The organism is Nisaea acidiphila (assembly GCF_024662015.1).
GTDB lineage: Bacteria > Pseudomonadota > Alphaproteobacteria > Thalassobaculales > Thalassobaculaceae > Nisaea > Nisaea acidiphila.
Window position 1 is genome coordinate 3,454,500 of the sequence record NZ_CP102480.1, and the last position, 55,649, is coordinate 3,510,148.

General features: G+C 63.8%; 56 protein-coding genes and 1 riboswitch (2 of these 57 cut by a window edge). Of the genes, 37 read left to right on the top strand and 19 right to left on the bottom strand.

Annotated elements, in window-relative coordinates:
* The 5 genes from nrdE to NUH88_RS16140 form a co-directional block, all read right to left on the bottom strand.
* Positions 1–2,175, bottom strand: partial view of a class 1b ribonucleoside-diphosphate reductase subunit alpha gene (gene nrdE / locus NUH88_RS16120; RefSeq protein WP_257767417.1) — the 5' portion only. It extends 33 nt beyond the left edge of the window; the window shows 2,175 of its 2,208 coding nt (coding positions 1–2,175); it begins with the start codon at positions 2,173–2,175; its stop codon lies beyond the left edge, outside the window.
* On the bottom strand, positions 2,157–2,567 hold the full coding sequence (nrdI, locus tag NUH88_RS16125; RefSeq protein ID WP_444329681.1) for a class Ib ribonucleoside-diphosphate reductase assembly flavoprotein NrdI: 411 nt from the start codon (positions 2,565–2,567) through the stop codon (positions 2,157–2,159). The genes nrdE and nrdI overlap by 19 nt, the downstream gene beginning before the upstream one ends.
* Before the next feature lie 10 nt (positions 2,568–2,577).
* Complete coding sequence (gene nrdH / locus NUH88_RS16130; protein WP_257767419.1) at positions 2,578–2,799, bottom strand: glutaredoxin-like protein NrdH; 222 nt, start codon at positions 2,797–2,799, stop codon at positions 2,578–2,580.
* Positions 2,800–2,901: 102 nt separating this feature from the next.
* Positions 2,902–3,095: riboswitch (cobalamin riboswitch) on the bottom strand.
* Between the two features lie 305 nt (positions 3,096–3,400).
* The gene (locus NUH88_RS16135) at positions 3,401–4,543 is read right to left on the bottom strand and encodes a tyrosine-type recombinase/integrase (RefSeq protein WP_257767420.1); all 1,143 of its coding nucleotides are present in this window, start codon (positions 4,541–4,543) and stop codon (positions 3,401–3,403) included.
* A gap of 201 nt (positions 4,544–4,744) precedes the next feature.
* Positions 4,745–5,680: a LysR family transcriptional regulator gene (locus tag NUH88_RS16140; RefSeq protein ID WP_257767421.1), complete on the bottom strand. Its 936-nt coding sequence runs from the start codon at positions 5,678–5,680 to the stop codon at positions 4,745–4,747.
* Positions 5,681–5,899: 219 nt separating this feature from the next.
* Here NUH88_RS16140 and NUH88_RS16145 point away from each other — a divergent pair, with 219 nt between their 5' ends.
* The 4 genes from NUH88_RS16145 to NUH88_RS16160 all read left to right on the top strand — a co-directional run bounded on the left by NUH88_RS16145 (position 5,900) and on the right by NUH88_RS16160 (position 10,127).
* Positions 5,900–7,051 carry a TRAP transporter substrate-binding protein gene (locus NUH88_RS16145; RefSeq protein WP_257767422.1) on the top strand — a complete coding sequence of 384 codons (1,152 nt, stop codon included), beginning with the start codon at positions 5,900–5,902 and terminating at the stop codon, positions 7,049–7,051.
* Positions 7,052–7,128: 77 nt separating this feature from the next.
* Positions 7,129–7,680 carry a TRAP transporter small permease gene (locus NUH88_RS16150; RefSeq protein ID WP_257767423.1) on the top strand — a complete coding sequence of 184 codons (552 nt, stop codon included), beginning with the start codon at positions 7,129–7,131 and terminating at the stop codon, positions 7,678–7,680.
* A 33-nt stretch (positions 7,681–7,713) separates the two neighbouring features.
* Positions 7,714–8,997 carry a TRAP transporter large permease gene (locus tag NUH88_RS16155; protein WP_257767424.1) on the top strand — a complete coding sequence of 428 codons (1,284 nt, stop codon included), beginning with the start codon at positions 7,714–7,716 and terminating at the stop codon, positions 8,995–8,997.
* Positions 8,998–9,050: 53 nt separating this feature from the next.
* Positions 9,051–10,127, top strand: coding sequence for a tartrate dehydrogenase (locus NUH88_RS16160; protein WP_257767425.1), 1,077 nt, complete (start codon positions 9,051–9,053; stop codon positions 10,125–10,127).
* A gap of 25 nt (positions 10,128–10,152) precedes the next feature.
* Here NUH88_RS16160 and NUH88_RS16165 read toward each other — a convergent pair whose 3' ends face one another.
* Positions 10,153–10,992 carry an amidohydrolase family protein gene (locus NUH88_RS16165; RefSeq protein ID WP_257767426.1) on the bottom strand — a complete coding sequence of 280 codons (840 nt, stop codon included), beginning with the start codon at positions 10,990–10,992 and terminating at the stop codon, positions 10,153–10,155.
* A gap of 334 nt (positions 10,993–11,326) precedes the next feature.
* Here NUH88_RS16165 and NUH88_RS16170 point away from each other — a divergent pair, with 334 nt between their 5' ends.
* Positions 11,327–11,815 carry a peptidase associated/transthyretin-like domain-containing protein gene (locus tag NUH88_RS16170; protein ID WP_257767427.1) on the top strand — a complete coding sequence of 163 codons (489 nt, stop codon included), beginning with the start codon at positions 11,327–11,329 and terminating at the stop codon, positions 11,813–11,815.
* Between the two features lie 5 nt (positions 11,816–11,820).
* Positions 11,821–12,435: a ferric reductase-like transmembrane domain-containing protein gene (locus NUH88_RS16175; protein ID WP_257767428.1), complete on the top strand. Its 615-nt coding sequence runs from the start codon at positions 11,821–11,823 to the stop codon at positions 12,433–12,435.
* On the opposite strand, the gene NUH88_RS16180 is transcribed toward NUH88_RS16175, so the two are convergent.
* Both NUH88_RS16180 and NUH88_RS16185 read right to left on the bottom strand, forming a co-directional pair.
* Complete coding sequence (locus NUH88_RS16180) at positions 12,432–12,725, bottom strand: AzlD family protein (protein ID WP_257767429.1); 294 nt, start codon at positions 12,723–12,725, stop codon at positions 12,432–12,434. The genes NUH88_RS16175 and NUH88_RS16180 overlap by 4 nt on opposite strands.
* Positions 12,718–13,410 (bottom strand): AzlC family ABC transporter permease, encoded by a 693-nt coding sequence (locus NUH88_RS16185; RefSeq protein WP_257767430.1) that lies wholly within the window; start codon positions 13,408–13,410, stop codon positions 12,718–12,720. Before NUH88_RS16185 ends, NUH88_RS16180 begins: the two co-directional genes overlap by 8 nt.
* Between NUH88_RS16185 and NUH88_RS16190 the strand changes: the two genes are divergently transcribed.
* From NUH88_RS16190 to NUH88_RS16205, 4 genes are all read left to right on the top strand, one after another.
* Entirely contained in the window at positions 13,409–14,062 is a 654-nt protein-coding gene (locus NUH88_RS16190) for a helix-turn-helix domain-containing protein (RefSeq protein WP_257767431.1), read from the top strand. The genes NUH88_RS16185 and NUH88_RS16190 overlap by 2 nt on opposite strands.
* 69 nt (positions 14,063–14,131) lie before the next feature.
* On the top strand, positions 14,132–14,698 hold the full coding sequence (locus tag NUH88_RS16195) for a helix-turn-helix domain-containing protein (protein ID WP_257767432.1): 567 nt from the start codon (positions 14,132–14,134) through the stop codon (positions 14,696–14,698).
* A gap of 56 nt (positions 14,699–14,754) precedes the next feature.
* On the top strand, positions 14,755–15,939 hold the full coding sequence (locus tag NUH88_RS16200) for an MFS transporter (protein WP_257767433.1): 1,185 nt from the start codon (positions 14,755–14,757) through the stop codon (positions 15,937–15,939).
* A gap of 140 nt (positions 15,940–16,079) precedes the next feature.
* On the top strand, positions 16,080–17,333 hold the full coding sequence (locus NUH88_RS16205) for an MFS transporter (RefSeq protein WP_257767434.1): 1,254 nt from the start codon (positions 16,080–16,082) through the stop codon (positions 17,331–17,333).
* Positions 17,334–17,348: 15 nt separating this feature from the next.
* Here the strand turns inward: NUH88_RS16205 and NUH88_RS16210 are convergent, their stop codons facing one another.
* The 4 genes from NUH88_RS16210 to NUH88_RS16225 form a co-directional block, all read right to left on the bottom strand.
* The gene (locus NUH88_RS16210) at positions 17,349–18,857 is read right to left on the bottom strand and encodes a tripartite tricarboxylate transporter permease (protein ID WP_257767435.1); all 1,509 of its coding nucleotides are present in this window, start codon (positions 18,855–18,857) and stop codon (positions 17,349–17,351) included.
* 1 nt (position 18,858) lies between these two features.
* Entirely contained in the window at positions 18,859–19,353 is a 495-nt protein-coding gene (locus tag NUH88_RS16215; RefSeq protein WP_257767436.1) for a tripartite tricarboxylate transporter TctB family protein, read from the bottom strand.
* 78 nt (positions 19,354–19,431) lie between these two features.
* Positions 19,432–20,421 carry a tripartite tricarboxylate transporter substrate binding protein gene (locus tag NUH88_RS16220; protein ID WP_257767437.1) on the bottom strand — a complete coding sequence of 330 codons (990 nt, stop codon included), beginning with the start codon at positions 20,419–20,421 and terminating at the stop codon, positions 19,432–19,434.
* Positions 20,422–20,485: 64 nt separating this feature from the next.
* The gene (locus tag NUH88_RS16225) at positions 20,486–22,207 is read right to left on the bottom strand and encodes a thiamine pyrophosphate-binding protein (RefSeq protein WP_257767438.1); all 1,722 of its coding nucleotides are present in this window, start codon (positions 22,205–22,207) and stop codon (positions 20,486–20,488) included.
* 149 nt (positions 22,208–22,356) lie between these two features.
* Here NUH88_RS16225 and NUH88_RS16230 point away from each other — a divergent pair, with 149 nt between their 5' ends.
* The 4 genes from NUH88_RS16230 to NUH88_RS16245 all read left to right on the top strand — a co-directional run bounded on the left by NUH88_RS16230 (position 22,357) and on the right by NUH88_RS16245 (position 26,343).
* Positions 22,357–23,040 (top strand): GntR family transcriptional regulator, encoded by a 684-nt coding sequence (locus NUH88_RS16230; RefSeq protein WP_257767439.1) that lies wholly within the window; start codon positions 22,357–22,359, stop codon positions 23,038–23,040.
* A gap of 16 nt (positions 23,041–23,056) precedes the next feature.
* Positions 23,057–23,671, top strand: coding sequence for a flavin reductase family protein (locus NUH88_RS16235; RefSeq protein WP_257767440.1), 615 nt, complete (start codon positions 23,057–23,059; stop codon positions 23,669–23,671).
* 135 nt (positions 23,672–23,806) lie between these two features.
* Positions 23,807–25,201, top strand: coding sequence for a class II fumarate hydratase (gene fumC / locus NUH88_RS16240; protein WP_257767441.1), 1,395 nt, complete (start codon positions 23,807–23,809; stop codon positions 25,199–25,201).
* On the top strand, positions 25,198–26,343 hold the full coding sequence (locus NUH88_RS16245; RefSeq protein WP_257767442.1) for an alpha-hydroxy acid oxidase: 1,146 nt from the start codon (positions 25,198–25,200) through the stop codon (positions 26,341–26,343). Before fumC ends, NUH88_RS16245 begins: the two co-directional genes overlap by 4 nt.
* 12 nt (positions 26,344–26,355) lie before the next feature.
* Here NUH88_RS16245 and NUH88_RS16250 read toward each other — a convergent pair whose 3' ends face one another.
* On the bottom strand, positions 26,356–26,754 hold the full coding sequence (locus NUH88_RS16250; protein WP_257767443.1) for a RidA family protein: 399 nt from the start codon (positions 26,752–26,754) through the stop codon (positions 26,356–26,358).
* Between the two features lie 172 nt (positions 26,755–26,926).
* Here NUH88_RS16250 and NUH88_RS16255 point away from each other — a divergent pair, with 172 nt between their 5' ends.
* The 5 genes from NUH88_RS16255 to NUH88_RS16275 are packed head-to-tail and all read left to right on the top strand — an operon-like array spanning position 26,927 to position 32,883.
* Positions 26,927–29,221, top strand: coding sequence for a bifunctional salicylyl-CoA 5-hydroxylase/oxidoreductase (locus tag NUH88_RS16255; RefSeq protein WP_257767444.1), 2,295 nt, complete (start codon positions 26,927–26,929; stop codon positions 29,219–29,221).
* Positions 29,218–29,964 (top strand): SDR family NAD(P)-dependent oxidoreductase, encoded by a 747-nt coding sequence (locus tag NUH88_RS16260; protein WP_257767445.1) that lies wholly within the window; start codon positions 29,218–29,220, stop codon positions 29,962–29,964. Before NUH88_RS16255 ends, NUH88_RS16260 begins: the two co-directional genes overlap by 4 nt.
* Entirely contained in the window at positions 29,961–30,413 is a 453-nt protein-coding gene (locus NUH88_RS16265) for a MarR family winged helix-turn-helix transcriptional regulator (protein WP_257767446.1), read from the top strand. Before NUH88_RS16260 ends, NUH88_RS16265 begins: the two co-directional genes overlap by 4 nt.
* Positions 30,410–31,222, top strand: a complete 813-nt coding sequence (locus NUH88_RS16270) for an enoyl-CoA hydratase family protein (RefSeq protein WP_257767447.1) — start codon at positions 30,410–30,412, stop codon at positions 31,220–31,222. Before NUH88_RS16265 ends, NUH88_RS16270 begins: the two co-directional genes overlap by 4 nt.
* A 47-nt stretch (positions 31,223–31,269) precedes the next feature.
* Positions 31,270–32,883, top strand: coding sequence for an AMP-binding protein (locus NUH88_RS16275; protein WP_257767448.1), 1,614 nt, complete (start codon positions 31,270–31,272; stop codon positions 32,881–32,883).
* Positions 32,884–32,970: 87 nt separating this feature from the next.
* On the opposite strand, the gene NUH88_RS16280 is transcribed toward NUH88_RS16275, so the two are convergent.
* The 3 genes from NUH88_RS16280 to NUH88_RS16290 all read right to left on the bottom strand — a co-directional run bounded on the left by NUH88_RS16280 (position 32,971) and on the right by NUH88_RS16290 (position 34,217).
* Positions 32,971–33,186 carry a DUF1127 domain-containing protein gene (locus NUH88_RS16280; protein WP_257767449.1) on the bottom strand — a complete coding sequence of 72 codons (216 nt, stop codon included), beginning with the start codon at positions 33,184–33,186 and terminating at the stop codon, positions 32,971–32,973.
* A 17-nt stretch (positions 33,187–33,203) separates the two neighbouring features.
* Positions 33,204–33,605, bottom strand: coding sequence for an STAS domain-containing protein (locus tag NUH88_RS16285; protein WP_257767450.1), 402 nt, complete (start codon positions 33,603–33,605; stop codon positions 33,204–33,206).
* A 237-nt stretch (positions 33,606–33,842) separates the two neighbouring features.
* On the bottom strand, positions 33,843–34,217 hold the full coding sequence (locus NUH88_RS16290; RefSeq protein WP_257767451.1) for an STAS domain-containing protein: 375 nt from the start codon (positions 34,215–34,217) through the stop codon (positions 33,843–33,845).
* 318 nt (positions 34,218–34,535) lie between these two features.
* Between NUH88_RS16290 and NUH88_RS16295 the strand changes: the two genes are divergently transcribed.
* Positions 34,536–36,080 carry a bifunctional AfsR/SARP family transcriptional regulator/alpha/beta hydrolase gene (locus tag NUH88_RS16295; RefSeq protein ID WP_257767452.1) on the top strand — a complete coding sequence of 515 codons (1,545 nt, stop codon included), beginning with the start codon at positions 34,536–34,538 and terminating at the stop codon, positions 36,078–36,080.
* A gap of 198 nt (positions 36,081–36,278) precedes the next feature.
* Here the strand turns inward: NUH88_RS16295 and NUH88_RS16300 are convergent, their stop codons facing one another.
* Entirely contained in the window at positions 36,279–36,506 is a 228-nt protein-coding gene (locus NUH88_RS16300) for a DUF1127 domain-containing protein (protein WP_257767453.1), read from the bottom strand.
* Between the two features lie 382 nt (positions 36,507–36,888).
* Between NUH88_RS16300 and NUH88_RS16305 the strand changes: the two genes are divergently transcribed.
* From NUH88_RS16305 to NUH88_RS16385, 17 genes are all read left to right on the top strand, one after another.
* Positions 36,889–37,932, top strand: a complete 1,044-nt coding sequence (locus NUH88_RS16305) for a TRAP transporter substrate-binding protein (RefSeq protein ID WP_257767454.1) — start codon at positions 36,889–36,891, stop codon at positions 37,930–37,932.
* Between the two features lie 73 nt (positions 37,933–38,005).
* Positions 38,006–38,581 (top strand): TRAP transporter small permease, encoded by a 576-nt coding sequence (locus tag NUH88_RS16310; protein ID WP_257767455.1) that lies wholly within the window; start codon positions 38,006–38,008, stop codon positions 38,579–38,581.
* A 4-nt stretch (positions 38,582–38,585) separates the two neighbouring features.
* Complete coding sequence (locus tag NUH88_RS16315; protein ID WP_257767456.1) at positions 38,586–39,899, top strand: TRAP transporter large permease; 1,314 nt, start codon at positions 38,586–38,588, stop codon at positions 39,897–39,899.
* Between the two features lie 14 nt (positions 39,900–39,913).
* Positions 39,914–40,678: an SDR family NAD(P)-dependent oxidoreductase gene (locus tag NUH88_RS16320; RefSeq protein WP_257767457.1), complete on the top strand. Its 765-nt coding sequence runs from the start codon at positions 39,914–39,916 to the stop codon at positions 40,676–40,678.
* A 9-nt stretch (positions 40,679–40,687) separates the two neighbouring features.
* Positions 40,688–41,464 (top strand): crotonase/enoyl-CoA hydratase family protein, encoded by a 777-nt coding sequence (locus NUH88_RS16325; RefSeq protein ID WP_257767458.1) that lies wholly within the window; start codon positions 40,688–40,690, stop codon positions 41,462–41,464.
* Positions 41,461–41,937 (top strand): MarR family winged helix-turn-helix transcriptional regulator, encoded by a 477-nt coding sequence (locus NUH88_RS16330; protein WP_257767459.1) that lies wholly within the window; start codon positions 41,461–41,463, stop codon positions 41,935–41,937. The genes NUH88_RS16325 and NUH88_RS16330 overlap by 4 nt, the downstream gene beginning before the upstream one ends.
* Positions 41,934–43,754, top strand: coding sequence for a feruloyl-CoA synthase (locus NUH88_RS16335; protein WP_257767460.1), 1,821 nt, complete (start codon positions 41,934–41,936; stop codon positions 43,752–43,754). Before NUH88_RS16330 ends, NUH88_RS16335 begins: the two co-directional genes overlap by 4 nt.
* 11 nt (positions 43,755–43,765) lie before the next feature.
* Entirely contained in the window at positions 43,766–44,638 is an 873-nt protein-coding gene (locus NUH88_RS16340; protein ID WP_257767461.1) for an amidohydrolase family protein, read from the top strand.
* Between the two features lies 1 nt (position 44,639).
* Positions 44,640–45,101, top strand: a complete 462-nt coding sequence (locus NUH88_RS16345) for a DUF3237 domain-containing protein (RefSeq protein WP_257767462.1) — start codon at positions 44,640–44,642, stop codon at positions 45,099–45,101.
* Between the two features lie 27 nt (positions 45,102–45,128).
* On the top strand, positions 45,129–46,052 hold the full coding sequence (locus NUH88_RS16350) for an aldo/keto reductase (protein ID WP_257767463.1): 924 nt from the start codon (positions 45,129–45,131) through the stop codon (positions 46,050–46,052).
* A complete protein-coding gene (locus NUH88_RS16355; protein ID WP_257767464.1) occupies positions 46,052–46,711 on the top strand; it encodes a DUF6064 family protein in 660 nt (219 codons plus the stop codon). Before NUH88_RS16350 ends, NUH88_RS16355 begins: the two co-directional genes overlap by 1 nt.
* Positions 46,712–46,891: 180 nt before the next feature.
* Entirely contained in the window at positions 46,892–47,365 is a 474-nt protein-coding gene (locus NUH88_RS16360; protein WP_257767465.1) for an NAD(P)H-dependent oxidoreductase subunit E, read from the top strand.
* On the top strand, positions 47,362–48,912 hold the full coding sequence (locus NUH88_RS16365; RefSeq protein WP_257767466.1) for a formate dehydrogenase beta subunit: 1,551 nt from the start codon (positions 47,362–47,364) through the stop codon (positions 48,910–48,912). The genes NUH88_RS16360 and NUH88_RS16365 overlap by 4 nt, the downstream gene beginning before the upstream one ends.
* 13 nt (positions 48,913–48,925) lie before the next feature.
* Entirely contained in the window at positions 48,926–51,778 is a 2,853-nt protein-coding gene (gene fdhF, locus NUH88_RS16370; protein ID WP_257767467.1) for a formate dehydrogenase subunit alpha, read from the top strand.
* Positions 51,779–52,606, top strand: a complete 828-nt coding sequence (gene fdhD / locus NUH88_RS16375; RefSeq protein ID WP_257767468.1) for a formate dehydrogenase accessory sulfurtransferase FdhD — start codon at positions 51,779–51,781, stop codon at positions 52,604–52,606. It abuts the gene before it with no gap.
* Entirely contained in the window at positions 52,603–52,815 is a 213-nt protein-coding gene (locus NUH88_RS16380; protein WP_257767469.1) for a formate dehydrogenase subunit delta, read from the top strand. The genes fdhD and NUH88_RS16380 overlap by 4 nt, the downstream gene beginning before the upstream one ends.
* Positions 52,816–52,838: 23 nt before the next feature.
* The gene (locus tag NUH88_RS16385) at positions 52,839–53,723 is read left to right on the top strand and encodes a LysR family transcriptional regulator (RefSeq protein ID WP_257767470.1); all 885 of its coding nucleotides are present in this window, start codon (positions 52,839–52,841) and stop codon (positions 53,721–53,723) included.
* Positions 53,724–53,725: 2 nt separating this feature from the next.
* Here the strand turns inward: NUH88_RS16385 and argE are convergent, their stop codons facing one another.
* Positions 53,726–54,889, bottom strand: coding sequence for an acetylornithine deacetylase (argE, locus tag NUH88_RS16390; protein WP_257767471.1), 1,164 nt, complete (start codon positions 54,887–54,889; stop codon positions 53,726–53,728).
* Between the two features lie 6 nt (positions 54,890–54,895).
* Positions 54,896–55,649, bottom strand: the 3' portion of a protein-coding gene (locus tag NUH88_RS16395) for a M24 family metallopeptidase (protein ID WP_257767472.1). 446 nt of this gene lie beyond the right edge of the window; 754 of the gene's 1,200 nt are visible here — the last part of the coding sequence; the start codon falls outside the window, past its right edge; its stop codon occupies positions 54,896–54,898.

Here is a 55,649-nt window from a genome sequence, read left to right on the forward strand (position 1 = left end):
GGTGCCCTCGAGGGCGGCCTGGCGCAGGCGGATATAATAGATGGTCTTGATGCCCTTCTTCCAAGCGTAAATCTGCGCCCGGTTGATGTCGCGCGTGGTCGCTTCCGCCGGGAAGAAGAGGGTGAGCGAGAGGCCCTGGTCGACATGCTCGGTCGCGGCGGCATAGGTGTCGATCAGGGCTTCCGGACCGATCTCGTAGGCGTCCCGGTAATAGTCGAGATTGTCGTTATTCATGAAGGGCGCCGGATAATAGACCCGGCCGATCTTGCCTTCCTTGCGGATCTCGATCTTGGACACGATCGGGTGGATCGAGGAGGTCGAGTTGTTGATGTAGCTGATCGAGCCGGTCGGCGGCACCGCCTGCAGATTGCGGTTATAGAGCCCGTCCTTCATCACGGCGTCTCGGAGCCCGGCCCATTCCTCGCGAGTCGGCAGGGCGATGCCGAAACTCTCGAACAGAGCGGCCACCCGGCCGCTCTCCGGAAGCCAGTCCCGGGTAACGTACTTCTCGAAGAAGCTGCCGTCGGCGTATTTCGAGCGCTCGAAGCCGACAAAGCTTTGCTGATTCTCGCGCGCGATTGCGTTCGAGGCGCGGATACAGTGATAGGCCACCGCGGCGAAATAGCAGCGGGTGAAGTCGACGCCCTCTTCGCTGCCATAGTGGATGTGCTCGCGGGCGAGGAAGCCGTGCAGGTTCATCTGGCCGAGCCCGATCGCGTGGGCCTCGTCATTGCCGCGGCGGACCGAGGGGACGCTGTCGATCGCCGACATCTCGCTGACCGCGGTCAGCGCCCGGACGGCGCTCTCGACCGTAGTCGCGAGATCACCCCCGTCCATGGTCCGGGCGATGTTGAGGGAGCCGAGATTGCAGGAAATATCGGTCCCGAGATGGCTGTAGCTGAGGTCGTCGTTGAAGGTCGAGGCCTCGTTCACCTGGAGGATTTCCGAGCAGAGGTTTGACATCGCGATCCGGCCTTCGACCGGGTTCGCTTCGTTCACCCTGTCCTCGAACATGATGTAGGGATAGCCGCTCTCGAACTGGATTTCGGCCACGGTCTGGAAGAAGGCGCGGGCGTTGATCTTCTTCTTACGGATGCGCTTGTCATCGACCATCTCCTCGTATTTCTCGGTCACCGAGATGTCGGAGAAGGGAACGCCGTAGACCTTCTCGATATCGTGCGGCGAGAACAAGTACATGTCCTCGTTTCGCTTCGCGAGTTCGAAGGTGACGTCCGGAATGACGATTCCGAGGGAGAGGGTCTTGATACGGATCTTCTCGTCCGCATTCTCCCGCTTGGTGTCGAGGAAGCGCAGGATGTCCGGGTGGTGCGCGTTCAGATAGACCGCGCCCGCACCCTGCCGGGCGCCGAGCTGGTTGGCGTAGGAAAAGGAATCCTCCAGCAGCTTCATGATCGGGATGATACCGGAGGACTGGTTCTCGATGCCCTTGATCGGCGCCCCGTGCTCGCGGATGTTTGTCAGCATCAGGGCGACCCCGCCGCCGCGCTTGGAGAGCTGTAGCGCCGAATTGATGCCGCGGCCGATCGATTCCATGTTGTCTTCAAGGCGCAGGAGGAAGCAGGAGATCAGCTCGCCGCGGCTTTTCTTGCCGGCATTGAGGAATGTCGGCGTCGCGGGCTGGAAACGGCCGGCGATAATCTCTTCCATGAAGCGCATCGCGAGCGCCGCGTCGCCGCGGGCAAGCGCCAGGGACGCCATTACCACGCGGTCCTCGAACCGCTCCAGATAGCGCCGACCGTCGCGGGTCTTCAGCGTATAGGAAGTGTAGTACTTGAAGGCGCCGAGGAAGGTCGGGAAGCGGAACTTCCTAGCATAGGCAGCGTCCCAGATCTGCTGCAGGAAGTCGCGCGAATAGAGATCGAGCACTTCTTCCTCGTAGTAGCCCTCATCCACCAGGTAGCCGAGCTTCTCGGCGAGCGAGTGGAAAAAGACCGTGTTCTGGTTCACATGCTGCAGGAAATACTGCCGTGCCGCCATGCGGTCCGCATCGAAGCGGATGCGGCCTTCCTCGTCGTAGAGGTTCAGTATGGCGTTCAGGGCGTGATAGTCGAGCGTCGGAAAGCCCTGGTTCGCCTCGGTGGAAGCTGCGGCTTGCAGGGGCGCCGATTTCTCGGTCTTGGGGTCGGCGACGGGCGCTAAGCCGCTGTCGAGCATTCCATCCTCCAGAATGTGGCGAGCCCGGTGCGAACGCGGGCGATATCTGTCTCGGTGCCCGCGAGCTCGAAGCGGTAGAGCACGGGTATGTCGCATTTGCGGGCGATGACGTCGCCCGCGAGCGCGTAGGTCTGGCCGAAATTCCGGTTTCCGCCGGCGATCACGCCACGCAACAGTCCCCGGCACGTTGGATCGTTCAGGAAGCGGATCACCTGTTTCGGCACCGCGCCGCGTCCCTCGCCGTCCGCATAGGTCGGGCAGATCAGGATAAAAGGTTCCTGCGGCTCGGGGAGGGGCTGGTCCGGCGAAACCGGTATACGTTCCGCCGGCAGTCCGAGCCGTTCGACGAAACGAGCTGTGTTTTCCGAACGGGAAGAGAAGTAGACCAGCACCGGCATCGGATCAGGCGAGTTGGCCGATCAGGTCGGGGCGGAAGCCGGCCCAGTGGCTCTCGCCGGCGACGACGACGGGAACCTGCTGATAGCCCATTTCCTCGACCCGCGAGAAGGCCTCATCGTCCTGTGTAAGGTCGACGACCTGGTACTCAAGGCCCTTGGCGCCGAGGGCGCGGGTCGTGGCGGTGCATTGCACGCAGGCCGGCTTGGAATAAACGATGATCGTCATGCTCTGTCCCCTTCTTGATCGGGCGGCTCGGCCGGGGACGCTGACGACTTAGGGAGTTTCGGGACTCGCCAAGCTCTCGCGCCCGAAGCCCTCCGCTTCAGCTCGTCACTCGCGCTCTGGCAGGTCTCCTGGCTCACGGCTCGGGTGTCTCGATCAACCTTCCCGGCAAATTTGGCCAGTGGTCTTTCAGATCTCGACTCGCCGCTTACAGTTGCGGGGGCAGCGCCGGACTCTCACCGGCTTCCCTCTTCACCTTCGACATACTGGTCTCAGGCACCAAAGCAACGATATCTTGGGGTGGGACTGAGCGTTCTGTCAACATATAGAAAAATTCGCGTGTATAGCCGCCGGATCTGGCTGTGACATTCAGGCGCTGCCAACACAAGGAGTGTCAGAATTCAGCTTGGGGGCCGTTTGTGCGGGGCAGTGATGCAGTACGGTGTACGGCACGCGCGTAACGAACAATGAATAGTAAATGCGTTCGCGGACCTGAGCGGGACCTAATGCGCGTTTCCCCAAAGAGAAAATGCCGGGGACCGTTAGGTTCCCGGCAAATTGAACAGGGAGGCTTCACATCTGGGAGGTCAAAAGCCAGTCGAGCCTATTTCCCCAGGCAAAATCGCTCCCAGCGCTCCATCAGCTCTTTCCGACGGTCGAACATATCCGACCTTGCATAGGCTCGTTCCACCTTATCTCCCAACGCATGAGCCAGCGCAGCCTCCGCGACTTCCCGCTCGGCATGATCATATTCACTGCACCAGTCTCGGAAAGTGCTCCTCAATCCGTGGACGGTGAAATCCGTCCGCTTCATGCGCTCGAGAAGGCGTGCGAATACCTGATCCGACTGTGGCCTGGCGTGCCCGCCCTTGCCTCTTCGATCACTTGGGAAGACCAGTTCGGTGTCGAGCCCGCGCACGGCCTCCAAGACCTCTAGCGCCTTTCCCGTGAGAGGAACACGATGCGGCTTGTCAGCCTTCATGCGTTCTTTCGGAAGCACCCAGAGGCCATTCTGAATCTCGCTCCATCGTGCACCGCGCGCCTCTCCAGATCTCGTTGCCGTCAGGATCAGGAATTCAAGTGTCCGGGCTGAAAGGCCTTCCCTCTCGGATAGCTGCTTCATGAAACTCGGCAACTCTCGCCAAGGTAGGGCGCGCATATGTTCGACACTCCGCTTCACCGTGGGAAGCGCGCGCTCGATCCCGTTCGTCGGGTTCTCGCTGTGATAATAGCCGGCGCCCCTGGCCCAGTCGAAGATTGTGGAGAGGCGCTGTTTCACGCGTTTCGCAGTATCGCTTTTCTCCGTCCAGATTGGCGTCAGAACCTCAAGCACTTCGCTGATGCCGATCTTCTCGATTGGCATGTCACCCAGGGTTGGCTCGGCATAGCGCTGCAGCGAGGCGAGCCATTTATCGGCATGCTTCTCGCTCGACCAGGCGCCGCGATTGTTCTCGTGGACAGTCTTAATGGCGTCGCTGAACCGGATCGTCTTCCGTCGCTTCTCGGCGATGGGGTCACCGCCGTTCCGAGCAATGCGTCTGTAATCGATCGCGAGTTCCCGTGCCTCGGCCAGGGAGACAAGCCCGGCCGAGCCGAGACCGATGTCGCGGCGGCGGCCGTGCACAACCGTGCGCAGGATCCAGGATTTGCCGCCCTTGGGGCCGATCCGCAGGTAGAGGGCATTGCCGTCACCATAGAGCCCCGGATCCTTCAGAGACTTGACCGTCTTTGCGGTGAGGCGGTTCATGACCCGTGTCCCCACATTTTGTCCCAACCATTTTACCAACATTTGTCCCAACATCAAAACTGCGATGTGGGGGCACATCGTGAGACAGCATGAAATAGCGTTTCTGAAATTATAGAAATATCATGAAGATATTGGAACCATCTGAAAATCTATGGGACAGGGGTTCGGTAGCCTCCTCCGCTACCAACATTCCTTCAAGGATCAGGGCCGCGTCTCAAGGTACTTAGGCGAGAGCGTGAGCGGCGCCGATCGGCCTGTTTCCTTCAGCGTGTCCGCGAGATGGTCAACGAAACGCCGCACCTTGGCGGAAAGATTGTGTCGCTCCGGATAGACTGCTGAGAGATGTGCGGATTGCCGATAGTTGGGCAAGACGATGCGCAGATTTCCCTGCCGTACGTGACTAGCGATGTCCCATTCTGATCGTAGCATGATCCCGTGCCCCCCAAGGACCCAGTCCAAGGCTATTTCGCCGTCGTTCGTGCTGAGGTCGCCACCTACCTTTGCAGTCGGCATGTCTCCGTTCCGGTCGTCGAAACGCCATATATCGTAGGCACCGTGGTCTTGGCGCAGCACGATGCAGTTATGCTCCTGGAGATCTCCGAGTGTTGCAGGGAAACCGCGACGGCTCAGATACGAAGGCGCTGCGCAAAGATACCTTCGGTTGCGAACTAGTAGGCGCAGGACCATTCGGCTGTCGGGAGGCGCACCGAAGCGGATGCCGAGATCGACACCCTCTTTTACAAGATTCAGGGGTGCGTCTGTCAGCAGCAGCTGGACTTCGACTTCGGGATATCGCTGCTTGAAGGTCGATATCGCCGGAGCAATGAAGGTCCGGCCGAAACGGAGTGTAGAGTTGATCCTCAATAGGCCCTTCGGGGTGTCTCGCGCTCCAGTGATCCGTTGCTCGAGAGCGTCGATATCCCCGAGGATCCGCTCCGCCTCAAGAAGATAGGCGTCTCCCTCGCTTGTCAGGCTCACGCGCCGGGTCGTTCTGTGAAGAAGCCGAACGCCGAGCCGATCCTCTAGCTTAACTAAGCGCCGGCTTACGGCTGATGCGGATATCCCCAGTTCCCTTCCGGTAGCGGTGAAGCTCTCCAGCCGGGCAAGAAGGACGAAGAATGAGAGGTCGTTTCCCACGATTTTGGAGCCAAATACAATAATGAAATACTAATTACGTAATTATCAATTTGTAAGCAATTGTCTAATGCTGATTGTTCTCGGTTTTTGAAACTGGGAACGTAAACCGGACGGGCATTCTGCAAGGCCGAAGACTGTGTCCGGATCAAAAACGAACGGGTAGGCGCCCGGTCTGAACAGGATCAGTCCTGGAGCAGGTCGGGCAGGAGAGGAGACAATATGTCGACGACATCAAGTCGTATTACTGCCGTCTTTGCGGCAACCCTCGTTGCCGCGGCGACCTCTATGGCCGGTGCCGCGGAGCCGGTGAAACTGCGCTGGGCATCGGATCACCCCGGACCGCCGCACCCGGCCGGGATCGCTGAAGTCTATTTCGCGGAGCAAGTGGAAAAGAAAATCCCGGGAAGCAAGGTGCAGATCTTCTGGGCGAAATCGCTCTATACGATTCCGCAGGGTGTCAAGGCGCTGACCCAGGGTAATCTTGAGGTTCTCACCGGGCAGTTCGGCAAGACGTCGAGCGTCGAGCCGTTGGCGAATGTGGTTCTCGGCGCCGGTAAACTCTCCACTGTCGGCGCGATCGACTCTGTTCAGAAGACCAAGACCTTTCAAGATCTGGCGGCGCACTTCGACAAGGTGCACGACATCAAGTTCATGGGCGCTGGCCATATGAGCATGTATATGGGCGCCGGTGCGGTGGAAGGACGATTGATCGAGCCGTCTGATTTCGCCGGAAAGAAAATGCGGTCCATGGGGCCGGCTGAAAACGCCCTGTTGGGTGCGCTCGGCGCGAACCCGCAGGCAATGTCGTTCGGCGATGTTCCGCCGGCGTTGCAAACGGGCGTGATCGATGGGCTCCTGACGTCGCTTGGCGGTTTCAATGCAACCAAGGAGCAGGCCCCGTACTTCACGGTCGCCGGCCTCAACGGCATTGTCGGTGACTATTACTGGTTCGGCGTCTCTAACCGTTGGTGGAGTCGACTCTCCAAAGAGCAGCAGGACGCGCTCACTGACATCTTCGAGAACGACTTCATTCCGTTCCAGCGGGCCGTGAACTATTGCGCCGACAAGCGTACGCTCGAGAAGTTCATCACGACGGACAAGTCGGCGCCGGGCATCTACGTGATGACGCCGGAAGAATCCGCCAAGATCAAGAAGGCGGAAGGCGGCGCCACGAACGAATGGATCAAGAGCAAGGTCAACGACGTCGGGGACAAGCTCACCGATCAGTTTACGGCGGAAGCCCAGGAGATGGTCGCGGCCAACCCGCCGGGCTCGAGCGCGCTTGAGAAGACCAACTGTGCCGACTACGAAAAGTACTTCGCGATGTATGCGAAGGGCACCGAGCTGCATAAAGCCAAGAACCGGAAATAGCACCCACGCTGTTTGGCGAAGGCGAGGGGCCGCGGATGCGTCGCGGCCCCTCCACTCTCTAACGGGACGTTACCGACATGGACGGTTTTCTGGCTTCCTCGCAGCGCGTGAAGGCTGCGGTGCATCTGGTGCTCGGTTGGATCGCGTCGGCTCTGTTGCTCGTGCTGACGCTTTTCGCGCTGCTGGAGATCGTGAGGCGTTACATCTTCGGTGTCGTCTTCGAGTGGGGGCAGGACGGTATCATCGTCGGCATGGTTTCTGCGGTGGCACTGTATTTCGGCGTGACCCAGATACGGCGTGGCCACCTGGTGATGAGTGCCATCGTGCAGCTACTGCACGCCCGGGGTTTCTACCGGACGATCGGTCTCCTCAAGATCTTCGTCTCCGCGGCAACCGCTGTCTTCTGCGGGGCGGTGGGCGTTACCGGCTGGTCCACGCTGAGCTACGCGTGGGCGCGCGATCTCACGACCTACAGCCTGCTGATCCCCCAATGGCCATTCTATCTGATCCTGATGTTCGGCTTTCTCATGATGGCCTTCGTCGCCTTCCTCCAGATGATCGAGGACATGATCAGTTACGCGCGCGGTGAGCATGCCGACGGCGCGATCGAATTCACAACCGATGTCTGAGCGGACATCGGGCGAAAAATCGGAACCCACATCGTGATCTGGCTTGCTTCAGCGTTATTCGCACTGCTTCTCGTCGGCGTGCCCATCGGCATCTCGCTCGCGGGATCGACCGCCATCATGGTGATGTTCGACGACTTCCTGTCGTTCAGCACGCTGTTCGAGGCATTTTACATCTTCGTCAGCAAGTACACCCTGATTGCCATTCCGTTCTTCATCTATGCCGGTTTCCTGATGGAGAAGACCGGCCTCGTCCGCGGGCTTTTCAATTTCGCGGATGCACTGATCGGGTGGGTCCCGGGTGGCTTTGCCTATGCGACCTTGATAGCGGCGGTGCTGTTCGGGGCTATCTCGGGCTCGTCCACCGCGATGGCCGCTGCGATGAGCGTCATTGCCTATCCCGAGATGATAAAACGCGGCTATCCGAAATGGATGGCGGCGGGGGTTATCGCGTCGGCCGGCGGGATTGCGCTGCTTATCCCGCCGAGCATCACGCTGATCCTGTTTGGTGTGATCACCGAGGTATCGATCGTAGACCTGTTCTTCGCTGGAGTCGTTCCCGGCCTCATGCTCGCGATCAGCGATGCGATCATTATCGTGGCGGTTTCGGTCTTCGTCGTGAAGCTCCCGGCAGGGACCTTCAATCTCGAGCAATGCTGGAAGGCGTTCCTGGACGCGCTGCCGGCGCTTCTGATGCCGGTCCTTGTTCTGGGCGGCCTCTATGGCGGCGTATTCACGCCGACCGAAGCGGGCGCGGCGGCGGCTTCCTATGCGCTCGCCTACGGGGCGATCTTCAAGCGCAAAGAGTTTTTCGCCGGGCTGATGGATGTCACCCGCCGGACGATGAACCTGACGGCGATTGTGTTCTTCCTGCTTGGCTGTGTGGGCATATTCCAGTTTTTCCTCGCCAACATGGGCTGGCCGCAGGAGATCGCCGCCTGGGCGGGCGATCTCGGCCTTTCCAAGTTCGCCTTCCTGTTCGCGCTCATGGCGACTTTGCTGGTCCTGTCCATGTGGCTGACAGGAGCCGCGATTCTTGTGCTGACGGTGCCGATCTACTTCCCGGTCGCGCTGTCGCTGGGCGTCGATCCCATTCATCTCGGCATTCTGACGGCCCTCTGTATCGAGATCGGCAGCGTCATTCCGCCGGTCGGGCTCAATCTCTTCGCCGTCAGCGGCGTGACGGGACTGCCCGTGACACAGGTGATCCGCGGGTCATTCCCGTTCTGCATCTCGGACACTGTCGTGCTGATCATCGTGCTGCTGTTCCCGATGCTGGCGCTGTGGCTGCCGGGACAGTTGATCACCTCCCACTTCTAGTGACCTGAACAACAACCGAACGCATTGCCGTTCACTCAATGAAGGAGCCTTGAATGCGCGAATACACCATTGCGGCCGTCCCTGGGGATGGCATCGGCGGTGAAGTCATCGACGCCGGGACCCGTGTACTCCATGCCGTGGCTGCGCGAGACGGCGGCTTCAGGCTGAAGGTCGAGGAGTTCCCTTGGGGGACTGACTATTACTTCAAGACCGGGAAGATGATGCCGGACGATGCGCTCGACACGCTGAGAGCGTTCGATGCAATCTATTTCGGATCGGCTGGCGATCCGCGCGTTCCTGACCATATCTCGCTCTGGGGCCTGCGGCTCGCGATCTGCCAGCCGTTCGACCAGTATGCAAATGTCCGTCCTGCGCGGCTTCTTCCGGGCGTCAAGGGACCGCTGAAAGGCGTCGGGCCGGATGATCTGGACTGGGTGATCGTCCGCGAGAACTCGGAAGGCGAATATGCAGGCGTCGGCGGGCGCGCACATACCGGCTTGCCCGAAGAGGTCGGCATGGATGTCGCCGTCTTCACGCGAACCGGCGTCGAGAGAATCCAGCGGTTCGCCCTGGACCTAGCCCGGGCGAGGCCGCGCAAGAAATTGACCCTGGTGACGAAATCGAACGCGCAACGCCACGGCATGGTTTTCTGGGACCAGGTGTTCGAGGATGTCCGGCGAGACTATCCGGACGTGGAAACCGACAAGATGCTGGTCGATGCCATGACCACCCGCATGGTCCTCGACCCGAAATCCCTGGATACCATTGTCGCCACCAACCTTCACGCGGATGTACTTTCCGACCTGGCGGCGGCGCTGACAGGCTCGCTCGGGATCGCCCCCACAGCCAATCTCCGGCCGGAACGGGACGCTCCCTCAATGTTCGAGCCGATCCACGGGTCCGCGTTCGACATCATGGGGAAGGGGATTGCCAACCCGATCGGCGCGTTCTGGACGGCGTCCATGATGCTCGCGCATCTCGGGGAGCCGGACTCCGCGGTTGCACTGATGAATGCCGTGGAGCGGGTCACGGCCGAGGGAAGAGTGCTGACGCGCGATCTCGGCGGCGAGGCGACCACCGTCCAGGTAACCGACGAGGTTCTGGCCGCATTGGACGGGCGCAACGCCTGACGGCCGGCCGGCCGCCGCTGCCGGGTCAAAACCGATAGAGCGCCGCGGGGTTCTCGAAGAGAATCCTGCGTCGCGTTTCGTCCGACGGGACGGATCGCAGGAAGTCGGCAAGCAACTGTTCAGTGTCGACATCCCTGAATGGTTGGGCCACCAGTCGTGTCTCCGGTGTACGTTTCGACGGGGGGTGCGGCCAGTCACTGCCCCACAGGAGACGCTCCGGGTTGGCGGCGACGAACCGTTCGGTCAGAGCGTGCGCGGTCTCCGCGGTTCCGATCAGGCGATACGCAGCCGACATTTTCACCCAACAATGGCCCTCCGAAAGCCGCTGAATCAGAAGCTCGAGCGTCTCCGTGTCCTCGACCGACAGCAGCCCGAAATGGTCGACCACCAAGGGCGTGGGAAGTTCCGCCGCCCGTTCAAGGACGGCCTGGAGGTCGGCGCCTTTGAGCAAGACCTGTACGTGCCAACCGAGATCGGCGACACGCCTCGATGCGGTAAGCACTTTTTCTGCGACAACCTGCGGTGAGAGGGCGCTGGTGGAGACGTTGTTGACGCGCACCCCGGCCACACCTTTCGAACTCCAGTCCCGAAGCTCCTGGTCTGTTTCGGTTCCGCGGATTTTGGCTACAGCGCGGGCTCTCGGGCCAAGCACTTCCAGGCCTCGGAACAGGCGTTGGTTGTCACCGTGGACGCTCGCGTGAACGAGCACGATCCTTTCCAGCCCCAGTTTAGCAAGCATTCGGCGCGCGTCGGTCTCGCCGGCATCGCTCGGCGTGTAGGCGCGCTCGACCGCATAGGGAAATAGGTCGGCTGGACCGAACAGGTGTGTGTGGCAATCGGTAGCGTTTCTCGGCAGTTGATCCATTGATTCTCGTCCAAGTCGATCTTCGCTGCGTGGCCGGCAGCATCACTGGCGCGCTATCGAGCCGTATTTGAGCCAGTGCCACACTCGCACAATCACACGAGAGACTTACCTACACCTTTGAGAAGGTAAGTTTCTCTTTCGCCACTATAGTTTTCGCAGCACATGCTTTGTTTGTCCGGTCGTGCGCCGCGTGGATGTCACATATCCGTGATGCCAGTTCTTGCGTGCTTTGTCTTATCGGGCTTCGGTCTCGCAAGCGTTGAACTATATGGTTCGATATTGGTTGCGATTGTTAGATCGCATGAATCCGTCTCACCTATTTGGAGATTTTGGTATGACCGTTCCGTTGCTTACGCGTCGTGCACTGCTCGCCGCCGGCGGGGCTGCAATGGTAAGCTCCGTATCCGGACTGTTCGCACCGGCCCGGACTGCGGGTCTAGCGCCGACGCCCTCAATGCGCGGCGGCTCCAACAATTACATTCCCAATGCGCCGATCGTCGAACGGATCGGTGGCGGCGGGTTTTGGATGTCGGGGACCGTGCGCCGGGCGGGCGACGGGGCGCCGCTTGCGGGGCAGCGGATCCAGATCTGGGCCCATACGACCGAAGGCTACGAAAGCGATCCCGAGAGCCACGGCGCGACGCTGACGGACGATAACGGCGTGTTCCGTCTCGAGATGCCGCAGATCGTCCCGGCTTTCGGCCAGCCGCATGGGCATCTCGCCTATGACAGCGGCGATTTCGAGACCGTTTTTCTGCGGCCCGTCATGCGGAGCTCGAAAGATACCAGCCTGGAGGCACATTTCGTCCTGACGCCGGCCTGAGCAAGGTGAGCGCGAAGGGCACCAGCCCCATCAGGCAGGTTCTGGTCTGGGGCGCGCTCGCGATTGCCATTCTGGTGCCGCTCGGCGCCGCGGCGCTGAGCCCGCAGCTCGCCTGGCGGGGACCGGTCTATATCTCGGCCGGGTTCGCGGGGATCGTGGCGATGGCATTGCTGCTCGTCCAGCCGCTGCTGGTCGGCGGCTACCTGCCGGGGCTTTCCGCGCGGCGGGAGCGGCAGATCCATCGCGTCACCGGAGGCGTTCTGGTCGCGGCGGTGATCTTTCACGTCGCGGCCCTCTGGGTGACCAGCCCGCCGGATGTGATCGACGTGCTCCTCTTCAGATCGCCGACGCCTTTTTCCACCTGGGGCGCGATCGCGATGTGGGCGGTTTTCGCCGCCGCGCTGCTGGCGGCGTTACGGCGGCGGCTGAAATTGCGGCCGCGGAGCTGGCGTCTCGCTCACAGCCTTCTCGTCTCCGTCGCCGTGCTCTGCAGTGCGATGCACGCGCTGCTCATCGAAGGCACGATGGAGACCGTGTCGAAAGCGGGGCTCTGCGCGCTGACGGTGCTGGCGACGGCGAAGGTGATCGCCGATCTCCGGATCTGGAGCGTGCGGCCCTAGAGTACCTGCCGCGCGAGCCAAACGGCGGCAATCCCGGCGGCCATGGTCAGCGGCAGGTTCCGCGTTGCGAGCGCGACCGCGATAGCGGCGCCTGCCGCCACCCAGTCGGCCGGACCTCCCTGCACGAGGATCACGGCGACCAGTGCCGATATCAGGCATCCGGGCAGGGCCGCGAAGGAACGGGCCCAGGCGCCCGTGGCGGGCAGGCGGGCGCCGATCAGATAGCCGCCTAGTCGGATTGCATAGGTCCCGAAGGCGAGGCCGGAGATCAGCTGCCAATGTTCATTCATGACGCGCCACTCCCGCGGTAACAGCACCGGCTATCCCGCCGCAGGCGAGCGCCCATGACGGATCGATGGGGGCAAGCAGCGCTAGTCCGCCTGCCGCTCCGACCGAAACCAGCCAGGGGCGTGCGTCCTCAGCACCGCGACAGAGATTGCGCAGGATGGCGATAAAGGCGGCAGTGAAGGCGAAGTCCATGCCGATGGAAACCGGGTCGGGCAGGGCGCCGGCGAAATCGGCTCCGGCCATGGTCGCGGCGATCCAGACCGCCATCAGGCAGGCGCCGCCGCCCATCAGGTACCAATAGCCGGCGGCGTTTCCCTTCGCCCGCGTCGCATGCATCAGGGCCCAATTCTCATCCGTCGTCAGATGCACGCCGAGCAGGACCTGCCAAAATGGCCGCCCTGCGAACTCCGTCCGCAAGGACGCGGTCATCAGCAGGATGCGGAGATTGAGTGCCAGACCGGCGGCGATTGCTCCGAAAGTCCCGGCGCCAGCGACCAGCCGTTCGGTCGCGACGATCTGCGAAGAGCCGGCGAAAACGAAAAGCCCCATGGCTCCGGTTGAGGGCGCTCCCATTCCGGCTTGCGCAGCGAGTAGGCCGAAGGCGAGGCCGTAGATTGTGACACCGAAAGCGAGTGGCGCGATATCTCGGACGCCGCGCGTGAATTCGTCGAGCGTTGCGGGGGGCATGTTCAGCCTGCTGGTATTTCGAACGTCGTTCGATATAATGAACGGACAATATTTTGTTCGTCAACAAGAACGATTGATTTTTATAATGAACGACGACGTGAACCCCGGAGATCTGATTGCCGAGGCCATTCGCCGCGAGCGGGAGCAGGCGCACCTGAGCCTGTCGGCTCTGGCTGCCAAGGCGGGGCTCGCAAAATCGACGCTCTCGCAGCTTGAGGCGGGCAAAGGCAATCCAAGCATCGAAACCCTCTGGGCCATCGCGGCGGCACTGGGCATTCCGTTCAGTTTCCTCTTCGAACATGCGGCGCCGCGAAACCTTCTGATCCGTGTCGACGAAGGCGAGGCGCTTGTGGCCGACCATGCGGATTTCACCGCGGTTCCGCTGAGCAAGTGCCCGCCGGGACACCGCCGGGACCTGTACCGGATTACTCTTTCCAAGGGTTCGCCCCGCGCGGCGGAACCCCATCCGCGGGGCACGCTGGAACATGCCTTCGTCGCGAGCGGTTCGGTACGTCTCGGTCCGATGGATGCGCCTGCCGAGCTCGGGCCGGGGGATTATTACGCCTATCCGGGCGATGTGGCGCATGCCTATGAGGCGCTGAGCGACCGGGCGGTCATCCTTTTGGCGATGGAGAGCCCCGGCGCGGGGTGATCTACTCCGGGTTTTTGCGCCGCGCCTGCCGCTCATGTAAAAAGAGCTTGGCTTGTCGCGAGGCGATGCATGAGCAAGACAGAGATTGCAGCGAGCATACCGCGCGCGCCCAGGTACCCCCTGAGGCGCCTCAGGCTCCACCGCGGCATGAAGCAGAGCCATCTCGCCGAACTGCTCGGGGTGGCGCAGACCACCGTTTCACGTTGGGAAACCGGCATGCTGGAAATGCCGCCCCCCTTTATCGCGGCGGCGCAGCGGCTTCTGGCGATGCCGCCGGGCCCTACCCAGGACAGCGCGCTCCGGCGTCTGGTCGAGGCTTCGAGCCTGAAAGTTCACCTGATCTGCGACCGGACGCACCGGTTGCTCGCAGCGTCGCACCCGCGGCAGGCGGACTGGTCGGCCGATACGACCGATCTCACCGGAAAGTCCATGCTGGTCTATGCCTCGCCGGAGATCCTCGCCGCGGAAAGCGGCCTGGACGCGATGGGCTGGCACGAGGGCGGGGCCGCATCGCTCGTCGTTGAGACCGGGGCCAATACCAGCAGTGTCGTCCCGATCCTTCCGAGCCGCATTCTCTGGGAGCGAGTGACGCTCGAGGACGGCACCGCCGGGCGAGTCGTCACCACGCTCGAATAACGGCGCGCATATTTTATGCGTGGCCCTGCAGGAGCGTGCCCGCTTAGTTTCCGGCCATGAAAGACTCTGCCGAAACCGTGCGGTATTGGCCGCATATCCTTCTCCTCTGGCTCATGGGGCTGCTCGCGGCGGCGCAGCTCGGCAAGATGTCGGCCCTGCTTCCCCTGCTCAGGGAGGATCTCGGGATATCCCTGGTGGCGGCAGGATGGCTCGCTTCGCTACTGGAGGCGGGCGGCGCCGGTCTCGGCCTGGCCGCGGGACTTCTGATTGGGCGGCTTGGCAACCGAAGCGGTCTCGGGTTCGGGCTCCTGTTGCTTGCCGGCGCCGGCCTCGCTGAGGCGCTGGCACAGGATCTGGCCGCGCTTGTCGTGCTGCGGCTTGTCGAGGCCGCCGGATATGTCCTCATCGTCATTGCCGCACCGAGCATGATCGCCGTGATCGCGCCGCCGTCCGCGCGGGGACCCGCCTTCGCGCTTTGGAGCACTTTCGTACCGGCGGGGCTCGCGCTCGGCGTGGCGGCGACCGGCAGCGCTCTTGCCTGGATGACGCGCGGCGAGATCTTTCTTGGCTGGGGACTGCTCGTGGCAGCTGTTGCCGCCGGTTGGTTCGGCTTGCCGCGAGGGCAAAGGCCCCCCACCGTCAGGCTGGCGCTTCCGGGCCTTCGTGTCTGGCTGCTGACGGCGGGATTCGGCTGTTTCACCGTCGGTGAGGTCGGAATGCTGGCCATGCTGCCAACGTTCCTGATCGAGGAGATGGGGCTCGCATCCGGCGCGGCCGGAGCGCTTGCCGGTGCGGCCTCGCTCGCCACTATGGTGGGGAGTTTCGCCGCCGGATGGGCGCTCATCCGCCGTTCCGGCCGGAATTCGGTGCTGCTGCTTTCCGCGATCGGCTTGCTGGCCGCCGCCGCTTTTACGCTGCCGATCTTTCTGGCGCCGGGCCTCAGCTTCGGATTGCCCCCGGTCCTGCTCGCCGGAGTGGGGGCGGTCGCCGCGAATGCATTCGTCGGGCTCTATCCGGCTGTGGTTTTTGCCCGTCTGCCGGATCTGGTTTCCGGACCGGCCGGGATCGCCTCGGCGAACGGCGTGATTACACAGTTCGGGGCCGGCGGGGCGCTGATCGGCCCGCCACTGGCGGGCTTCGTTGCCGCGAGCTTTGGCTGGGGGACGGTGTCGCCGGTGCTGGCCGGGTGCTTCATCGCCGCCTTCGCCCTCACACTGTGGGCCGAGGCCCGTAATTCATGAGCCGTCTGCCCGTCATTTCCGTACTTGCGGTCAAGTAACCGACGTCAGCGCTTTGCGCGCGCCGGCCGGTCGGGTACTTTCCCGATGTCGCCGTGGACTGCGCGGCGCCGAACCCGTCTCCAATCTAGGCACATCATCAAATGAGCGTTGCGTCCATCCTGGCGGTGCGTGAGGTCGACAGCCCCTACGCCTGGTTCCGCCTCTCCATGTCGCTGCTAATCAGCATGATCGGCGGTGTCGGTCTCTGGTCGGTGGTGGTGACGCTGCCCGCGATCGAGGCGGATTTCGGCATCGCTCGCGGCGATGCCTCGCTGCCCTATACCGTGACAATGGTCGGTTTCGCGATCGGCGGGATCCTGATGGGACGTCTCGCGGACCGGTTCGGGATCCTGATGCCGCTGCGTTTCGGCGCCGTCGCGATGGCGCTCGGATACGGGCTGTCTTCCCAGGCGGCAACTCTTTGGCAGTTCGCTCTGTTGCAGGGGGCGCTGATCGGTATGCTCGGCAGCTCCGCCAGCTTCGGGCCGGTGATCTCCGACATCACCCACTGGTTCCAGCGCCGCCGCGGCCTCGCCGTCGCCATCGGGGCGAGCGGCAGCTATCTCGCGGGAACGGTCTGGCCGCCCGTGATCGAACATTTGGTCAATCTCTATGGCTGGCGCGATACGCATCTGATCATCGCTGTGGTCTGTCTCTTCACCCTGCTTCCGCTCTCGGCCGCGCTCCGCACACGTAGCCCGGAACTGCCGGCCGCGTTCGGAACGAAATCGGCCGCGCCGGTGCAGGAGAATGAAGAAATCTCTCTCAGGGGGCCTGTCGTTCAGGGACTGCTGCTGCTCGCGGGCCTCGCCTGCTGCGTCGCGATGGCTATGCCTCAGGTCCATATCGTCGCCTACTGTGGCGATCTCGGTTACGGAACGGCGCGGGGCGCCGAGATGCTCTCACTGATGCTTTTTACCGGGATTGTCAGCCGGCTCACCTTCGGCTGGATCGCCGACAAGATCGGCGCGCTGCGCACGCTGATGTTGTCGTCGTTCCTGCAGGGGCTGTCGCTGCTGCTGTTCCTGCCTTTCGACGGGCTGGTCTCGCTCTATGTAGTCTCCGCGCTCTTCGGTCTCGCGCAGGGAGGCATTGTGCCGACCTATGCGCTCGTGGTGCGACGGGTCTTCCCGGCGGCGGAGGCTGGGACACGGGTCGGGCTGGTGCTCTCGGCGACCCTGCTCGGTATGGCGCTCGGCGGCTGGATGTCGGGAGCGATCTACGATCTCACGCTCTCCTACGACGCGGCCTTCCTCAACGGCGTCGCCTGGAACGTACTGAACCTCAGTATCGCCTTCTTCCTCTGGTTCCAACTGGACGGGAGACGGCCGGCGCGCGCCGCCGGCGCGGCCTGACCTCAGGCGCCGAAGCTAGCCTTCCCGGCGCGCCCTGAGCGTCGGGCGGACGCGGAGCAGCCAGACGAAGAGCCCGGTCAGAACCAGCAGCGCTGCGCTTGCCGGGCTGGTCAGGAAGATCATCGGGTCGCCTTCCGAGACGATCAGCGAGCGGCGCAGGAACTCCTCGAAATAGGGGCCGAGGATCACCCCCATGAGGGCCGGGACGACCGGATAGCCGAACACCCGCAGCAGGAAGGCCAGCACGCCGATCGCCAGCGCCATCCACATCTGGAAGAACGAGAAGGAGGAGGCATAGACGCCGACCATCGAGATCATCGCGATGAACGCATAGAGCAGGCCGCGATTGATCTGCGAGAGCCGGAGATAGACCGGTCCGAGGGCGATGACCGAGACGAAGACAAGGATCGAGGAGACAAAGAGAGCCGCGAACATCGGTGCGATGACGCCGAAATTGCTGCCGAGCAGGGCCGGGCCCGGGACGAGTCCGTGGATCAGCAGGACGCCGAAGATGATCGCGGTCACCGCGTCTCCCGGAATGCCCATGGTGAGAAGAGGGATCACCGCGCCGCCGCACATGGCGTTGTTCGCGGCCTCGGAGGCTGCGAGGCCCTCGTAGGAGCCGTCGCCGAACTTTTCCGGCTTGCGCGCGCCGCGCTTGGCCTCCGCATAGGCGATGAAGGAGGCCATGGAGGCGCCGCCGCCGGGCAGCATGCCGATCAGCACGCCGATGATGGCGCTTTTCGTATAGGTGACGATGCCCACCTCGCGGATCCGTTCGCGGCTCGGGAGAAAGTCGCGGCGTCGGGGGCGCGCGACGGCCGCGACGGCCTCCGCCTTTCCGAGCGAGGACGGCAGTGCGGCCTGGGCGATCAGTTCGCAGACTGCGAAGAGGCCGATTACGGCCGGCAGCAAGCCGATCCCCTCGATCAGATGGTAACTCTCGAAATCGAACCGGCCGACCGGCACCATCGGATCGATGCCGACCGTGGAGATCATCAGTCCGATGGCCATCGCGGTCGCGGCCTTCAGCAGCGAGCCGGAGGCGACGATGGTCACCGTCACGATGGCGAGCAGCACCAGCGAGAATTTGTCGGGCGTCTGGAAAAGCAGGGCAAGCGCGCTGACGGGCTGGGCGAGGGCGATCAGGATGACAGCTCCGACCAGTCCCCCGATGGCGGAGGAAAAGGCGCTCATGCCGAGCGCCTGCGGGCCCTCGCCGCGCTTCATCAGGGCATGTCCGTCGATCGTCGTGATCGCCCCGGACGGGGCGCCCGGAATATTGAGCGTGATGCCGGTGATCGAACCGGAATAGATCCCGGCCATGTAGATCCCGGCGACCATCACCAGCGCGTTGGAGACTTCCATGCCGAAGGTGAAAGGCAGCAGGAGCGCGATGGCGAGCGTCGCGGTCAGGCCCGGGATCGCGCCGAACACGAGGCCCAGCAGGAAGCCGCCGATCAGATGCAGAAAGGTGAGGGGATGGATGAGCGCAAGGAAACCGTCGGCGATCTGGGCAATCATCTCAGAACTCCCAGACCGGCAGGTAAAGCTCGAACACCTTCACGAAGAAGAGCCATCCGAACACGGTGACGCCGAAAGCGACGATCGCGGCGAACAGCGCTGACGAGCGCCAGGCACCGCTCCGTTCGTAATTGAAGAAGAGGGCGATGAGAAAAGTGTAGAGGAAGGCAGACACCAGATAGCCGAGATAGAAGAAGCCGACGATGAAAAGCACGGTCAGCCCGGTCGCGACCAGCGGTCCGGCGATCCTGATGTTCGGAATATGCTCGGACGTTGGCGAACCGGAGCGCTCGCCGGTCCCCGCGCGGAACTCGGTGATGAGGATCCGGGCCATCGCCAGGTAGAGGAAGACGCAGAGGATCGAGGGCAGGAAAGCCGGACCCGGCTCGCCCGAGGCGAAGGGTGGATCCATCTGCAGCACCTGGCTGGCATAGATTGTGTTCAGTCCGGCCAGAAGGAGAGCGAAGAGGATCTGGCCGTTCAGCATTCTGTTCATCTTGAAGACCCTCTCGCCGACAGATCCGCCGCAGGTGTGGCGCCGGGAGCCGCGTGAGCGACGTCCGGCGCCAGTCCTTTATTTCTTGAGGATGCCCGACTGTACGAGCTCGTCGATAAGCGCGAAGGCCTTCTTCTGCGACGCCTCGATATAGGCCGCGGTCTCCTCCGCATTCATCCAGACCGCGCCCATACCGGTATCCGCTGCCGCTTTCTGGAAGTCAGGCATGTCGAAGACCTTGGCGAAGGCGGTTTCCAGCGTCTTGCGCTGTTCGGCATCGACGCCCGTCTGGGTGGCAATCAGGCGGAAGCTGCCCCAGACCACATCGTAGCCCTGCTCCTTGAAGGTCGGAACGTCGGGGAAGAAGTCGGACCGGGTGTCGGACATCACGCCGAGCACGCGCGCCTGACCGGATTTGACCGCGGCGAAGGCGGCCGAAATGCTGGTCGAGGCGGCATCGGTCTCGCCGGAAAGCAGGGCCTCGCGCTGCGGGCCGGAGCCTTTCGGATAGGGGATGTGCTGGACGTCGATGCCGGCCTGCGCAGCGAAATCGAGCGCGGGCAGGTGCCAGACGCCGCCGGTGCCGACATTGGCGATCTTCAGCGTTCCCGGCGCCGCTTTGGCGGCCGCGACGAACTCTTCAAGGGTCTTCCAGGGGGCGTCCGCCTTCACGATCAGGGTCGTCGGATGCACCGTGACCGAGCCGAGGAAGGCGAGCTGGTCGGTGTCGTAGCCCGGGACGAGCTTGTAGTAGGGGACCGTGATCACGCTGTCCCAGGTCAGCGACCCAATGGTGTAGCCGTCCGGACGGGACTTCATCAGGCGCAGGGTGCCGACGCCGCTCTGCGCGCCGGTGACGTTCTGTGTGTTGATACCGACGCCGAGCTGCTTCTCGGCATAGCTCATGAAGGTCCGCATCACCGTGTCGGTGCCGCCGCCGGCGCTCCACGGCATGATGTGCATGATGTCCTTGCTCGGGTAGTCGGCCGCATTGGCGGAACCGGCAAGCGGCACGGCGATGGCCGCCGCTGCGAGCAGCGCCGTGGAGAATTTTCCGAAGAGTTTCATCTCAGTCCTCTCTGTTTGAGATCAGGGGTGGCAGGTGGCGCGTTGCCCGCGCCCTTCGTGATTGTCAGGTGAAGTAGGGAAGATTCTTGGACTTGGCGGCGCGGACCCAGGACGGGACGAAGGGAACGATCTTGTCCTGCGAGGGGACACGGATCTCGATGAAGTTTGCGCCAGGGTGGGAAATGGCTTCGCGAAGGACAGGCTCGATCTCGCTCTCGGAGGTGATCCGGGCGGTTCTGAAGCCGAAACCCTCGGCGACCTTGATGTAGTCGACGGCACCGAAATCGGTCGACCAGGGTTCGTCGACATCGTCGAGCAGGATGGCCTCGCCACGGATCCAGCCGTAATTGTCGTTCCGGGTCAGGATCACGGTGTGGTTCTTGCCGCTGCGCTTGATGGTCTCGAAATCGCCGAGCACGAAGGCCAGAGAGCCGTCGCCGGTAAAGGAGATCACCGGCCCGTCATTGGCGAAGGAGGCACCGATCCCGGCCGGGACTGAGTAGCCGAGCGCGCCCATCGAGTAATTCGTGATGTAGCCGCGCCCGGCCTGCTTCAGGGACAGGAGCGCGGAGGGGTAGATCGCGCTTACGCCCGGCTCTGCCGTGACGATCGCGTCGGGCGGCAGCATGGCGTCGAGCGCCTGGGTCAGCTTGACCGGTGAGACCGTGCCTCCCGGCATCGGGATGTTCGAGTTGAACACATTGTCGAGCGCCGTGCGCTTGACCTGGGTGAGATCAAGCGTCTCGCGCTCCAGATCGGGATGCTTGGCCCGGACCAGCTCGACCATGTATTCCAGGGACGCGCGCGCATCTCCGACCAGCCCCACCTTCAGCGGGAAGTTGTTGCCGACATGGGCCTCGGCGATATCGAGATGGAGGAAGGCCTTGGACTTCGGATCGCCGTAGAGCTTCCAGTGATCGGTCGAGCTGGAATCGGTATTCGTGCCGATGAAGAAGACGGTGTCCGCATCCTTCAGATAGGCGTTGGAATAGTCCATGCCGCCGCGTGCGCCAATCACCCTGAGCGAGAGCGGGTGGGTCTCGGCGATCGCGCCCTTGCCCGGCGTCGTCGTCGCGACCGGGATCTGCAGCAGTTCGGCAAGTTCGGTCAGGATGGCGGAGGCGCGAGAAATCAACGCGCCCTGACCGCAGACGATCACCGGCTTTTCCGCCGCGAGCAGGACCTCTATGGCCTTTCGGATCTTGCTGTGGTCTGCCACCGGGCGATGCGCCGGATAGTGCCGGTATTCGGGCTCGGCATAGAGATCGTCGAGGTCCGCTTCCTCGTGGAAGATGTTGATAGGCACCCGGATATGGACGGGCGCCGGACGGCCGGAGGTCGCCACGCGGAAGGCGCGGCGCAGCATGAAGGGAATGTCCTTCACGTTGGTCAGATAGAAGGATTCCTTGCAGATGCTGTCATAGAGCGCCGTCTGGTCGACCCCGGTCAGGCCGTGCTTCTTGTCCTGGTTCACCGGGATGTCGGAGCTGAAATAGATCACTGGAACGGAGCTGAGAAAGGCTTCGGTCAGGCCGGGGGTGCAGTGGGTGACGCCGGGGCTCGGCGCCTCCAGTACGGCCGGGCGCCCGGTGATCTTGGCATAGGCCTCGGCGGCGAAGGAGGCGGTGCGTTCGTCACGGGTCAGGACGAACTCGATGTTCGAATGACGGCGCCACTCCTTGTACCAGCCGATCGTGGTCTCGCCGGGCAGTCCGAAGACATGCGACACGCCATGGAGCTCGAGCATCTTAAGGATCGCCTGAGCGCCGTTCATCGTACTTCCCACCGGAAGGCTCCCTGATTAGGATCGCGAAGCAGAATGCAAAGCTGTATACAGAATGATGCACAGCCCTAAATACGAATCAATTGTTTTCTTGCGAACAATCTCTAGAGTGGCTGCGATTAATGCCGCGTAACCGACAGACCGTTGAAAAAATGACAAAAACAGAAGGAACGGTGGAACGGACCTACCGTCTGCTGAAGGAAATGGCGACCAACTACGCCTTCAAGCCGGAGTCGCGGCTGAACGAGAGCGAACTCGCCAAGCAGCTTGAGACGAGCCGGACGCCATTGCGCGAGGCGCTCAACCGGCTGGTGGCGGAGGGGTTCCTGACCTCAAGGAGCGGACAGGGGTTTTTCTGCCGCTCGCTGACGCCGCCGGAGATCATGGACCTCTATGAGGCGCGGGGAGCGATCGAGTGCGAGGCCGTCAAGCTTGCCGCGCTCCGGGCGGATCCGGCCGAGGTCCGGGAGCTGGAAGAGTTTCTGGAACAGTCGTGCGGGGAATACCGGCCCGGGACGCCGCCCGAAATCCTGGTGAAGCTGGACGAGGAGTTCCATCTCCGGCTCACGGCGCTTTCCGGCAATGCCGAGATGGTGCGGATGCTGGAGAACATGAACGGCCGCATCCACTATGTGCGCCTGATCGACCTGAAAGCGCTTTCCGAGCGCGACGGCCCGGACGTCGTCACGACCGACCCGCACAAGCGGATCCTGGACGCGGTCAAGCGGCGCGATCCGGATGCCGCGCAAGAGGCCATGCGCGCCCATATCGAACGCCGCCTTGAAGCGATCACCCAGACCGTCCGCAGCGCCTTCGCGCAGCTTTACGCCCCCTGAACGGGAGACCTCGCCGATGAAGAGTTTCGATCTCGCCGGCCTGTCGGCGTCAGACGCCTACAAGCTGATGCGCAACGTCGTCACGCCGAGGCCGATCGCGCTGGTGACGACGGTTGACGAGGCGGGGGTGGTGAATGCCGCGCCATTCTCCTTCTTCAATGCCATCGCCTTTGATCCCTGCATGGTCGTGCTCGGCCTCGAGGCGCGGCCGGACGGCTCGCCGAAGGACACCTCCTGCAATATCCGGGCGACGCGGGAATTTGTCGTCAACATGGTCGACCGGGCGATGGCGGAGAAGATGAACCTCTGTTCCACGCCTCTGCCGCCCGGGGAATCCGAAATCCCGCTCTCCGGTTTTACCACCGCACTGTCGGAGCAGGTGGCGCCGCCGCGTATCGCCGAGGCGCCCGCCGTGCTCGAATGCACCCGGCACACGACGCTGGAACTCGGCAACCGGCGGGAGATCGTGGTCGGCGAGGTGAAAAGCATCGCGGTGCGCGACGATCTGCTGCTCAACGAGGAGAAGCTGCATATCGATCATGCGGCGCTGGATACGATCGCCCGGCTTGGAGCCAATTTCTATGCGACGAGCCGCGACACCTTTGAGATGGTGCGCCCCGACGGGCGTTAGAGCTTGCGCGCGTAGCCGTCTGCGGGCATTGAGAACACGAGAATGATCCGCCGTCCAAGGCGGACGGGCGACTCCACAGAGCAATGCTGGTCTCAACCGTAACCCGGCCCACATGGAGCTGACGGAGGACCGATCATGACCGAGACACGTACCGAAACCGACACGATGGGCGAAATGTCCGTACCCGCGGACCGCTATTGGGGCGCCCAGACTCAGCGTTCGCTGCAGAATTTCAAGATCGGCGGCGAGCGCATGCCGGCCGCGCTGATCCGAGCCTTCGCAATCCAGAAGAAAGCGGCGGCGCTGGCCAACATGGCGCTGGGCACGCTCGACGCGAAGCTCGGCAAGGCCATGGTTGCGGCAGCGGACGAGATCGTCGCGGGTAAGCTCGACGATCATTTCCCGCTGGTTGTCTGGCAAACCGGCTCCGGCACGCAGACCAACATGAACCTGAACGAGGTGATCTCGAACCGGGCGATCGAACTGCTCGGCGGGGAAATAGGCAGCAAGGCGCCGGTGCATCCGAACGATCATGTCAATCTGGGGCAGAGCTCCAACGACAGTTTCCCGACCGCGATGTCGATCGCGGCGGTGCTGGAGATCGAACGGGAGCTGCTTCCGGCGCTGGAAGCGTTCCATGCGGCGCTGAAGGCGAAGCAGGAGGAGTTCGCGGACATCGTGAAGATCGGCCGCACGCATCTGCAGGACGCGACGCCGGTCACGCTCGGGCAGGAGTTCTCCGGCTATGCGCGGCAGATCGAACTCGGAATCGAACGGGTGAAAGGCGCGTTGCCGCGGTTGCGCGAGCTGGCGCAGGGGGGGACCGCCGTCGGCACCGGCCTGAACGCAGCCCCGGGTTTCGCCGAGAGCTTCGTCGAGCAGGTGCGCGAGATCACCGGCATTCCCTTCATCAGCGCGGTCAACAAGTTCGAGGCGCTGGCGGCGCATGACGCGCTGGTCGAGATGTCGGGCTGCCTCAACGTGCTGGCTGCGAGCTGTATGAAGATCGCGAACGACGTGCGATTGCTCGGCAGCGGCCCCCGCAGCGGCCTCGGCGAGCTGCAGCTTCCGGCGAACGAACCGGGTTCCTCCATCATGCCCGGCAAGGTGAACCCGACCCAGTCGGAGTCGCTGACCCAGGTCGCGGCCCAGGTGATCGGCAACCACGTCACCATTACCACGGCCGGCGCGACCGGGCATTTCGAGCTGAACGTCTTCAAGCCGGTGATGATCTACAACCTGCTGCAGTCGGTCCGTCTGCTGGCCGACGGCACTCGCAGCTTCTCTGAGAACTGCGTCAAGGGGATCGAGGCGAACGAGGACCGCATCCGCCAGCTCATGGAACAGTCGCTGATGCTGGTCACCGCCCTCAACCCGCATATCGGCTACGACAAGGCGGCGCAGATCGCGAAGAAAGCTTTCGCCGAGGGTACCAGCCTGAAAGAGGCGGCGCTTGCGCTCGGTCACCTGACCGAGGCTGAATACGATGCTTGGGTGCGGCCGGAGAATATGGTCGGGGAGGAAAAATGAGACTGACGGACTGCCACAATTTCCAGGATTTCCGGAAGCTCGCCAAACGGCGGTTGCCGGGCCCGATCTTCAACTATATCGACGGCGCCGCCGACGACGAGGTGACCTACCGGCGCAACACGGAGAGTTTCGAGCGCTGCGATCTGGTACCGAACATCCTGCGCGGGGTGGCCGATATCGACATGTCGGTGACGGTGATGGGGCAGAAGCTGGAAATGCCGATCTACTGTTCGCCGACGGCCCTGCAGCGGCTCTTTCACCATGACGGCGAACGGGCGGTGGCGGCCGCGGCGGCGAAGTTCGGCACCATGTTCGGGGTCTCCTCCCTCGGCACGGTCAGCCTGGAGGAGTTGCGGCGCAAGCACGACAATCCGCAATGCTACCAGTTCTATTTCCACAAGGACCGCGGCCTGAACAAGGCGATGATGGAGCGGGCCAAGGAGGCCGGAGTCCAGGTCATGATGCTGACCGTGGACAGCATCACCGGCGGCAACCGGGAGCGCGACCTGCGCACCGGGTTCTCCATTCCGTTCCGCCTGACGCTCGGCGGCATGGCGCAGTTCGCGATCAAGCCGATGTGGGGGATAAATTACATCACCCACGAGAAGTTCCGCCTGCCGCAGCTCGACGAGCATGTGGATATGAGCGGCGGCGCCATGTCCATCGGCCGCTATTTCACCGAAATGCTCGACCCGTCCATGACCTGGGACGATGTCGCCAAGATGGTCGAGCTCTGGGACGGGCAGTTCTGCCTGAAGGGCGTGATGTCGGTGGAGGATGCGAAGCGGGCGGTGGAGATCGGCTGTACCGGCATCGTGATCTCCAACCATGGCGGCCGCCAGCTCGACGGCTCGCGCTCGTCGTTCGACCAGCTCGCGGAGATCGTCGACGCGGTCGGCGACAGGATCGACGTGATCATGGATAGCGGCATCCAGCGCGGGACCCATGTGCTGAAGGCGCTCTCGATGGGGGCAAAGGCGGTCGGCGGGGGACGCTTCTACCTCTATCCGCTGGCGGCCGCCGGGCAGGCCGGGGTCGAGCGTGCGCTGACCCTGATGCGGACGGAGATCGAGCGCGACATGCGCCTGATGGGCGTCAGTAGCGTGGCGGAGCTGTCGCGGAAGAACCTGGCATTCCGCTGAGGATGCGGGCGATCAGTCCGGAATGACGGCGGTTGCCTCGATCTCGATCCTGGCTTCGTCTTCCACGAGGGCGGAGACCACCACCATCGCCATCGCCGGGAAATGGTAACCCAGGACCCGGCGATAGGCTTCGCCGACTTCCCGCTGGTTGGCGAGATAGTCCTGCTTGTCGGTGACGTACCATGTCAACCGGACGAGATGCTCCGGCTTGCCGCCGGCGGCCTCCAGCACGGCGCGAATGTTGCGTAGCGCCTGCTCCATCTGGCCGATGAAATCCTTCGCCTCGAAGACCTGGTTCTCGTTCCAGCCGATCTGCCCGCCGATATGGAGCGAGGCGCCGCGTGCGAGGATCCCGTTGGCATAGCCCTTGGGCTGGACCCAGCCTTCCGGCTGCACATTGATATGGCTCATCGGATCTCCTCCGGGCAGGTGCGGTTGTCTCCGCAGCGTGTCTGACCGGCATCATACGGGCAGCGTTCGGACTGCTCCAGATATATTTCAAGTTTGAAATTTAAAGCTTGAAACATTTTTGCCGGAGTGAAATCCTTCCTCACTGTCGCCCCTTACCGGCGGAGCCATATCCATGAAGATCGCATGCCTCGGCGGCGGGCCCGCGGGCCTTTATTTCGCCACCTCGATGAAGCTGAAGGATCCGGCGCACGAGATCACCGTGATCGAGCGCAACCGCGCCGACGACACGTTCGGCTGGGGCGTCGTGCTGTCGGACGAGACGCTCGACAATCTGAAGGCCAACGATCCGGTCAGCGCCGAGGCTATCCGCGCCCATTTCGCCTATTGGGACGATATCGCCGTGCATTACCGGGGCACCTGCACGACCTCCTCGGGCCATGGTTTCTGCGGCATCGGACGGATGAAGCTGCTGCTGCTTCTCCAGGAGCGGGCACGCGAACTCGGCATCGAGATGCGGTTCGAGACCGAGATCGACAGCGCTGCAAGCTATATGCAGGAGTACGACCTCGTCGTCGCCGCCGACGGACTGAACTCGAAGACCCGGACCGAGTTTGCCGAGAGCTTTCTGCCGGAGATCGACACCCGGGCCTGCAAGTTCGTCTGGCTCGGCACGCATCAGAAGTTCGACGACGCCTTTACCTTCATCTTCGAGGAGACGGAAAAGGGCTGGGTCTGGGCGCACGCCTATCAATTCGACGACGACACCGCGACCTTCATCGTCGAATGCTCCGAGGAAACCTGGGAGGCCTGGGGCTTCGGCGGTATGACGCAGGACGAGAGTATTGCGGCCTGCGAGGAGATCTTCCGCGACCACCTAGGCGGCCATGCCCTGATGTCGAACGCCCGGCATCTCCGCGGTTCGGCCTGGTTGAACTTCCCGCGCGTGCTTTGCCAGAAATGGTTCCACGAGAATGTCGTGCTGCTCGGCGACGCCTCGGCGACGGCGCATTTCTCCATCGGCTCCGGCACCAAGCTCGCTTTCGAGAGCGCCATTGCGCTCGCCAATTACCTGCACTCCGAGCCGACGCTGGAGGGCGCCTTCACCCGCTACCAGGAGGAGCGCCGCGTCGAGGTTCTGCGCCTGCAATCGGCGGCGCGGAACTCGACCGAATGGTTCGAGGAGGTGGAGCGCTATCTCACGCTCGATCCGGTGCAGTTCAACTACGCGCTGCTCACCCGTTCCCAGCGCATCAGTCACGAAAATCTGAGGCTGCGCGATCGGGAGTGGCTGAAGTCGGCCGAGACCTGGTTCCAGAGGCAGGCGGGTGCCGGCGCCAACGCCCCGCACCGGGCGCCGATGTTCGCGCCGTTCAAACTCCGCGACATGAGCCTCGCGAACCGCGTCGTGGTCTCGCCGATGGCGCAGTACAAGGCAGTCGACGGTTGCCCGACGGACTGGCATTTCGCGCATTATGCCGAGCGGGCGAAGGGCGGCGCCGGTCTGGTCACTATCGAGATGACCTGCGTCTCGCCGGAGGGACGGATCACCCCCGGCTGCCCCGGCCTCTACGCGCCGGAGCATGAAGCGGCCTGGCGGCGGCTGACGGATTTCGTCTATGCCGAGACCGAAGCAAAGATCTGCGCACAGATCGGCCATTCTGGCCGCAAGGGCTCGACCCAGCTCGGCTGGGAGGAGATGGACGTGCCGCTGAAGCAGGGCAACTGGCCGCTGCTTTCCGCCTCTGACATTCCGTGGTCGCCACGCAATGCGGTGCCAAAGGCGATGGACCGCACCGACATGGACCGGGTGCGCGAAGAGTTCGTCGCCGCGACCGAAATGGCGGCAAGGGCCAACTTCGACATGGTCGAGCTGCATGCCGCGCACGGCTACCTGATCTCCTCCTTCATCTCGCCGCTCTCCAATCGGCGGTCCGACGCATATGGCGGCGATCTCGGCAACCGGATGCGCTATCCGCTGGAGATCTTCTATGCCATGCGCGCCGTCTGGCCGGCGGAGAAGCCGATGTCGGTCCGTATTTCGGCAAACGACTGGGCGGGCGACGACGGGGTGACACCGGAAGAGGCGGTCGAGATCGCCCGGCTTTTCGCTGCCGCCGGGGTCGATATCGTCGACGTCTCGGCGGGTCAGACCTCGATCGAGGCGCAGCCGGTCTATGGCCGCATGTTCCAGACGCCGTTCTCCGACCGGATCCGCAACGAGGCGGGCGTCGCGACCATGGCTGTCGGCAATATCTACGAGCCGGACCATGTGAACTCGATCCTGCTCGCGGGCCGGGCCGACTTGGTCTGCCTCGCCCGTCCGCATCTGGCCGATCCGTATTGGACGCTGCATGCGGCGGCGGCGTATGGCGACCGGGGAACAACCTGGCCTGCGCCTTATCTCGCGGGACGCGATCAGATGTACCGGCTCGCCGAACGCGCCGCCGCGACGGAGATCCGGGTATGAGCCTCGACGGCAAAATCGCGCTCATCACCGGCGGCGGCAGTGGCGTCGGCGCCGACATGGCCCTGCATTTCGCCGAGGCGGGCGCCCGCGTGGTCATTGCCGGGCGGCGGATCGATGCGCTGGAGGTGGTCGCGAGACGTCATCGCGCGATCTTGCCCTGCGTCGCCGATGTGACCGACGAGCAATCGGTGGCGGATCTGTTCGAGGCGGCGGGCCCGGTCGATATCGTGATCGCCAATGCCGGGGTGGCCGAAAGCGCACCCTTCGCGAAGACGAGTCTCGAGGACTGGAACCGGCATCTCGCGGTCAATCTTACTGGCGTCTTCCTTACTCTGCGCGCCGGGCTGCAGCAGATGAAGGGGCGCGAATGGGGGCGGCTGATCGCCGTCGCCTCGACAGCGGGTCTCAAAGGCTATCCCTATGTCGCGGCCTACACGGCGGCGAAACACGGCGCGGTCGGCCTCGTGCGCTCCGTCGCTCTCGAGGTCGCGCGCAGCGGCGTCACCGCCAACGCGATATGCCCAGGCTTTCTGGATACCGAGATGACCGAGCGCAGCATCGCCAACATCGTCGAGAAGACCGGCGTATCGCCTGAGGAGGCGCGAGCAAAGCTCGCCGCCAACAATCCGCAGGGACGTTTGATCGCACCGGCCGAAGTCAGCGCCGCCGCGCTTTGGCTCTGCGGTCCGGGGTCCGAAGGGGTGAACGGCGAGGCGGTTTCGATCAGCGGAGGCGAGATATGAGCGAGGCGGACAGCGCCCGCAAGGCGCGGCTCCGGCTCTGGCTCGGCCTGCTGCGGACCACGCGCTTCGTCGAGAACGCGCTGCGCGAGGAGATGCGGCTCGCCTATGGCCATACCCTGCCGCGCTTCGACGTGCTCTCGACGCTGGACCGCAACGAGGCGGGCTTGCAGATGAGCGAGCTGTCGCAGCAGCTCATGGTCTCGAACGGCAACGTGACAGTCATAGTCGAGCGGTTGGTGCAGGACGGGCTGGTGGAGCGGGTGCCGGTTGCGAGCGACAAGCGCGCCACGCTGGTGCGCCTGACACCGCTCGGCCGGGAGAGTTTCGCCGAAATGGCCGCCGCGCACGAAGGCTGGGTCGACCGGCTGCTCGCTTCCGTGCCGGTGGAGGATGCCGAGCTTGTCGCCGAGCGGCTCAAGAACATTCGCAGACAGGGAGACGGTCTATGACCGGGATGGCCGGACTGGAACCAAAACATTTCCGCTGGCAGGTCGAGGACCGGGTCGCGATCGTCCGGCTCGACCGGCCGGAGCGCAAGAACCCGCTCACTTTCGAGAGCTATGCCGAATTGCGAGATACCTTTCGGGCCCTGCCCTATGCCGACGATGTCGCCGCTGTGGTCTTCGCTTCGAACGGTGGGAATTTCTGCTCCGGCGGCGACGTGCACGACATCATCGGGCCGCTCGTCGATATGGACATGAAGGGGCTGCTCGCTTTCACCCGCATGACCGGCGATCTCGTCAAGGCGATGCTCAATTGCGGAAAGCCGATCGTCGCCGCCGTGGACGGTATCTCCGCCGGCGCCGGGGCGATCATCCCGATGGCCTCCGATATCCGCTTCGGCACGCCAGGGAGCAAGACCGCCTTTCTCTTTACCCGGGTTGGGCTCGCCGGCTGCGACATGGGTGCCTGCGCCATCCTGCCCCGGATCATCGGCCAGGGGCGGGCTGCCGAACTGCTCTATACCGGTCGCTCCATGAGCGGCGAGGAGGGGCTCGCCTGGGGTTATTTCAACGCCCTGCACGGCCCCGATGCGGTCGAGGCCGAGGCCATCGCCTTCGCGCGGAAACTCGCCGCCGGGCCGACCTTCGCCCACGGCATCACCAAGACCCAGCTCAATCAGGAATGGAGCATGTCGCTCGAACAGGCGATCGAGGCGGAAGCCCAGGCGCAGGCGATCTGCATGCAGACAGTGGATTTCGAGCGCGCCTACAGGGCTTTCGTCGCCAAGGAAAAACCGGTTTTCGAGGGCGATTGACGTGTGGAAAGCCGTCTTCGCACGGCAGGCATTGGGGAGCTGAGATCATGCTGGGACCGAGCGGGCATATCGATACTTTCACCCGGGACAACCTGCCGCCGCCGGCGATGCAGCCGCACTACCTGCTCGAAGGCTTTCCCTATCCGGAATATCTGAATGTCGGCAAGGTCTTGACCGACGACATGGTGGCCAAAGGCTTCGGAGACCATGTCGCCCTGATCGGCAACGGCCGCCAGCGCACCTACAAGGAACTGACCGACTGGACCAACCGCCTCGCCCATGCGCTGGTCGAGGGTTACGGCGTGAAGCCGGGCAACCGGGTGCTGATCCGCTCCGCCAACAATCCGGCGCTGGTCGCCTGCTGGCTCGCCGCGACCAAGGCGGGGGCGGTGGTGGTCAACACCATGCCAATGCTCCGTGCCGGTGAGCTTGCGCAGATCGTCGACAAGGCGGAGATCAGCCTCGCGCTCTGCGACACGCGGCTGATGGACGAGTTGGTCGCCTGCGGCAAGGACAGCGAGTACCTGAAAGCGGTCGTCGGCTTCGATGGCACCGCCAACCACGACGCGGAGCTCGACAGGATCGCCCTCGGTAAGCCGGTGCGTTTCGAGGCGGTGAAGACCGGCCGGGACGACGTGGCCTTGCTTGGCTTCACGTCCGGAACCACGGGCGCGCCCAAGGCGACCATGCATTTTCACCGCGACCTTCTGACGATCGCAGACGGTTATGCCCAGGAAGTGCTCGCTGTCACGCCGGAGGATGTCTTTGTCGGCTCGCCGCCGCTTGCATTCACTTTCGGGCTCGGCGGGCTCGCCATCTTTCCGCTCCGGTTCGGTGCGACCGCGACTTTGCTGGAGACCGCCTCGCCGCCGAACATGATAGAGATCATCGAGACTTACAAAGCGACAGTCTGCTTCACTGCGCCGACGGCCTACAGGGTCATGCTGCGGGCGATGGAGGAGGGAGCGGATCTCTCGTCGCTCCGTTGCGCGGTTTCCGCCGGCGAGACCCTGCCGGCCCCGGTCTTCGAGGACTGGATGGCGAAGACCGGCAAGCCGATGCTCGACGGGATCGGCTCCACGGAGCTGCTGCATATCTTCATCACGAACCGCTTCGGAGATGCGCGCCCGGCCTGCACCGGCACGCCGGTCTCGGGCTACGAGGCGAAGGTGGTGGACGAGAAAATGAACGAGGTGCCGCGTGGTACGCCCGGACGGCTCGCGGTGAAGGGCCCGACGGGCTGCCGCTATCTTGCGGATGAACGGCAGGCGAAATATGTCGAGGGCGGCTGGAACATCACCGGCGACACCTTCATTCAGGACGAAGACGGCTACTTCCACTTCGCCGCCCGTAACGACGACATGATCGTTTCCGCCGGCTACAACATCGCGGGCCCGGAGGTCGAGGCGGCGCTGCTCGCGCATCCCCATGTCGCCGAATGCGCGGTGGTCGGGGCCACGGACGCGGAGCGCGGGCAGATCGTGGAGGCGCATGTCGTGCTGGCCGAGGGCGTGGAGCCGTCCGACGCCGAGGTAGAGGTTCTGAAGTCCCATGTGAAGGCGGCAATCGCGCCCTACAAGTATCCGCGCTCTGTGGTTTTCACCGAGGCCTTGCCGAAGACACAGACCGGCAAGATCCAGCGCTTCCGGCTGAAGCATTAGCTAATCCAGCGCCGCTGCAGGGGGCAGCGGCGCTGAACCAGGTCCGGCAGCGGGTGCATTGCGTCTGCCGGGCGATCTTGGCGCCGTTCAGAAAAACGGATACGGGTCCTTCTCGCCGATCTCCTGCCGGGAGATGCCGATATCCTTCAGCAGGTAATCCGGAAGATCCCGCAGGTGCTCGTAGTCGCGCTGGTCCCGGAAATGTTTCGCGAGACTGCGGAACAGGTGCAGCGGCAGCCACCATCCAGAAATGGCGGCGTTCGGCAGCGGATGCCGGTCGAGATCTCTGACGGTCGTGGTCATGGGCTTGCTCTCTTTCTTCAGTAGGCTGTGGCCGGCTCTGCCGGCATGGCGGAGGATTGGGGTCGGGGCGCTTCGGGCGGTGATCCCTCAAGGGCGAGGAGGGAGGCCTTGAGCGTCGGGTCGCAGTTCAGGAGGTGATTTAAGCCGAGGCTCCAGAGCCGGGCGCCGATCAGTCCCTGCGCGCCGCAGACCCGCAATTCTCCTCTGGAGCAGGAAAGCAGCTTGGAGGCGGTGATCAGGCTGCGCATGCTCGGTCGGCTCAGTACGGTGACGCGGGTGATGTCGACGATCATCCTCACGTTCCCGGCCCGCGCGATCGAGATCAGCGCGTCCCAGAAGCGGCCGGACGCGGCACGGTCCACGGCTCCGCTGACTGTGACCACATGCGTTTCGCCGATAGAGCTTGTTTGAATTTCCATCTAAACTGGTTCCGTTTTCAAGGTCACGAAGGAGGCTCCCGGGAACCGGGCGACCCTCTCTTTCTTCATGTTTCCAGGTGCTTGGCGAAGCGTGATCGGCCGAAACGGTTTCGGGTCAGCGCGTCCGTCTGCAATGAGCGCGGTTTCTTACGGCGGCGTTGTCGGCAGCGTTGTGCAACCAGTTGTAATTCGGCGCTGCAACGTTGTTATGTGCAGACATACGTGAGGAAAGTCACGTCAGGGGCGATTGGCCACCGGTCGCAGGTCGGGCTCGTCCAGGTTGGCGGCCAGGATCGCGATGGCGTCCCGGAAATTCGGATCGCAGGAAAGATTGCGGGAGAGCCTTTTTAGCTGCGCACTGACAAGGCCCCGTGCCCCCCTCACTCTGACCTCTGCGATCAGGGACGACAGCATCCGGCAGGTCACGACGAGATAGTAGGCGTTGAGCCGGCTCAGCAGCATGACTCCGGAAAGGTCGATGATGACCCGCCTTGGGGCGATGGCGACGCATTCGAGCAGTTCCTCGAGGAACCTTCCACCTGACGGCTGGTTAACGACCCCGAATATCTGGACGATCATGGTGTCGCCGGAAAATCTGATTGAGAAACCCATATTCAGTCCGATCCAGTCATCCTGCCGCTCTCGGAGGCCGTATCCATAGCGGGGTGTTCAAGACGGCAATTGAATTCCATAATATTTTTATGCAAATGACGGGCGGTCGCCGTTCGATCCGGTTGCGGGTCGTAAAAACCGATCTCGGTTGTGAGCAATCTCACCACTGCCTCTACGGGATCGCGGATAGATAGGGCGCCCCGCATGCCGGGCGGTGCGCTAGGTCCGCCGTCTCCGACAATGGCGTTGTCTCCGGCGTTGTGCGGGACGTTGTAATTGTGTCCAACTGAGCGTTGTAATTTGGGCTTTGGGATCCCGATGCCTGACGAACTCGAAATTTCTCTGCTGGGCGAACTGCGTGTGGTCCGCGCCGGTGCAGAGGTGGCTCTGCCCGCGTCGCGCAAGGCCCGCGCATTGCTCGCGTTTCTCGTCGCGACTGGCCGGCCGCACCGTCGAGAGCGGTTGTGCGAGCTGTTCTGGGATCTGCCGGACGATCCGAAAGCGGCCTTGCGGTGGGGGCTCAGCAAATTGCGCTCCGTCGCCGACTCGCCGGAATGCCATCGGATCGTCGCCGACCGCGAGCGCGTTCAGTTCGACGCCACAAGTGCCTGGATCGACGTGAGCGATATCTATCGGCGCTTGAGAGCCGACGCGACGCTCTCGATCGAGGAACTGAAAGAGGTCTTGAGCCAGCTCGATCTCGAGTTTCTGGACGGTCTCGACGGTGCCGGCTCCGACGCTTTCGATGCCTGGCTAACGGCGGAGCGCGAGGATGCGCGCGGCGCCCGGATCTTGGTGCTTCGCAAGCTGGTCGCGCATCCTGAAATGCCGTCTCCTGCCGTTCGGAAGTGGCTGCGGCTCTGGCGCGAGGCCGATCCGGAGGGGGCGGCAGGTTACGAGCCCACTCCCGCTCAGGGTCCGACCGTTAGGCCTGCGCCGGACGAGCCGGGCCGGGCAACAGCAGTACGCGGCGGAACCGGGCCGGACAAGGAAGGCAGCGCGAAGGCGCGGGCCTTGCGCGATCAGCGGATCGGTTTCTGTCAGGTGCAGGACGGCACCAAGATCGCCTATGCGACCGTCGGTTCGGGGCCGCCACTGCTGAAGGCGGCGAACTGGCTCAACCACCTTGAATTCGACTGGGCGAGTCCGATCTGGGGCCGGAGCTTTGCCGAAATCGCCCGGCACCGGACTTTCGTCCGCTATGACGAGCGCGGCTGCGGGCTCTCCGACTGGGATGTGGAGGATTTGAGTTTCGAGGCCTTTGTCGAGGATCTTGAAGCAGTGGCGGACAAACTCGGTCTCGAACGCTTCCCGCTGCTCGGCATTTCCCAGGGCTGCGCGGTCTCGATCGAATATGCGGTGCGTCATCCGGAACGGGTGAGCGGCCTCATTCTGGTAAGCGGCTACACCGCCAGATGGCGGATCTCGACCAGCCCGGAGGAACAGGCGCGGCGGGAGGCGGTGCTGAAGCTGACGGAACTCGGCTGGGGGACGGACAACCCCGCCTACCGGCATATCTTTTCGCAGACCTTCATGCCGGAGGCGAGCGCGGCGGATCTCGAATGGTTCGACGATTTCCAGCGCCAGACCACTTCGCCAGGGAACGCGGCCCGTTTTCAGGACGCGTTCGGCTATATCGACGTGCGGCACAGGCTGGCGGAGGTCAAGGCGCCGACCATTGTGCTGCACGCGAAACACGATCAGCGCATTCCGATCGACGAAGGACGCGCGCTGGCGGCGGGTATTCCGGACGCCCGTTTCGTGCCGCTGGAAAGTCGCAACCATATCCTGGTCGATCACGAACCGGCCTGGCGAACTTGTATCGCAACTGTCGGGCGGTTCCTTGCGGAGAACGGTATCTAGGCGCCGGCGCATCGCCTTTCCGAAAAACAATCAGCGCCGCCGCTTTCGCGGCGACGCTCATACAGGCACGACGTCAGGGTGCTCAACAGTCCGTCGCGCCCGGTCTCCGCATCCGGTCACGGGTCCGGTACGGAAATTCGGCGGGCGGCCCCGGTCCGGGCGCCGCTGGGGCGACATCCGGATCGGAGCCGGTGCCGTTCAAAGGAAGGGACGGTTCAACTTCTCTTCGATCTCGGTGCGGGTGACCCCAATATCCTTCAGCAGATAATCCGGCAGGTCCCGCATATGTTCGTAGTCCTGCCTGTCCCTGAGATAGCGGGTGACGGCCCGGAACAGTTGCAGCGGCAGCCACCATCCGGGGATGTTGCTGATACGTGCGGCGCCCGGGTTGAACCCGTGCACCGTGCTGTTTGAACGTCTGCTCACGTTTGATACTCCCTCTCGTTTCGTCCGGTCGGGGCCGCGACTTCGCGGGGCGGGCACCCAACCATTCCTCTACGCAGTTCGAACTCAGCTCCCGCTCCGGTTAGGCGGGCATGGGGGACGATATGGAAGGGAGAGGCACGGTCGTCCGTGTCAAAACACACAGAAAGACAGGGCGTTGCGGGAGATTGCTGCCACAGTGCCCGAATGCGTGACCGCAGGGTGTTTTTTGCCACTCGCGCGGGGCCGGACAAGCGGCGCTCGGAGAAAACGACTCCTCCCGCGCAACGAATGCTGGCCCGCCGCAAATTAGTTATGCTACATAACTAATTGGAAGAGAGGCGCAAAGCCTCCGCCGAAAAAACGGTCATCTGGGGAGGAAACCATGACCTTTATCCGCGTGAGCGTGACCCGTGCGGTCGCGGCTGCGGCCGCGTTTGCTTTCGGGATCGGGGCGGCGAGTGCCGCCGAAGTGACCCTGCGCATGCACCAGTTCCTGCCGGCGCAGGCCAATGTCCCGAAAAACATCCTTTATGTCTGGGCCGACAAGGTCGAGGCGGAGTCCAATGGCCGCATTGAGATCCAGCGGTTTCCGGCGATGCAGCTCGGCGGCAAACCGCCCGAACTGATCGATCAGGCGATCGACGGCGTTGCGGACATCATCTGGACCGTCTCCGGATATACGCCCGGCCGCTTCCCGCGGACCGAGGCGTTCGAGCTGCCTTTTACCATGACCAATGCCGAGGCGACCTCGCGGGCCTATTGGGAGCTCGCCGAGGAAACCATGATGGATACCGACTTCAAGGCCTTCAAAGTGCTCGGGCTCTGGGTCCACGGGCCTGGCCAGATCCATTCCAAGGCGCCGATCGCGAAAGTCTCTGACCTGAACGGGGTGAAGCTGCGGGCGCCGACGCGGGTGACCAACATGCTGTTCTCGACCCTCGGCGCGACCCCGGTCGGCATGCCGGTCCCGGCGGTTCCGGAAGCGCTCTCCAAGGGTGTGATCGACGCGACCGTCATCCCCTGGGAGGTCACCGGCGCGCTGAAGGTGCCGGAGCTGGTCGGCAATCACACCGAGTTCGGCGACCAGACGCTCTACACCACGACTTTTATCTTCGCGATGAACAAGGATCGTTGGGAAAGCTTGCCGGACGATCTGAAAGCGGTGATCGACAAGAATTCCGGGGCAGAGTTTTCGGCTTTCGCCGGAGCGCAGATGCAGCGCGACGACGGTCCGGCCCGGGCGGCGGCGGTGGCCCGCGGCAACAACATCGTGACCTTGGCGCCGGATCAGGTCGCCGAGTGGCAGAAGGCGGCGGAGCCGGTGAAAGCCACCTGGCTCAAGGAGATGGCGGAAAAGGGGCTCGACGGGGCCGGTCTGCTTGAGAAGGCCACTTCCCTGATCAGGAAACATACGGCGGCGCAATAGCGTCCCCGTCCCGGACCGCTCTCGGGCGGTCCGGGGCCCGTCCGTTCGTTTCCATTCCCGGAGCCGTTTCCCTATGCCTGTTTTCGCACTGAAGCTGGCGCGCTTCATGGCCCTGCTCGGTGGTGCGGTCTTGCTGGCGCTAATCGTCATCACCTGCGTCAGCGTGCTCGGCCGCGGCCTCAACACACTCGGCCACAGCGATGTGCTGACAGGTCTGTCAGCCGCGCTCGGCAAGGCGCTGCTCGCGACCGGTGTTGCGCCCGTGAAGGGGGATTTCGAGCTGGTCGAAGCCGGGATTGCCTTTGCGATCTTCGCCTTCCTGCCGATATGCCAGTTGAAAGGCGGGCACGCGACGGTGGATATCGTCTCCGATCAGTTTCCCGGCGCCGTGAACCGCTTCCTGATCACGCTCTGGGAGGTGGTCTTCACGCTGGTGGTGTTGCTGATAGCCTGGCGTCTCTTCGAAGGCTTCCAGAGCAAGTTGCGTAACGGGGAGACCACCTTTCTGCTGCAATTCCCGATCTGGTGGGCTTATGGCGCAAGCTTCCTCGCCGCAGTGATCGCCGGTCTGATCGCCGTCTATGTTGCCGTCGTGCGGGTCTATGCACTCGTGACCGGCCGTAATCCCCTCGCCGTTCCGGAGGCCTGACCCCGTGAGTCCGCTCGAACTCGGTTTCTGGTCCTTCCCGGCCCTGCTGGTGCTGATTTTTCTGCGGGCACCGATCGGCCTCGCGATGTTCCTCTGCGGCATCGGTGGGCTCTATCTCGCGACCGGCGGCACCGCCATGTTCATGGCGAAGCTGAAATCGGAGACCTACACCACCTTCTCCAGCTATTCGCTGACCATCATTCCGATGTTCCTGCTGATGGGGCAATTCGCCACCGTCTCCGGAATGTCTTCCGCGCTTTTCAAGGCGGCCGAGGCCTGGCTCGGACACAGGCGGGGCGGCGTTGCCATGGCGGCTGTCGGGGCCTGCGCCGGGTTCGGCGCGATCTGCGGCTCCTCCCTGGCGACCGCCGCGACGATGAGCAAGGTCGCGCTCCCGGAGCTTCGGCGATACGGCTATTCCGGCGGCTTCTCGACGGCGACGCTGGCGGCTGGCGGGACCCTCGGCATCCTGATTCCGCCCTCGGTGATCCTCGTCATCTACGCGATCCTGACCGAGCAGAACATCGCCAAGCTTTTCGCCGCCGCCTTCGTTCCGGGGCTGCTGGCAGCGCTCGGTTACATGATCACGATCTCGCTCTATGTCCGCTACAACCCGAAATCGGCAGGCACGCGGGAGCCGGTGGAATATGACGAGCGCTTCAGGGCGCTGTTCGATGTCTGGCCGGTACTGCTGGTCTTCGGTCTGGTGGTGGGCGGGATCTACCTCGGCTGGTTCACCCCGACGGAAGGCGCGGCGGTCGGCGCCGCCGGCACCGGGCTGGTCGCGCTGGCCAAAGGCAGCCTCACCTGGGCGGCGCTGAAGGAAAGCGTCATCGCGACGGCCCAGAGCAGCGCGATGATATTCTTCATCATCCTCGGGGCCGGGCTCTACAACAGCTTCCTCGCCCTCAGCCAGGTGCCGCAGGAACTCTCCGGATGGGTCGTCGGGCAGGGCTTCAGCCCCTGGATGGTGCTGAGCCTGATCCTCGTCTTCTACCTGATCTTCGGCTGCCTGATGGACAGCCTCTCGATGATCCTGCTGACCATTCCGATCTTCTTTCCGGTCGTCAGTCAGCTCGATTTCGGCATGAGCCCGGAGCATATGGCGATCTGGTTCGGCATCCTTGTGCTGATCGTCGTAGAGGTCGGGCTAATCACCCCGCCCGTGGGGATGAATCTCTTCATTATCAACGTGATGGATCGGGAAACGCCGATCAGCGAAACCTACAAAGCTGTGCTCTGGTTCGTCACTTCCGACATCTTACGCGTGATCCTGCTGGTGCTGTTCCCGTCGATCACGTTGTTCCTGCTCACCTGATGGAGGACTGAGCCATGCTCATTGACGGCAATGCGGCCATCGTCACCGGCGGCGGAAGCGGCCTCGGCGCCGCGACCGCGCGTCATCTCGCGGCGGAAGGGGCGAAGGTGGCGATCCTGGATTTCGATGCCGGGCGGGGTGCCGCCGTGGCGTCGGAGATCGGGGGGACGTTCCGGCAGGTCGATGTCAGCGAGTCCGGTGCCGTGGGCAGCGCGGTCGAGAGTATCGCCGACGAACTCGGCGCCGCCCCGCGCATCGTCGTCAATTGCGCCGGTATCGGTACCGCCGCGCGGATCGTCGGCCGGGAGGGCAAGCTCTCCATCGACGTCTTCGAGCGGACGCTGAAGGTCAATCTATTCGGCACCTACAACGTGATGAGCCATGCGGCGCGCCTGATCTCGGCGCTGGAGCCGCTTGAGGGCGGAGAGCGCGGGGTGGTGGTCAATACTGCTTCCGTCGCTTACGAGGACGGCCAGCTCGGCCAGGCTGCCTATGCTGCCTCCAAGGGCGGGATCGCCTCGCTCTGCCTGCCGGCGGCGCGGGAACTTTCCCAGTTCGGCATTCGCGTCGTCGCCATCGCGCCCGGTCTCTTCCATACCCCGATGATGGAGGGCCTGCCGGAAGAGGTGACGCAGAAGATCACCGCGAACATTCCCTTCCCGGACCGGCTCGGAGAGCCTGCCGAATACGCCCTGCTCGCAGGGCAGATCATCACCAACCCCTATCTGAACGGCACGACCATCCGCCTCGACGGCGCGGTGCGGCTGCCGAGGCGCTGAGGAAGCCCGATGAGCGAACCTGTCCTGAAGATCGAGATCCGCGGCGCCATCGCCGTCCTCACCATGAACCGCCCGGAGAAGCGCAATGCCATGTGCGATGCGCTGCTGGAGGCGATCGACGGCTTTTTCCGCGCGCCGCCGGCGGGCGTGAAGGCGGCGGTTCTGACCGGCAGCGGCGGGCATTTCTGCTCCGGTCTCGATCTCAGCGAGCATGTGGCGCGCGATGCGGAAGGCACGATGCGGCACTCGCGAAGCTGGCACGAGGTGATGAACCGGGTCGAGTTCGGCGGCTTGCCGGTGGTCTCGGCCATGAACGGTGCCGTTATCGGCGGCGGCCTGGAACTCGCGAGCTCGACGCATGTTCGTATCGCCGAGCCCTCGACGATCTTCCAGCTCCCGGAAGGCCGGCGTGGGATCTTCGTCGGCGGCGGCGCCAGCGTCCGGGTCGGGCGCATCCTCGGCGCAGACCGGATGATCGAGATGATGCTGACCGGCCGTCGCTACTCGGCGGAAGAGGGTCTGGCGCTTGGCCTGACCCATTACGCGGTCGGCGAGGGCGAGGCGCTGGAGAAGGCGCTGGAGCTGGCGGAAAAGATTGCCTCCAACGCTCCGCTCTCCAACTACATCATGATCCAGGCGCTGGCCCGGATCGAGGACATGTCCAAGGCGGATGGGCTCTTTACCGAGAGCCTCTGCGCCGCGCTGACCCAGACCAGCCCGGACGCGATAGAAGGGCTCGCGGCCTTCCTTGAGAAGCGGGCGCCGAATTTCGGAGCGGGAGCATGAGCGCGCTCAAGACCGTTCTGGTTCCTCCAGCCGACGAAGAGGTCTCGGACTCGGCGCTGGAACGATTTCTCGGCTACCGGATGAAGCGGGCCTTCAACGTCGTTCAGGCGGACCTCGCGGAGACCCTGAAGCCCTTCGATCTGCGGATGACCTCCTATACGGCGCTTGTGCTGATCATGGAAAATCCGGGGCTCAACCAGTCGCAGCTCGCCGCCGTTATGGATATCGAGCGGCCCAATCTCGTGGTGATTGTCGATGAGCTGGAGCGGCGGGACCTGATCGTTCGCGACCGGCTGGAAACGGACCGGCGAACCTACGCGCTCAGCGTCACGCTTGCCGGCCGCCGCCTCTGCGAGACCGCGATGAAGGCGGTCGAAGGTCATGAGGCTCGGCTTCTCGGCAGATTGTCTCCCGAAATGCGCGACACGGTCGCCGAGGCGATGATTCTTATCCGCGCAGGAGAGGCCAGATGATCAAGCGGGCTAGCAATTTCAAGCCGCACCGCGCGACCCGGGAAATACGGGCCGACGGAAGCATGATCCTGCGCTCCTCCTATCCGCTCGGCCCGGTGGTCGATCGGACCGGGGACTGGCTGCACCGCTGGGCCGGTGAGGCGCCGGACCGTGTTTTCCTCGCGGAGCGGAGCGGTGCCGGCTGGCGCGAGGAGAGCTACGGGTCGGCGCTGGAAAAGGTTCGTGCGCTCGCCGCAGGCTTACTGGAACGCGGGCTCGGCGCGGGGACACCGATCATCGTTCTGTCCGGTGCCGGTGTGGACCACGGCCTGCTGGCCCTCGCGGCGCAATATGTCGGTGCGCCCATCGTGCCGGTGGCCGAGCAGTATTCCCTCGTGCACGGCGCACATAACCGGCTGCGCCACGCGGTCGAGCTGGTGAAGCCGCGTCTCGCTTACGCGGTCGATGCCGCGCAATATGCCGAGGCGCTGAAGCTCGACATTTTCGACGGGATCGAGATCGTCGCCAGCCGGACCGGCGGGCGCGCCGACGTCACCGCCTTCGAGGATCTGCTGAAGGCGAATGCCGGGCCCGAGGTGGATGCGGCTTTCGCGGCGGTCACGCCGGATACCGTCGCCAAGATCCTGATGACTTCGGGGTCCACCTCCGATCCGAAGGGCGTGCTCACCACCCATCGGATGATGTGCACGAACCAGGCGCAGATTGCCGATGCGTTGCCGTTTCTCCGCGAGCGGTCACCGAGGATCACCGACTGGCTTCCGTGGAACCATGTCTTCGGCGGATCGCACAATTTCAATATGATGCTGGCGAACGGCGGCAGCCTCTATATCGACGACGGCAAGCCGGTGAAGGGCCTGTTCGAGCGGACGGTGGAGAACCTCTCCCTGATGCCGGGAACACTTTCCTTCAACGTGCCTGTCGGCTTCTCGATGCTGCTGAAGGCGCTCACCGACGATGCGGATCTCCGCCAGCGCTTTTTCGAGGACCTGGACCTGATCTTCTATGCCGGCGCTTCTCTGCCCCAGGAGGTATGGGAGGGGCTGGAGCGCATGGCCTCCGACGTCAAGGGAGAGGTGCCGCTCATTACCTCCTCCTGGGGGCTGACCGAGACCGCGCCGGCCGCGCTGATGCAGATGGAACCGACCGAGCGCTCCGGCGTGGTCGGCGTGCCGCTGAACGGCGTCACCGTGAAGCTGATCCCGGACGAGGAAATGCGGTGCGAGATTCGGGTAAAGGGTCCGAACATCATGCCGGGTTACTTCGAAGCTCCGGAAAAGACACGGGACGCTTTTGACGATGAGGGATACTTCATCACCGGCGATGCGATGACCTTTGTCGATCCGGAAGATTTCAACCGCGGACTTAAGTTCGATGGCCGGATTTCCGAGGATTTCAAGCTGTTGACCGGTACCTGGGTCAGGGCGGCGCAGCTCCGTCTCGACATGCTCTCCTGCCTGGCGCCGCTGGCGGCGGATCTCGTCGTAACCGGCGCCGACCGGAACGAGATCGGGGTGATGGTCTTCCCGAACCTCGCCGAATTGGAGCGTGAGGGCTACGCGCTGGATGAGATGGGCGGCGCGCTGACCGACAAACTGTTGTTGGGCGATATCCATCGCCGGCTCGCAGCGCGCGACCGGGAGGTCTCCGGCAGTTCGACACGAGTCAGCCGGGCCATCGTGCTGGCGGAGCCCGCCTCGATGCCCGACGCTGAGATGACCGCCAAAGGCAACCTCAATTTCCGCCGTGTCCTGCAGCGCCGGGCGCCTTTGCTGGAACGGCTCTACGACGACGGCGATGCAGCCGTCACCAGGATCTGAAGGAACAGAACATGGTCGATATCTCCAAGGTCCGCGCGATCGACATCCACACGCACGCCGAAGAGCCCTGCGGCTGCCACAGCGACGACGGTTACGACGATTTGCAGGCGGCGATGGCGAAGTACTTCCGGGCTCCCTGGTCCCATCCGCCGACCGTCGAGGACACCGCGCAGCACTATCGCGAGCAGAACATCGCTGCCGTGATCTTTCCGGTCGATGCCGAGCGCGAGACAGGCTACCGGCGTTACAAGAACGAGGAAGTGGCGGAGCTCGCCGCGAAGAACGACGACGTGCTGATCCCGTTCGCCTCCATCGATCCCTGGAAAGGCAAGATGGGGGTCCGCGAGGCGCGCCGGCTGATCCGCGACTTCGGCATCAGGGGGTTCAAGTTCCACCCGACCATGCAGGGCTTCTATCCGAACGACCGCATCGCCTATCCGCTCTATGAGGCGATCGCGGAGGAGGGCTGCATCGCGCTCTTCCACACCGGGCAGACCGGGGTCGGTTCCGGCATGCCGGGCGGCAACGGGATGCGGCTGAAATACTCCAATCCGATGTATATGGACGACGTCGCGGTCGACTTCCCGGAGATGAAGATCATCCTCGCCCATCCCTCCTTTCCCTGGCAGGAGGAGGCGCTGGCCGTCGCGCAGCACAAGCCGAACGTCTATATCGACCTTTCCGGCTGGAGCCCGAAATATTTCCCGGAAATCTTGGTGCGCTACTGCAACTCGATCCTGAAGAAGAAGGTGTTGTTCGGTTCCGACTGGCCGATGATCACGCCGGAGCGCTGGCTCGCCGATTTCGAGCAGATCAACATCAAGGACGAGATCCGGCCCGATATCATGAAGAACAACGCGGCCCGCTTGCTGGGTTTCGTCTGAGATGAGGACGGCTCCCGGATTGCGCCCGGTCTGCACGCTGACGGTCGAACTCTCCCCGATTAGGGAGCTTGGCAGGGGGCGGGCCGGCAAGCGCCGGATCATTCCGATTATCGGCGGCAGCGTCGAGGGGCCGGAGCTGAACGGTACCATTCTGAACGTCGGTGCGGACTGGCAGACCATTTATGACGATGGCTGCGCCTATCTAGACGCCCGATACGCCTTCGAGACCTCCGACGGGGCGCTGGTCGAGGTCGTAAACAAAGGGTTCCGGCACGGCCCGCCCGAGGTGATCGAGCGGCTCGCTGCTGGAGAGGCGGTTGATCCGGGGGAATATTACATGCGTACCGCCGCGCATCTGGAGACCGGCAATCCTCGCTACGCATGGGTCAACCGCACACTCTTCGTCGGCACCGGGGCGCGTTTGCCGTCGGCGGTGGAAATCGCGCTCTTCGCGGTTGCCTGACGGGCGTGTCGGCCCAGATATTCCGGTATGAGCAATCCCGGACATATCGACCGCCGCCGGTTCCTTGCGGGAAGCGCGGCGGCCTTGAGCTTCGCTTCGCTGCCTCTCGCCGCACAATCCGCGTCGCCGCTGATGCGGACGATCCCGTCTTCCGGCGAGGCCGTTCCCGCCGTTGGGCTCGGGAGCTGGATCACCTTCAATGTCGGCAACGAACCGGTGATGCGCGCCTCCTCGGCCGGGGTCATGGACGCGTTTTTCGACGCGGGCGGGCGGATGATCGACAGCTCTCCGATGTACGGTTCCTCGCAGGACGTGATTGGCGCCGGTCTGGAGAAAATCGGGCGGACAGGTGACGTCTTCTCCGCGGACAAGGTCTGGACCGGCGACACCGGGGAGGGACCGGCGCAGATCGAGCAGTCGCGGGAATACTGGCGGGTTCCGCGCTTCGATCTCGTTCAGGTGCATAACCTCGTCGGCTGGGAGGCCCATCTCGACACGCTCGCGGCGATGAAGGACGACGGGCGTCTCCGCTATATCGGCATCACCACCTCGCACGGCCGTCGGCACGATCTCTTCGAGAAGGTCATGCGGTCACGCACGCTCGACTTCATCCAGGTGACCTACAACCCGGTCGACCGCGAGGTCGAGGACCGCATCCTGCCGCTCGCGCGCGAGCGCGGCATAGCCGTGATCGTCAACCGCCCGTTCCGCCGCGGCGATCTGACCCGCCGGCTGGAACGCGAGCCGATACCGGAATGGGCCGCGGAACTCGGTGCCGACACATGGGCGCAAATCGTGCTGAAATACATCCTCTCAGGGCCCGCGGAAACGATCCCGATCCCGGCGACAACCCGCCCGGAACATGCCCGCGAGAACGTTGGGGCCGCGAGCGGTCCGCTGCTGGATGCGGCGATGCGCGACCGGATCTCCGCCTTTATCCGGAACCTTTGATGGAAACCTGGCTGACCTACAGCCCGGAGGATTTCCTGCTGTTCTCCGAGCCGGTCTACTGGCGCCTGTTCGAACTGCACAATGCGGCGCTTTGGCCAGCTCAATTCGCGGCGCTGCTGGCCGGTATAGCGGTCCTCATTCTGCTGCACCGGCGTCCGACCTGGGCCGGGCGCGCCATCGCGGCGATCCTCGCGCTCGCCTGGGCCGTGAGCGGGCTTGTCTTCCTGACCCGCTACGCCACGATCAACTGGCTCGCCACCGATCTGGTGCCGGTCTTTCTCGTTCAGGCGGCGCTGCTGGCTTTTCTCGGGGGTTACCTGAACGCCATCCGGCCGGCTGAAACCACGAACCCTGTCGGATTTGCGATCTGCGCCTACGGCATGTTCCTGCATCCGTTCGTCGCGCTCGCGGATGGCCGCCCGCCAGCGGGCGCCGAACTCTTCGCGCTGACCCCGGACCCGACGGCCATCGTGACGCTGGGCGTGCTTGTGATGGTGCGGGGAAACCTGGCGGTCCGGCTGCTAGGCGTGCTGCCGCTGTTCTGGTGTTTCGCCAGTTGGGCCACGCTGGCGACGCTCGGGACCTGGGAGGCATGGATTCTTCCGGTTGCGGTCCTGGCGACCCTTCTGTCGACGCTGTTGCCAAGCTGTCGAGCCTGACCCGTCGTCACCCTCGGCGAAGGAAATCGCGCTGTCGCGGTCCTCTGACGCGTCCTTCATAGAAAAGCTCAATCGGCCCATCGAAAGTAACGATTGGATCGTCCGGCTGGGCTCGTGAATGCTTCTTCCTCAAGCCTGCGGTCAAGCGGGCATGGGATAGAACAATTGCGAGATATGCTCATGTCTGTGTCCGAGGAAATCCCCGGCGCGCGGGAGGCGCGTGCGATCTGCGCTACCCGCAGCAACGATCCCTCCATGCTGCTGGAGATCCTGCACGACCTGCAGGTGCGGGTCGGCCATATCCCCGGGGAGAGCGTTCCGATCCTCGCCGATTGCCTGAACCTCTCCAAGGCGGAGGTTTACGGCGTGGTCAGCTTCTATCACGACTTCAGAACCGAGCCGGGAGCCCCGATTACGGTCAGGATCTGTCAGGCGGAGGCCTGCCGTTCTATGGGCGCGGAAGCCCTGACGGAGCGGCTTTTGTCCCGCTACGGGGTTTCGCTGTCTGAGATCTCCGCGGCGGGCGTCACCTTCGAGCCGGTCTACTGTCTTGGCAATTGCGCCTTGGCTCCGGCCGCCATGGTCGATGGCGCCCTGATCGGCCGGGCAGACGGCGCGGCCGTGGATGCCGCGATCGCGGAGGCCGGACGATGAGCCTGGTTCTTTTTGTGCCGGACGATGCGGCCGCCGTCTCGGTCGGCGCGGATCGCGTCGCAGCCGCTCTTGCGGTCGCCGCGGAAGAACGTGGCCTGGATCTCCGTCTGGTGCGGAACGGGTCGCGCGGGATGCTCTGGCTGGAGCCGCTGGTCGAATGGGACGGTCCGGACGGGCGGATGGCTTTCGGGCCGGTAGCCCCGGATGAGGCCGGGTCGTTGCTTGACGCGATTTCCTCCGGGACGGGGCACCCGCGCGCCCTCGGACCGACGGAAGAGATCGACTACCTGAAAAACCAGGAGCGGCTGACCTTTGCCCGCGTCGGCGTGATCGACCCGCTCTCGGTACGGGACTTCGAGGCGCATGGCGGGCTTGAGGGTCTCAAGACCGCGCTCACCATGACCGAAGAGGCGATTTGCGAGGCGGTACTGCAATCCGGCCTCCGGGGCCGCGGCGGTGCTGGTTTCCCCGCCGGCATCAAATGGCACACGGTGCGTGAGCAGGCGCAGGCGGAGAAATACATCTGCTGCAACGCCGATGAGGGCGACAGCGGCACATTCGCCGATCGCATGCTGATGGAAGGCGACCCATTCACCCTGCTTGAGGGAATGGTCATCGCGGGATTTGCGACCGGTGCCCGGCAGGGCATCGTCTATATCCGCTCCGAATACCCGCATGCGATCTCCAAGATGACCCGCGCCATCGAGGCGCTGGAGGAGGCGGGCTGGCTCGGCGGTAATATCCGCGGAAGCGGGAAGGATTTCCGGGTCTCGATCCGTCGCGGCGCCGGCGCCTATATCTGCGGCGAGGAAAGCTCGATGCTGAACAGTATCGAGGGCAGGCGCGGAACCGTGCGCTCCAAGCCGCCGATCCCGGCGATCCACGGCCTCTTCGGCAAACCGACGGTGGTGAACAACGTTCTCACCCTTGCGACCGTCCCGGTGGTGCTCGCCAAAGGCGCGGAGTTCTACAAGGATTTCGGCATGGGGCGCTCGCGCGGCACCCAGGCTTTCCAGCTTGCCGGCAACATCAGGCGCGGCGGCCTTGTCGAGAAGGCCTTCGGGGTCACCATCCGGGAGCTGATCGAGACGTTCGGCGGCGGCACCGCGACAGGCCGTCCGTTCCGCACCGCCCAGCTCGGCGGCCCGCTCGGCGCCTATGTCTCCGAGGAGATGCTGGATCTTCCGATGGATTACGAGGCACTCGCAGAGCACAAGGCGATGCTTGGCCATGGTGGCATCACCGTGTTCGACGAGACGGTCGATATGGCCGAAATGGCCCGCTTCGCCTTCGAGTTCTGCGAGGAGGAAAGCTGCGGGAAATGCACCCCCTGCCGGATCGGCGCGGTCCGCGGGCGGGAGACTGTCGAGAAAATACTCCGGGGCGAGAACGTCGCCCGCAACATCGCGCTCATCGAAGACCTCTGTGAACTGATGACGGACGGATCGCTCTGCGCCATGGGCGGCCTCACGCCGATGCCGGTGCTCTCGGCCATCCTTCTGTTCCCCGAGGATTTCGACCGCGCTTCGGCCCTTGCGGCCGAATAGGGAGGATGAGGCAATGACCTATCAAAGGCAGCACGATCACGGCACTCCGGCGGGCGACGGCAAGCCGGTCACTCTCTTCATCGACGGCTCGGAGGTCACGGTTCCGGAAGGCAGCTCGGTCATGTATGCGGCCTCCCAGGTCGACCGGCCGATCCCGAAGCTCTGCGCCACCGACATGGTCGATGCCTGGGGTTCCTGCCGCATGTGTCTGGTGGAGATCGAGGGCGTACGCGGGACTCCCTCCTCCTGCACGACGCCGGTCACCGAAGGCATGAAGGTGACGACCCAGAACGCCCGGCTGGAGCGTATCCGCAAGGGCATCATGGAGCTCTATATCTCCGACCATCCGCTCGATTGCCTGACCTGCCCGACCAATGGTGATTGCGAGCTGCAGGACATGGCCGGCACCGTCGGCCTGCGCGAGGTCCGCTACGGCATGGACGGGGAGAGCCATTTCGCGCCGGAGACGAAGGCCGAAGTGGACGTCTCCAATCCCTATTTCCAGTATGATCCGTCGAAATGCATCGTCTGCTCGCGCTGCGTGCGCGCCTGCGAGGAAGTGCAGGGCACCTTCGCCCTGACCATCGCCGGACGCGGCTTCGAGAGCCGGGTTTCGCCGGGCGCGGCCGCCGACGATTTCTTCTCCTCCGACTGCGTTTCCTGCGGCGCCTGCGTACAGGCCTGCCCGACCGCGACGCTGGTCGAGAAATCCGTCGTCGAGAAAGGCACCCCGTCGCGCAGCGTCGTGACCACCTGCGCCTATTGCGGTGTCGGCTGCTCGTTCCGCGCCGAGATGCAGGGCGATGAGGTCGTCCGCATGGTGCCGTGGAAGGACGGTGGCGCGAATGAGGGCCATTCCTGCGTGAAGGGTCGTTTCGCCTTCGGTTACGCCACCCACCGGGACCGTCAGACCGAGCCGATGATCCGCGAGAAGATCACCGATCCCTGGCGCAAGGTCTCCTGGGACGAGGCGATCTCCTTCGCCGCCGGCCGGCTGAAGGACGTGCAGGCGAAATACGGCAAGGGCTCCATCGGCGGCATCACCTCCTCGCGCTGCACCAACGAGGAAGTCTATGTCGTACAGAAAATGATCCGCGCGGCCTTCGGCACCAACAATGTCGATACCTGTGCCCGGGTCTGCCATTCGCCGACCGGCTACGGCCTGAAGACCACCTTCGGCACCTCGGCGGGCACGCAGAATTTCAAGTCGGTGGAGAAGTCTGACGTCATCCTTCTGATCGGCGCCAACCCGACCGACGCGCATCCGGTCTTCGGCAGCCGGCTGAAGAAGCGGCTCCGGGAAGGGGCGCGGCTCATCGTGCTGGATCCGCGCCGGATCGATCTTGTGAAGTCGCCGCACATCAGGGCGGCGCACCATATCCAGCTTCGCCCGAGCACCAATGTCGCTGTCATGAACGCGCTCGCCCATGTGATCGTGGCCGAGGGGCTGGTGGACGAAGATTTCGTCCGCGAGCGTTGCGACACGGAAGAATTCGCCCGCTGGGCTGCCTTCGTCGCAGAGGAGCGCAACAGCCCGGAAGCGATGGCCGAGACCATCGGCGCTCCTGCCGAGGATATCCGCAAGGCCGCACGCCTCTTCGCCACCGGCGGCAACGGCGCGATCTATTACGGGCTCGGCGTCACCGAGCATTCCCAGGGCTCGACCATGGTCATGGCCATGGCCAATCTCGCCATGGCGACAGGTAATATCGGCCGCGAGGGCGTCGGCGTGAATCCTCTCCGGGGCCAGAACAATGTGCAGGGATCCTGCGACATGGGCTCCTTCCCGCATGAATTCCCGGGCTATCGCCATGTCGGTGATGACTCGGTGCGCGGTCTCTTCGAGCAGGATTGGGGAGTCTCCCTGCTGAACGAGCCGGGTCTTCGCATCCCCAACATGTTCGCCGCGGCGATCGACGGCAGCTTTCGTGGAATGTTCGTGCAGGGCGAGGACATCGCCCAGTCGGACCCGAACACCCAGCATGTGGAAGAGGCGCTGAAGTCGCTCGACTGCCTGATCGTCCAGGACCTGTTTCTGAACGAGACGGCGGCCTTCGCCCATGTCTTCCTGCCCGGCACCTCCTTCCTCGAAAAGGACGGCACCTTCACCAATGCCGAACGCCGCATCAACCGGGTCCGCCCGGTGATGAAGGAGAAGTCGGGCCTCAGCGAATGGGAGGCGGTGTGCCGCCTCGCGAGCGAAATGGGCTATCCGATGACCTATGCTGGCAGCCACGAGATCATGGACGAGATCGCGCGTCTGACCCCGGCTTTCGCCGGCGTCTCCCATGCCCGTCTCGATGCGGGCGAGCAGCTGCAATGGCCGGTGAACGAGGCTTTCCCGAACGGTTCTCCGGTCATGCATGTGGACGGTTTCGTGCGCGGCAAAGGACTGTTCATGGTGACGGAGTATGTCCCGACCTCCGAGCGCAGCACGCGGATGTATCCGCTGATCCTGACCACCGGCCGGATTCTGTCCCAGTACAATGTCGGCGCCCAGACCCGCCGGACCGAGAACAACCGCTGGCACGGCGAGGATATTCTGGAGATCCACCCTTTCGATGCGGAGGAACGCGGGATCGCGGACGGCGACATGGTCTCGCTCGCGAGCCGCATGGGCGCGACGACGCTTCGGGCGGAGGTTTCCGGCCGGATGCCGCAGGGCGTGGTCTACACCACCTTCCACCATCCGCTGACCGGCGCGAATGTCATCACCACGGACAATTCCGATTGGGCGACCAATTGCCCGGAATACAAGGTGACCGCCGTGCAGGTGCATCGCTCCAACCGGCCCTCGGCATGGCAGGACGGGCACGAGGATGTTTCCCGGACCAATTACCGGATAGAGATCGAGGCGGCGGAATAGATGCGTATGGTTTCGACAATGGCCCGGCCCGCCGACGTTTCTCGGGACGTCTGGGGCACCATAACCGGCACCGGCCGCCGAAGCGGCCCGGCCCGCTGGTCTCTCGCCGAGGAAACGCCTGTCGCCATTCTCGTCAACGGCGAACATTTCGCTGTTGTCATGGCGACACCGGCCGACCTTGAGGATTTCGCCCTCGGGTTTGCCATGAACGAGGGGATCGTCCGCGATCCCTCCGGGCTGTTGCGGCTTGCCATTGCCGAGGCCGCGGACGGGTTCGTGGTCAATCTCCGGGTGTCCGAGGAGGACGCATTTCGGGGTGAGGCCCGGAGGCGCAATCTGCCCGCCCGCGCCAGCTGCGGAATCTGCGGTGCGCAGACGCTTGCGGCGGCCGTTCCGGCGCTGCCCAAGGTTCGCGGGATCCTTCCGCGAACGGAGGCGGTGCTTTCGGCTTTCGCCGCCTTCCCGGGGTTTCAGGACATGCGGCGGGAGAACCGCTCGACCCATGCCGCGGCGCTGTGTGACGCCGACGGCACGATCCTCGTCGTGCGCGAGGACATCGGACGTCATAGCGCGCTCGACAAGGTGGCGGGGGCCGCAGCCCGGCTCGGGCCGGACGTTTCGCGGTGTTTCCTGCTGCTTTCCAGTCGGATCGGCTTCGAGATGGTGCAGAAGGCCGCGGCGATCGGCGTGCCTTTCGTAGCGGCGGCCTCCGCGCCGAGCGGCCTGTCACTGCGTGTCGCGGCGGAAGCGGGGCTCACATTGGCCGTGGCGGCCGAGGGGGCCCTCATGATCTTCGATCATCTCACGGTGGAGGAGCCGGCAGCATGAAGTCCGACGAATTGATCCGCATGGCCAACCAGATCGCGGACTTTTTCGAACCCTACGGACATGACGATGCCGTGGTCCGGATCGCTCAGCATATCAGGGAGTTCTGGGACCCGCGCATGCGGACCGGGATGGCAGAAGCCCTCAGGAAAAATGCGGATGGATTGACCGAACTGGCGCGGGAGGGTGTAGAAATGGCTATCGCCAGCTAGTCCTCTCGCACGGTTTCCGTTTCATGGACATTCGCCAGCTCCGCTATCTCATCGCGCTCGCCCAGGAAGAGCATTTCACCCGCGCGGCGGAGATCTGCAACGTCACCCAGCCCACGCTGTCGGGCCGGATCCGCCAGCTCGAACAGGAGCTCGGCGTTTCCATCGTCAAGCGCGGGCAGCGCTATCACGGTCTTACAGACGAAGGACAGCGCGTTCTGCGCTGGGCGAAGCGCATCGTCGAGGATTGCGAGAGCATGCGTGGCGAGCTGGAAGCGCTGACCGGAGATCTGCGGGGGGCCATTACACTTGGCGTCATTCCGTCGGCACTCCCGATGACCCCGGATTTGACGGGGCCCCTCCGTGCGCTCTATCCACAGGTTGGCTTCAGCATCCTCTCGAAGACCTCCAACGAGATCATTCGCCAGCTTGAGGATTACTCGATCGACGCCGGGATCACCTATCTCGACAACGAGCCGCTGGAAGGCTGCCGGACCTGGCCGCTCTACCGCGAATCCTATCGGCTGATCGTCGGCGCGGATCACCCTCTGGTCGGCCGGGAATCGGTGACCTGGGCCGAGGCCGCGGAACTGCCTCTCTGCCTGCTCACCCCGGACATGCAGAATCGGCGCATCGTCGACGCCGCTTTCCGGAAGGCGTCCTGTGTCGCGGTGCCGGAGATCGAGAGCAATTCGATCATCAGTCTGGTCGCCCATGTCCAGTCGGGAGCACTTGCGGCCGTCCTGCCTGAAAACGTTCTGCGTACCGCGGGGGGCGAAGGCCGCCTGCATGCCATTCCGATTGCGGATCCGGCGGTCGAGTACACGGTCGGCCTGGCGGTGTTGGACCGTGACCCGCTGCCGATCCTCGCCGCCTCGCTCGTGGCGATCGCCGAAAGTTTCGGCGGCTGAAGTCAGGCGGTCAGTTTCGCCGTCAGCTTGCCGAGCATGGTCAGGCACTGGTCGAGCTGATCTAGGGCGATGAACTCATCGGGTTTGTGAGCCTGTTCGATCGAGCCGGGACCGCAGACCACCGTGGAAATGCCGAGCCTCTGGAAGAGACCCGCCTCGGTCCCGAAGGCGACAAGGTCGGCCCCGTTCGCGCCTGTCAGCTCGGCGACGATGCGCAGCGCCTCGCTTTCCGGAACCGGCTCCAGTCCGTCGACCTCTCCGATCACCTCCGTGACGATATCGGCGTCAGCATAGATTTTGCGCATGGCGGGCAGCAGGTCGTCCTGCACATAGGCAGCGATCTCGCCTTTCACGAAGTCCATATCGGCCTTCACCACGGGCCGCATCTCCCAATCGAGCGTCGCGAGGCCGGGGATCACGTTATGGGCGACGCCGCCGGAGAGCCGGCCGATCTGCAAGGTGCTCCAGGGCGGGTCGAAGCGCGAGCCGTCCGGCACCCGCTTTTTCAGCGCCTCGCGCAATTCCATCAGCCGTGTGACGTACCGCACGGCATATTCCACTGCATTGACGCCGAGATCGGGCTGCGAGCCGTGTCCCTCCATGCCGGTGAAGGTGACGGTGTATTCGCAACAGCCCTTGTGGCCCTCGATGATCCGCATTTCCGTCGGCTCTCCGATGATGCAGACGGCAGGTTTGAAAGGCAGCAGGGCGAGGTCGTGCATCAGGGACTGCGCGCCGAGGCAGCCGACCTCCTCGTCATAGGTGAAGGCGAAATGCACCGGGCGCTTCAGACCGGCCTGCGCATAATGCGGCGCCATGGCGAGCGCGGCGGCGATGAAGCCCTTCATGTCGCAGGTGCCGCGCCCGTAGGCCTTGTCGTCCGCGAGCCGCATCTCGAAAGGGTCGCTCGACCAGTCCTGATCTTCGACCGGCACCACGTCACTGTGGCCCGAAAGCACGATCCCGCCGTCTGTCTCCGGCCCGATGGTCGCGAAGAGATTGGCCTTGGCGCCGCTCTCGTCGCGGTAGACCTTCACCTCGGCGCCGAGATCGCCGAGCCGGTTCGCCGCGTAGTCGATCAGCGCCAGATTGCTGTCGGCCGAGACCGTGGCGAAGCCGATCAGGTCCTTCAGGATAGGGAGAGTTTCTTCGCGGCTCGCCTGCATGGCCGACTAAGTGTCCTCCTTGATGAAGAGCTTGCGCGGCACGTCGGCGAGGCATTCGGCCGGGCCGTCCTCGGTGATGCGGATGGTCTCCGTGATCTCCAGACCCCAATCGTCCATCCAGAGCGCGGGCATGAAATGGAACGTCATGTCGGGCACGAGGACCGAGGTGTCGCTCGGGCGGATCGACATGGTTCGCTCGCCCCAGTCCGGCGGATAGGAGAGGCCGATCGGGTAGCCGCAGCGCCCCTCGCGCTTGACGCCGTGTTTCTCGAGCACGGCGTAGAAAGCGCGGGCGATGTCGCCCGCCGTGTTGCCGGCGCGTGCCGCCTCGATTCCGTCGGCGATGCCCTCCAGCACGACTTCCTCTGCCCTGATCATGTCGAGCGGCGGGGTGCCAAGATGGATCGTGCGGCAGAGCGGGGCGTGATAGTGCCGGTAGCAGCCGGCGATCTCGAAGAAGGTGGCCTGTCCCGGCTCGAGCTCCGCATCGTCCCAGGTGAGGTGTGCGGCGCTCGCGTCCTTGCCGGTGGGGAGCAGCGGCACGATGGCCGGGTAATCGCCGCCGAAACTGCCTTCCTCGTCCTCGCCGCCCATCAGGCCGGTACGGTAGATCTCCGCCACCAGCTCGTTCTTGCGCAGGCCCGGGCGCATCAGCTCGTAGATCGCGGAATGCATCTTCTCGACGATGCGGGACGCGCGGCGCATGTATTTCAGCTCGGTCGTGGATTTCACGCCACGCTGCCAGTTCACAAGGCCCGTC

Bases quoted from the DNA above. Each gene is read 5' to 3' on its own strand.
- nrdH (WP_257767419.1), bottom strand. From the start codon at position 2,799: ATGACGATCATCGTTTATTCCAAGCCGGCCTGCGTGCAATGCACCGCC.
- NUH88_RS16135 (WP_257767420.1), bottom strand. From the start codon at position 4,543: ATGAACCGCCTCACCGCAAAGACGGTCAAGTCTCTGAAGGATCCGGGG.
- NUH88_RS16145 (WP_257767422.1), top strand. From the start codon at position 5,900: ATGTCGACGACATCAAGTCGTATTACTGCCGTCTTTGCGGCAACCCTC.
- NUH88_RS16150 (WP_257767423.1), top strand. From the start codon at position 7,129: ATGGACGGTTTTCTGGCTTCCTCGCAGCGCGTGAAGGCTGCGGTGCAT.
- NUH88_RS16160 (WP_257767425.1), top strand. From the start codon at position 9,051: ATGCGCGAATACACCATTGCGGCCGTCCCTGGGGATGGCATCGGCGGT.
- NUH88_RS16165 (WP_257767426.1), bottom strand. From the start codon at position 10,992: ATGGATCAACTGCCGAGAAACGCTACCGATTGCCACACACACCTGTTC.
- NUH88_RS16170 (WP_257767427.1), top strand. From the start codon at position 11,327: ATGACCGTTCCGTTGCTTACGCGTCGTGCACTGCTCGCCGCCGGCGGG.
- NUH88_RS16180 (WP_257767429.1), bottom strand. From the start codon at position 12,725: ATGAATGAACATTGGCAGCTGATCTCCGGCCTCGCCTTCGGGACCTAT.
- NUH88_RS16190 (WP_257767431.1), top strand. From the start codon at position 13,409: ATGTTCAGCCTGCTGGTATTTCGAACGTCGTTCGATATAATGAACGGA.
- NUH88_RS16185 (WP_257767430.1), bottom strand. From the start codon at position 13,410: ATGCCCCCCGCAACGCTCGACGAATTCACGCGCGGCGTCCGAGATATC.
- NUH88_RS16195 (WP_257767432.1), top strand. From the start codon at position 14,132: ATGAGCAAGACAGAGATTGCAGCGAGCATACCGCGCGCGCCCAGGTAC.
- NUH88_RS16200 (WP_257767433.1), top strand. From the start codon at position 14,755: ATGAAAGACTCTGCCGAAACCGTGCGGTATTGGCCGCATATCCTTCTC.
- NUH88_RS16205 (WP_257767434.1), top strand. From the start codon at position 16,080: ATGAGCGTTGCGTCCATCCTGGCGGTGCGTGAGGTCGACAGCCCCTAC.
- NUH88_RS16210 (WP_257767435.1), bottom strand. From the start codon at position 18,857: ATGATTGCCCAGATCGCCGACGGTTTCCTTGCGCTCATCCATCCCCTC.
- NUH88_RS16215 (WP_257767436.1), bottom strand. From the start codon at position 19,353: ATGAACAGAATGCTGAACGGCCAGATCCTCTTCGCTCTCCTTCTGGCC.
- NUH88_RS16220 (WP_257767437.1), bottom strand. From the start codon at position 20,421: ATGAAACTCTTCGGAAAATTCTCCACGGCGCTGCTCGCAGCGGCGGCC.
- NUH88_RS16230 (WP_257767439.1), top strand. From the start codon at position 22,357: ATGACAAAAACAGAAGGAACGGTGGAACGGACCTACCGTCTGCTGAAG.
- NUH88_RS16235 (WP_257767440.1), top strand. From the start codon at position 23,057: ATGAAGAGTTTCGATCTCGCCGGCCTGTCGGCGTCAGACGCCTACAAG.
- fumC (WP_257767441.1), top strand. From the start codon at position 23,807: ATGACCGAGACACGTACCGAAACCGACACGATGGGCGAAATGTCCGTA.
- NUH88_RS16245 (WP_257767442.1), top strand. From the start codon at position 25,198: ATGAGACTGACGGACTGCCACAATTTCCAGGATTTCCGGAAGCTCGCC.
- NUH88_RS16250 (WP_257767443.1), bottom strand. From the start codon at position 26,754: ATGAGCCATATCAATGTGCAGCCGGAAGGCTGGGTCCAGCCCAAGGGC.
- NUH88_RS16255 (WP_257767444.1), top strand. From the start codon at position 26,927: ATGAAGATCGCATGCCTCGGCGGCGGGCCCGCGGGCCTTTATTTCGCC.
- NUH88_RS16260 (WP_257767445.1), top strand. From the start codon at position 29,218: ATGAGCCTCGACGGCAAAATCGCGCTCATCACCGGCGGCGGCAGTGGC.
- NUH88_RS16265 (WP_257767446.1), top strand. From the start codon at position 29,961: ATGAGCGAGGCGGACAGCGCCCGCAAGGCGCGGCTCCGGCTCTGGCTC.
- NUH88_RS16270 (WP_257767447.1), top strand. From the start codon at position 30,410: ATGACCGGGATGGCCGGACTGGAACCAAAACATTTCCGCTGGCAGGTC.
- NUH88_RS16275 (WP_257767448.1), top strand. From the start codon at position 31,270: ATGCTGGGACCGAGCGGGCATATCGATACTTTCACCCGGGACAACCTG.
- NUH88_RS16280 (WP_257767449.1), bottom strand. From the start codon at position 33,186: ATGACCACGACCGTCAGAGATCTCGACCGGCATCCGCTGCCGAACGCC.
- NUH88_RS16285 (WP_257767450.1), bottom strand. From the start codon at position 33,605: ATGGAAATTCAAACAAGCTCTATCGGCGAAACGCATGTGGTCACAGTC.
- NUH88_RS16290 (WP_257767451.1), bottom strand. From the start codon at position 34,217: ATGGGTTTCTCAATCAGATTTTCCGGCGACACCATGATCGTCCAGATA.
- NUH88_RS16295 (WP_257767452.1), top strand. From the start codon at position 34,536: ATGCCTGACGAACTCGAAATTTCTCTGCTGGGCGAACTGCGTGTGGTC.
- NUH88_RS16305 (WP_257767454.1), top strand. From the start codon at position 36,889: ATGACCTTTATCCGCGTGAGCGTGACCCGTGCGGTCGCGGCTGCGGCC.
- NUH88_RS16310 (WP_257767455.1), top strand. From the start codon at position 38,006: ATGCCTGTTTTCGCACTGAAGCTGGCGCGCTTCATGGCCCTGCTCGGT.
- NUH88_RS16320 (WP_257767457.1), top strand. From the start codon at position 39,914: ATGCTCATTGACGGCAATGCGGCCATCGTCACCGGCGGCGGAAGCGGC.
- NUH88_RS16325 (WP_257767458.1), top strand. From the start codon at position 40,688: ATGAGCGAACCTGTCCTGAAGATCGAGATCCGCGGCGCCATCGCCGTC.
- NUH88_RS16330 (WP_257767459.1), top strand. From the start codon at position 41,461: ATGAGCGCGCTCAAGACCGTTCTGGTTCCTCCAGCCGACGAAGAGGTC.
- NUH88_RS16335 (WP_257767460.1), top strand. From the start codon at position 41,934: ATGATCAAGCGGGCTAGCAATTTCAAGCCGCACCGCGCGACCCGGGAA.
- NUH88_RS16340 (WP_257767461.1), top strand. From the start codon at position 43,766: ATGGTCGATATCTCCAAGGTCCGCGCGATCGACATCCACACGCACGCC.
- NUH88_RS16345 (WP_257767462.1), top strand. From the start codon at position 44,640: ATGAGGACGGCTCCCGGATTGCGCCCGGTCTGCACGCTGACGGTCGAA.
- NUH88_RS16350 (WP_257767463.1), top strand. From the start codon at position 45,129: ATGAGCAATCCCGGACATATCGACCGCCGCCGGTTCCTTGCGGGAAGC.
- NUH88_RS16355 (WP_257767464.1), top strand. From the start codon at position 46,052: ATGGAAACCTGGCTGACCTACAGCCCGGAGGATTTCCTGCTGTTCTCC.
- NUH88_RS16360 (WP_257767465.1), top strand. From the start codon at position 46,892: ATGTCTGTGTCCGAGGAAATCCCCGGCGCGCGGGAGGCGCGTGCGATC.
- NUH88_RS16365 (WP_257767466.1), top strand. From the start codon at position 47,362: ATGAGCCTGGTTCTTTTTGTGCCGGACGATGCGGCCGCCGTCTCGGTC.
- fdhF (WP_257767467.1), top strand. From the start codon at position 48,926: ATGACCTATCAAAGGCAGCACGATCACGGCACTCCGGCGGGCGACGGC.
- fdhD (WP_257767468.1), top strand. From the start codon at position 51,779: ATGCGTATGGTTTCGACAATGGCCCGGCCCGCCGACGTTTCTCGGGAC.
- NUH88_RS16380 (WP_257767469.1), top strand. From the start codon at position 52,603: ATGAAGTCCGACGAATTGATCCGCATGGCCAACCAGATCGCGGACTTT.
- NUH88_RS16385 (WP_257767470.1), top strand. From the start codon at position 52,839: ATGGACATTCGCCAGCTCCGCTATCTCATCGCGCTCGCCCAGGAAGAG.
- argE (WP_257767471.1), bottom strand. From the start codon at position 54,889: ATGCAGGCGAGCCGCGAAGAAACTCTCCCTATCCTGAAGGACCTGATC.